The sequence below is a fragment of the Endozoicomonas sp. ALB091 genome (assembly GCF_049310265.1).
Lineage (GTDB): Bacteria > Pseudomonadota > Gammaproteobacteria > Pseudomonadales > Endozoicomonadaceae > Endozoicomonas.
Window position 1 is genome coordinate 576,711 of the sequence record NZ_JBLYNQ010000007.1, and the last position, 57,671, is coordinate 634,381.

Below are 57,671 nucleotides of genomic sequence, written 5' to 3' on the forward strand. Positions count from 1 at the left end.
GCCACAGCTAATACACTCATTCGGCAATGTTTCATTAACCATGTATTCAGGCATCCAGGCAAAAAACAACAACTGTGCACTGGCTGCCTTTTTTATGGCTCTATCAAACAAAGGCGCATTGAATACATTGATTGGCGAGATTGGTGCCGGAGCCAGTAAACTAAAATCGAAAGGCAAAATGCAAGATGCCAATACTCTGGATGAATTTTTACCGATATGCGAACATTTTCACTTTGATGAAAATAATAAAGGCTACATTGCCGATGAGGGCCTGGACCGCATAAGAACACTGTTCCAACTCCGCAATGGAACACTCAGCATGCCCCTTTCAATATCGGATATTATCACCACAATCCTCAAACGCATCTATGATTATCCGGATGCTGGAAAAGTCCCATCCGAAAATTTCGATATCCTTAAATATACAGAGTCCTCTTTGAAGCACAAAATAGTATCGATTGAAGCCGGGGATGGCTTCGTCACTATCAGTGACACACAGGAACCAGTCAGCAGTCTCAGGGATGATAGAATTCCCTCAATTACAATACCAGCAGGCCTGACCAAAGTAGTGAACAATAAAGAACAACCAAAAGGACCACCCCACTCCAACCCGCCAAAATTTTTTTGGACTGTCGACGAATACAAACGGGGTGAGGAACTTGCCATAAAATGTACGGATAAATATGAAAGCAGCACAGGCAATCTGGTCGGTAGAAAATTTGTATATTTTGGTGACCCGGTGAATAAATCGAGGGAGATGGCAGCCGAGGTTGAAGAACACTATCTCTATGGCGACTTTCCCCGTACCGTTAGTTCATCATTTATCAATAGCCAGGGAGTGCAGATATTCGTTAATCATAAGCTAACCGGCTTTAACAAAGACGAACCTGTAAGTGGCAGAATAACCGCAACCTCTTCTCGATTGGCAACAACCCTGCAAGAGCTGATCGATAATTGGCTCAGGAACACTAAGCAAGGAATGGAACTTGATGATTGTGCATTCAAAGAGTTGTTACCTGATAACCATCACTCCCCGGAAGTGTTGTTGGTAACCATCCCCAACTTTGGAACCGAGATCAGACCCGAGCTGGAGTGGTGGAAAGATGTCTCTATTCCCACTGCCAACGGAAAAAAGAAGGATTACGAATTCGCTGGCGCGGTCACTATTGAAACAGGCCATTTTGTGGGCTGGCGTAAAGAAGGCAACGTCCTTCATTATGCTGACTCCATGGGAAACATGGAAGGCACTGAGACAGTTCCCTTAGTCGTCAAAATGCCGCTGACCGGGGCTGAAGAAACTCAAGAAATGTTACAAGCCGCTAATAATGACAGTGAAAGTCAATTCGATGCCTATTGCTCGGCAAGCCGAAGGGTCGCCAATCTGGGGAAATCAGCAGCTCTGGTTATTCTGACACAAAAGCCTGATTCATAAACGATTCTCACAGGCGGTTGTTACTCTGAGCCCGAGCCGGTTGATGTTCTACAGCGTATCAGCCTCCACCCGGATCGTGGTATCAGGGAACTGACTCCACGACTCTGGACTGGAAAATTCGGGGCCAATCCATTAATTAAAAGCCGACCTCGACAAGCAGGGAGTGCCAGCCCCTTGCTTGAACGCTTACACGAGATGGTTGTTCAGGGCGCACAAGACCAGGAGGCTGTCCGAGAATAGCGCCCGTAGCGAGGATGGCAGAAAATTGAGGATAAAAAGTCGGAAATTTTTAGTGAATAGTGGTTCTATTTGCTAAAAATTTCCGACTTTTTAGACCAATTTGCTGCCACCGCACGACTGCATGGATGCAGGAGCTAGAGCAACGCAGGAGCAGTTGCCGCGTAGGGCAGTCTATTCTCGGTCAGCCTCCCAGGAGGCAGTGCTGTGGGCGAGGCTTAATGTCTACCTTAAGAACCGTAGCAACTACTCGTGTGATGATGATGAAGAGCAGAATATCCGCAAGTTTATGATCTATCCTAAGATGGTCTTCTTTCCTTTGCTGACGTGAGTCTTAAATAACATAAACTGGTATTAAATTTAGAGATTTTTATGAAGAATATAATTTATACGGCTGGTTTTTTGCTTATGACAAACACAGTCATTGCCGACGAACAGACAGACATTGTCAAGCAATGGATTGGTACAAACTTTGAGCTAATCAATGAACTGCACAACGAAACATTATTCTTCAATAAATACATAACCACCGATAATGGCTCATGCAAACTGAATGTGGAGGCTTCACTTGTCAGCGGTGAACGAAACACAACGTGGAACTGTGATGGCAATGGATATGGAATGCATATAGAATCATTCGGGGATGGTAACAAGACAGGGTTAGTTAAGATATGGACAAAAGACTCCGATGGAAGGAGATGCGGCTTGCAGTGGGATGCGCATCCTGGAGATGATCAGTTCGGGAATGCCCCCATTAATTACGACCAACATCAAGCCAAGTGGGATTGTGACGGTGATCGAGACCCTAGCTCTGCTGATGTTGTTTATCTTGATGATGTCCATATCTATAATGGAAGTCTTCAGTTTAAGATAAAGTCAAAGGTCGGTTATCTTTCTGACGATAATAGCCAATCCAATCATCGCAATGCTGTGTGGACCAAAAGAAAATCAGATGCTAACACAATATCTATTGATTTAGGCTGGTATTGGGCTGATGAAAAAAACAGTAATCTTGTAGATATGTACGGCTTCAAGCCACCTGAAATAATCAAGCAACAATCCCTTAAAGACTACGAAGATGCTGAAAAGCAATACCTTAAGGTTTTAGATGCCTATTTAAATGAACCTGGGCATGCAGAACACACGACTAATTTGACTGTATGGAATGACAAAAATTCACCAGAGAATGGCTATATAACAGCTGTTCATTATATGGATTACTTCTTTATAGGAGGACATAAAATCAATTTCATGAGTAACAAGAAGGTAACAAACAAAAGAGAATCACATGGTAGAAGATTTTCAGCCTGGTATACAAACGGTGGGTTGCTATCAAACGCCCTTGGTCAGGCACTATATCGTAGCCGACAAGCAACAGGACCACATGTATACAAAGAGTTGAACTTAGAGAAAGCTGATACGATTTATTATGGGCACGAAAGTTATAATTATTCATCTAACACCTACGGAATGCCCCATTTTGATGACCACTGGGTATCAGCATCCATTAATAAGAACGATGACGTACGCTATGTCTTTACTTCTTTAGGTGATTACTATCGACTTCAAACCGACGGTTGGGGGCTTGAATACATCAACAATCGCTTTAAAGTAAACAATCATAATTGGCCTGGACTTGAGGATTATAGATTCCTTATTCGTGCAGGTTTATCATCAGCAGATGGTGACTATTGGTACTTCTTCCTCGCTGATGGGACTTACATTAAGTACTCAATCGCTAATGACTATGTCCTGGATGGCTATCCAGCACCTGTTAACAATTCCAGATGGACTGATATGGAGCAGTATAAGTTTCAAATTACCGGAGCATTTTACTATGCCGGCGACTACTATTTTATGCTTCGTGATGGAAGCTACATACTTTACGATTCAGACGATAGTGGAATAGAAAATAAAAAACTGGATGATTTTGATACAGGCTATTGGGGGGAGCGCTCTCTATATAAGCTAGAACAATGCGATCAACCGAAACCTAATATCAGCCTGTTTTAACATACATTATTTCGATGAGTTTGATGTGTACAATTACCTGGTTGTTGATGTTCTTCCGCGTATCAGCCTCCGCCCGGCCCGTGATATCAGGGAACTGATACTGCGACTCTGGAAAGAGAAATTCGGGGCCAATCCATTAAAAGCCGATCTCGACAAGCAGGGGTGGGTCTGCCCCCTGCTTGAACGCTTACGCCACCCGATGCCCGCAAAAGCACAAGTGGTTCCAGCTTGCCGGGCAGCGGGTAGCGTCTGCAGAAATACGGAGGTTATTTCAGACCGCTCCCAAGACAGGTAAGCACAGCGCCCGCATAGGGAACATACTTAGTGTCTGTCAGAAAACCCATGAATAATCCGACTCAATAGGCACTGACAAAATTTTTTTGAAAACAAAACAGGCCGCTCATGCCAGCCACCTCTTTTTTTGATCAAAATTTAATCATTTTCCCGTTTTTCGGGTGCCCGTAATCTTCACCCAACGATGATCGTTTGTTTTCTGGTACGCTTCTCCGTTCAGGCTGCTTTTTTGACAGCCTGACTGGATTGCTTTTGCAGTATAGAGCCCAAGCGGTGCAGATTGGTTCCTAAAACCGCCAGGCCAACATACCGACGATAACCGTCAATCCCTGAGTCCGGACACCTGTCCAGCCCGTGCTGCTCAAGTGCATTAATGTCGGACTCTACCGCGGAATGCTTCTTCATTGCCCTGACAAACTCAGGGTGTCGTTCACGCTTCCGGTCTTGTTCAGACCACCGCCCCTTTTTGGGTAAGACGGCTCGGTCAAGAAATGTTTCCAGCTTTTCAAGGTTCTCTTTTGACCAGAATCCCCGGTCATAACTGACCTGCGATACTTCAGGAAACCGCTGTTTTGCGCCTTTAGCAATGGCTACAGTCACCTGGTCATCAGTCTGTTTTTCCATGACCAAATGGTGAAGGGTGAAACCAAACTGATCTTGCAGTACACACACCCTGAGACCAAGTTCTACAGGAACGCCTGCTTTTCCTTTACTGATCCATTCCGTATGGCGTTCAAATAACGAAAAAACCTTCTCACTGTGCGGAATGGTTTCATGGTTCAGTACACGACGGATAATCAGTTGACACTGGTAGTCTGCATCTTTTATCCAGCGCTCCAGCTCTTCCAGTCGTAAGTCTCCGGGTATCCGTGCTTTCAAGAGATTCAAGGTTATTTCAGCCTTGCGGATAAGCTTCTGGCTGTAGGCTACATACTCAGCATGGACGGTTTCGATATCATGCTGTCGTGCTTCACGAAGCGACTCATTGGACGACGTTGACCGTTTCAGGTTACGGGCTTTGTGAAAACGCTTTTTGTGCTGATCCTGCAAGTACTTGCTCTGTCGCCACAGGCTTTCCTGCTGCTCTGACGACAGGCAGGCTGCCCACTCGATCATCTTGCGAACGGCATCCCGGAGCAGGTTAATATCCGTTGGAAAGTGGGCATTGGTTTTTACGACAAACGAGTCAGCGCGGGCGCATATCCGGTCTTCTTTTTTTTTACCAGCTGGTGACCGGAATTGACCACAATCTGGTTGATCCCGTCCAGTATTTCCGGGGTGAACAGGGCGATATTATCCTGCAAAGTCTGGATGTGATAAGAGTGGGTACAGTACGGTCCGTGTCCGAGCATTTGCCGCAACGTACCGTGTTCATTGGCCAGCTCCTGAAGGCGGTCGTAGTCGCAGTTGATGGTCAGACGCAGGGTGCCAAAAATCAGTATTTTCCAGAGATCCATACCAGGGCGGCCATTGTCACGGCTGGCGGGTATCATTCGCTCAAGGGCTTGGAAAACCTGCGCTCTCAGCTCTGGGGTGACCCAGATATGCTGAAAAGCCCGCAAGAGGCGGGGTATGTCGTCCCTGGATTTGGGGTTGAAGGTGATGGCAGAGATATCGACCTCGCCTAACTGCATTTGTGGCTTGATGGTTTGGCGCATGAGTGAGAAAACAGCCTGTCAGTGGAAAACTTCAATGATTAAGTTAGGCCACAGACTCCTGTTTTCAAGGACTGATGGGTTTTCGGACAAGCACTACTTATCACAGCATATTGCCTCCTCCTCTGGTTTTCCCTACAATATGCGCCCTTTATGATTGGCTTGAATCCGATCATGGATTGGCTGATGGATGATGAAAAAGGAACTTTCCTCGCTCAAATCTGTCTCAACTCTTCTGGGTTACAGTCATACGTCCTGTGCGTCTGGCCAGTAAACCCAGAAAACCAGTTGCCGGAAACAACTATAGGAAACCCTATTCCATGGTAACCATTCGTCTTGCACGTGGCGGCTCTAAAAAGCGTCCATTTTACCACCTGACCGTGGCTGACAGCCGTAACGCTAACGGCGGTCGTTTCATTGAGCGCGTAGGTTTCTTCAACCCTGGTGCTCGTGGCCAGGAAGAGCGCCTGCGTGTTGATAACGAGCGTGTAGAATTCTGGCTGGGCCAGGGTGCTACTGCATCTGACCGCGTTGCCCAGCTTCTGAAAGAAGCCAAAAAGGCTGCGTGAGGTTAACAACCCAGTGACAACGGCAGTAGAGGGCGCTGTGAAGCGCATTGCGTTAGGCCATATTTCCTCCGTATTCGGGGTCAAAGGCTGGCTGAAGATTCACTCCAACACCAGCCCGATGGAAAACATCCTCAACTACCCACGCTGGATTCTTGACCCTGCTGGCCAAAAGAGCGGTGATGTTAAAACCGTTGAAATCGATCAGGCCCGGCCACACGGGAAAGGTCTGATTGCCCATATCGTCGGTTGTGACGATCGTGAGCTGGCCCGCAGTTACTGCGGTTACCAGATTACCATCAGCGCCGATGATCTGCCCGAACCGGAAGATGACGAAATTTACTGGCATCAACTGGAATCGCTGGATGTTTTCTCCCGCAACGCTGAGGGAGACAATGTTCTGCTGGGCAAAGTCAGCCACCTGATGGAGACAGGTGCCAACGACGTACTGGTCATTCGCCCCACAAAAGGCAGCATTGACCGTCGAGAGCGTCTGGTACCCTGGCTTACCGGATCAGTGGTGCTAGACGTCAATCCTGAGAAAGGATTTATCCGGGTAGATTGGGACCCGGAGTTTTAACTGGCCATGACGACTCAACACTCACCCCTTGATGAGCCAGCCGGAGAAACACTGGCAGAAACTCATCAGGACACAGACAAGAGCGCCATGGACATCGGAATGTGGTTCGGTGTCGTCAGCCTCTTCCCGGAGATGTTCCGGGCCATAACCGGGCACGGTATTACCGGCCGCGCGGTTAAGGAACGGCTGATTGAGGTACAGATCTGGAATCCCAGGGACTTTACCCATGACCGGCACCGAACTGTGGATGACCGACCTTATGGCGGTGGTCCCGGCATGTTGATGAAAATTCAACCTCTGCGTGACGCCATCCATGCAGCCCGCAAAGCTGCAGGAACCGAGGCCAAAGTGATTTACCTCTCTCCCCAGGGTCGCATGCTCGACCAGAAAGGAGTAGAGGAGCTTGCCCAGAGCAAGAAACTGATCCTGGTCGCGGGGCGATATGAAGGTATTGACGAGCGGGTAATCCAGACCGAAATCGATGAAGAATGGTCTATTGGTGATTACGTGTTAAGTGGTGGCGAACTCGCTGCCATGACTCTGATTGATGCAGTATCACGCTTTGTACCGGGCACCCTGGGTCATAAGGATTCCGCTCAGGAAGATTCATTTGCTGATGGTCTTCTTGACTGCCCGCACTATACCCGTCCTGAGCTTTTTGAAGGACAGGAAGTGCCGCAAGTACTGTTATCAGGCAACCATGCACTGATTGAGCGCTGGCGACTGAAACAGTCTCTGGGCAGAACCTGGCTGAGACGGCCTGACCTGTTGGAGAACCTTCAGCAAACCAGGTCACTGACCAGCGAGGAAGAAAGGTTGTTGTCGGAGTTTATTGCTGAACACTCAGCCAGGAGCGACGACTGTGCCTGAGAGTTTGACTCTCAAGCCAACCAGATTGTGCTATCGGCTTGTTTCGGATGGGCCATCTGAGTGAAACACAGCTTGAGCGGGACAGAATTGACTAACCAGGAGCAATTATCAATGAGCAAAAACAAAATCATTGCGCAGCTTGAAGCTGAACAAATGAACAAAGAGATCCCGGCTTTTAGCCAGGGTGACACTGTAGTCGTACAGGTTAAGGTAAAAGAAGGCAACCGTGAGCGTCTGCAGGCGTTCGAAGGTGTTGTCATCGGTAAGCGTAACCGTGGCCTGAACTCTGCTTTCACCGTTCGTAAAATCTCCAGCGGTGTTGGCGTTGAGCGTACCTTCCAGACTTACTCTCCGCTGATCGCTTCTGTGACTGTGAAGCGTCGTGGTGACGTTCGTCAGGCTAAGCTGTACTACCTCCGTGAGCTGAGCGGTAAAGCTGCTCGTATCAAGGAAAAGCTCAACTAAGATTCAGTTTAATTTTCCGGCAACTGATTTTTACACGAGTTTCTCAGAAGAGCGGATTGGTGAAACACCTGATCCGGGAAAAGCGGCGAAAGCCGCTTTTTTTTATCTGAACAAATCCTGTCTTTCGCTGTCTTAATAGGCCAAGAAGCAGTTATAAAGACAGTCATATTTATGCCGGATATTATCCAACCCTGCCATTCCAGCTTTGCCGTAAGAACAGCACCTCTCAGTGACAATAACACTGCAAATAGCAGCAGTGCCACCCACTTCAGGGAGTCAGACCTACCCTCCACCAGAACAACAGTTACCAGCGGCATTGGCGATTCGAACTCCACCAGAATCAGTCACAGGCACGTCTCGACTAATACCGCCACAACCCACTCACCACTCACGTCAACGGCAACTCAGGATATGGCAACACTGCCTGAAGGGCCTGACTTTCTTCTGCGCTTTCCCGAAGAACACCTTTTCCTGCTCTTTGCTGATCCGGATGACATTATTTCCAGTCGTTCCCCACAGGAATATGAAGATAACGAGCCAGGATGCACAGCAGCCTGGTGCCGCTGTATTAGCCAGGTGTTAGAGTGGATTCAGCATGACCCTGCAGAGGCTCCCCTGATTTCCCGACAACGCTATATGCAGATCAACGCCTTACTGACCGAAGGCGTGCAAAACATGCTTGACAGCCATATTCCCGGAACCGTGCGAAAAAGGCACGTGGGTTACCCCTCCAGTGAACATACCCAAAAAGGCTTTATCCAGGCACTGCTGTACAAGCAACGACTGGAAGAAAGCTATGAGCTTTGCCGTGGCACCCATGGTGCAACCATTGCCACTTCTCCGAAAGGGAGCATAATTTCTGATACCAGACTGATTGCAAATTATACCGACCTTAAAGGTATCACCATTTCTTTCAGGGCATTAGGACCTAATGGTCCAATATCAGAAACAAACGGGATTGATAAAATTTTGTTCAAATACCAACTCATCGCCCTTCTTGAGAAAGAAATAATCACGCCGCTGAATACACAACTGGAATCACTACAGCACAAGAAAATCAAGAAGCCTGAACTGCTGGCAAAACTGATTGGAACAGTTGCCACATACTGGCCCAGACTTGAGCAGCTACATACACCGATGGATGGCACCTGCAGAACAAATTACATGTTAGTGCAATATATTTTTATGAAATTTGGTTTCCCTCCGCCGGTATTAATGGATCCAAACTCAATTGACCTGGTTCATACATCGCTTTGTAAACGAATCATAGGCATTGGCTTAAAAAATTCACTTGAACTCATGAATAAAAGAGATCAGGCATCAGAAACAGAAGCAATCATCCATCGATACACAAAACGATACCTGAAAAATTCGTTTTGCCTTATCCGCTCATCTCACAAATACGAAAAATACCTGATCCCGGATGAATTGAATTTTAACGACCATCACAAGACCCAAATGAAGCATCTTACCAGAGAGTTCATTGAGGTACTGGCTCCATACAGAGACACCACGCAAACCAGTACAAGACCACTGAAGACACCTTTACGCAGCCGAAAAAAATCATGATTTACAAAAACATCATTAAGCCCACTGCAAAAAGCTTATTGCACCACTGAATCATTCAACTCAGCCGGACCAATCACAATGACCAGCTTTGCCCGGGAAACAACTGGTACATGGTTTCAATGAGTTTGACGGGTTGTCTTGCCTCCGCACTCCGTTCGTCCTGAGCCTGTCGAAGGGCGGAAACTCAGGACTCTGATAGATCGTGCCAAGCACCCTTCGACTCCGCTCAGGGTGAACGGAGATCGTACACGTCAAAATCATTAAAACCATGTACTAGAACAAAAGTACAGGTACCAAATCCCCGGTCCTGCTGAAAAAAAAGAACGATAGTATTGGAACTATTGATCAATTTTACGATCTGAATAAAAGTGAAATTATCAAAGTTCGTTAAAGTTTCAGTTACTGCCCGGCATTTCAGGTTCTCTTACGGCTTATACCAAAAGTAGAACTATAGTAATGCATTATCAGGAAGTTCAAAGGTCAACAGGGAAACCTCAACAGGCTTTGAAAATACTTAATTAAAAAAAGGACCTGATAAATGTTCTATCTTGGCGTACTGATTACGACTGTTGCAGATACAATTTCTTCAGCTCTTGCAACTAATCCACAGAATCCAACTCCCAGCGCAGCCAATGGGGACACCCCCGAGCTTCGCGGTGACCTGGATCATCGCGAGGTGTACCGGAAGTCTTCGGCCACCAAATCCATTTGCAATCCTCCGTCAGACTCACCATCGCTCTCTGGACAGAGTCTCGGGCAAAGAACCATGTGGCCGCTCCATGTTGATATCACTATCACTGACACACCCTCCAGTGAAGAAAACGGGCATGATGCGGCTGCAAGTGGTCCAGCTGAACTTGTTGTAGCCATAGATGAAGTGAATGCTGCCATTGATACTGCTCGATTACCCGAAGAAACTCCTGGAGCCGTTGACCAGGGTTCTACTGAATTGCACGAAGAAACGCCTGAAACTGTTGACCAGGATTCTACTGAATTGCACGAAGAAACTCCTGAAGCTGTTGACCAGGGTTCTACTGAATTGCACGAAGAAACTCCTGAAGCTGCTGACCAGGATTCTACTGAATTGCACGAAGAAACTCCTGAAGCTGCTGACCAGGATTCTACTGAATTGCACGAAGAAACTCCTGAAGCTGCTGACCAGGATTTTGCTGAAGTGCACGAAGAAACTCCTGGAGCTGTTGACCAGGATTCTACTGAATTGCACGAAGAAACTCCTGAAGCTGTTGGCCAGGGTTCTACTGAATTGCAAGAAGAAACTCCTGAAGCTGTTGGCCAGGACTCTACTGAATTGCCCGAAGAAGCTGCTGCCGAAGAATCATTTGAATTACGCACAATCACTCCTGAAGACGTTGCCATAAATAATACTTCTGGGCTACCCGGAGAAACTGCTGTTATAGATGATACTAATGAACCACCTGTATCAAATTCAGATATTACTTCCCTCTTTGGCACAAACCATGAAGATACTGGTGCAATGCCGAGTAATGACAGGTGGGTCCGTTATGACACAGGCACAGATACAGACCCAGACACAACAACATTGTCACTAATTCCTTCAGCACCACCACCCGATTATGAGACTCTATATCCTCTGGATGCATTATTTGAGGCAGCGAACAATTTTGCCCCATCAGAGGCAAACGGGATGAACAAAAATCCCATCCCGGACTACCCTGAAGGGGCATGTGAATGGCCACCAGTTACTGAGAAGCCAATAAGTCCGGAAGAATTCAATGACGCCTACTATGAAGCCTTAGCGACTGGTAACTTAAATGCTATAGAGCACCTGAGACGAGATTATCCCCAGCGCATGATCGACCCTTTGCAATATCCGGAATCACGGAAATATTTATATCATCCCCTGCATATAGCTGCCGCAAAAAATCAGATGGCATCGTTAGAATTTCTTTGCCAGCTTCCGTGTATTGATATAAACGCCCCGTCACCTGAAAAGAATACTGCTCTCCACTTAGCTATCGATCACAATAACGTGGCAGTCGTAAAATTTCTCTGTCAACGCCATGATATTAATGTAAATCGGAAGAATAAAAGCGGCTTCACCCCTATTATGTTAGCCTGTTCAAAAAACGCAGACGCTCAGATAATAGATGCCTTATTGAATACTCAACCGGTTCTGGACGAGGAAAAACAAATCGAAACTGCACTTTCCTTCAGCGTTAAAAACAACAATCTGGAAACCACTAAAAAATTACTAGAATCTGGTGCAAAGGTTGACCAGAAACATAACGATGGAAAAAACAGCATATTTTATATTTCCTTCACTGAAGCCGCTGACGAAATCAGTATATTGCTACTGGATTCTCTGGAGGACGTAAATCAACCAATATCCATCAATAATGCCCGGGTATTGCATCTGGCTGCTTTCACAGGAAAAACTAAAATTGCTGTTTATCTGATTGAAACTCTTAATGCTTCAAGATTTGTAACTAATAAAGGTAAATCAATGCCAGTCCATTATGCAGCGTTTGGAAATAATGCAACAACATTTCGCACATTAATTTATCTTGGATGCAACATGTATGAAGAAAAAGGAAAAATAGAAAGAGACTTTTGGGAGATGGTAAAAACCCGTCTGGCTGGATATCAAATAGACCGAAATAAATATGGTGATAAAGGATATACGTTATTTAGAGAGGGTGGCACACCTTCGGAATTTTTTAGAGGTGATATCTATCAGATGATAAATCACCAGAAAAAATGTGGCCATACAAAAGAATCAATTAAAGCAGCAAAAGAATCAGATAGAAAAAAAGCGCTAATTATAGAGCAAAATATTAAACAAAAAAAAGAACTGGAGAAGAAAAAAATAGACAAAAAAAGGAAATCAGAAATTCTGAAACAAAAAATTAGAATACTTGAAGAAAATAATAAAAAAACAACTGACAATGATGCTGCCACAGGCATTACATTAAGTACACCATCGACACCTGAACAGCCTGCTCCAGACTCAGATCTCTCTGCTCTTGCTTACACGCACCAAAGCGGAAATTTAGCAATGCACAGTGAGTTGACCTGTTATGATGTAAATGACAGGAGGTTTCCACCAGGGTTCACCAACATGGACGACGTGCCCGGGACATCAGCAATGCCAGCCATGATGGAGAAGCAATTAGACGACAAAGAATTCCAAAACATGTACCTTAATGCAATCCAGGCAGGTGATATAGACACTTTAAAATACCTGAAACAAGTTCGTCCCGATTTAATGATAGACTCTCTGGTAGATCCAAAGGATCGAAATGCATTTATTCATCCCTTACATCTGGCTGCCTCAAATAAGCAGTGGGTGGCGTTAAAATTTCTTTGTGCATTGGATGGAATTAATATCAATACTCGCATGAGTAATGGCGAGACAGTTCTTAATCTGGCAGTCTGCGAGAAAATGGAGGAGACTATACTTTTTCTCTGTCAGCAACCACTCATTAACGTCAATTTATCAGATTACGCCACCAGAAATACCCCTATTATTTCTGCCTGTGAGTTAAATTTGAGTGATCAGGTTATAGAAGCATTATTAGCGCATAAACCGAGTCTGAAGCCGAATAATTATCAAAAAACTGCACTTGGATTCAGTGTTAGAAACCGTAACATTACCGTTACTAAAATGTTATTAGAGGCTGGAGCTGACGTTGGCAAGGTTGAAGAAGATGGGAAAGACTCAGTGTTCTATATCGCTTTCCAGGATGACAACGAAGAGATGAGTAAATTATTAGTGAGTTATTTACCCGACATAGATCAAGCAGTAACTAAAAAAGATGCTCGCGTGCTTCATTTAGCCTCTCTTTTAGGCAAAAGAACACTTATTAGGCACTTGATAGAGGATTGTGAAGCATCCAGATTTTTAGAAAATAAAGATCATGCCATGCCAGTTCATTATGCGGCACATCATGATCATTCACAAGCACTGTATGTATTAATCGAACTAGGATGTTCCTTGAACGAACGTCCTGGAAAAATAGAAGACGATTTCTGGCGAAAGAAAAACAATGGATTTTATTCTTTTTTGGCTGGACACGTGCCTCCAACTGTAGATTTTAAAAGTTACAATAAACCAAATGCGTGTCATTTATACTACCATGGTGGTACACCTTCAGAGATTTATGGAATGTTTGATATAACTCAGTTAGAAAACTTTGAAAAATCACTAAATATAGACATAAATAAAGAAAAAAATAAGGACAAAGCAAGAATGGAGGAAAGACAAAAACAGCATAAGCAATACATAGAAGAAAAACAGAAACAGAAAAGAAATGAACAAAAACAAATAAAACAGGAAGAAAAAGAAGCAAGCAAAGAAAAAAAACAACTGAAAAAATTAAAAAAAGAACTGAATAAACTGAATTTAGAAGGAGAAAAACTGAAGGAAAAAGGAGTAAAACTAGAGACAGAATTGCATAGCCCAGAGGGGGGGAAAAAGATAAACCCATTTATCAGAATTTTGAGAAAAATATGAGTACCTATTAGAACTTATATATTTGAGTGATCTAAAACTCATTGCTCAGGTGCTATGCAAGTAGCAATGGTGTGCATAGTGCATCATGAGTTTGATATGTACAATCTCCGTTCACCCTGAGCACCCTTCGGCTCTGCTCAGGACGAACGGAGCTTGGGAGCCATTGATAGAAGATAAAAGGAACTCATCAATCACATTGAAATCTTGTACCATAATTGATCTGGCAAATTTGAAAACCATAATAAAGTGACTAATGCAGTCAAAGAAGGCAGCATTTGAACTATTGATTAGCTTTACGGTCTGAACAAAGGCATTAATTAACAAAGTTCGTTAACGTTCAGTTTTTGCACGGCATTTCAGATTCTCTTATGGCTTATCCCAACAGTAGTACTATAGTGATGCGCTATCAGGAAATTCAAAGGCCAACAACGAAACCGAAACTGGCTTTGGAAATACCCAATTAGACATAAGGCATGTACCATGTACTACTCCGTTGGCAATCCGGTTACTGTTACAGATACAGTTTCCTTTGCTACTTCAACTAACCCACAGAATCAAATTCCAGACACAACCACTAATAATAATGGTGCTCCCGGGAATTCAGGTGACTTCGATAACCGCCACATTCACGAGAGTTTATCTTCTACCTCACTCTTTACCGATCTGTCAGATTCACCATCGTCCCATCCTCAGGCGATGAGCATCGGGCAAAGAACCATGTTGCCGCATCCTGTTGATAGCACGATGACTGTCCCGCCCTGCGGTCAAGAAACCGGGCATGATACTGCTGATGAATATCAACTACCGTCAGATCCACCACCAGACTACCCCCACAGGTCTGACGATTCATATTACAATCTGCCAACGTATGCTGAGCTGTTCCCCTTGTATGAGACAATGATTGGCATGCCCCGGCCAGAAGAAAACGAGATTAACGAAAATCCCTTCCCGGCCACCCTTGAAGGGGCATGTGCATTGCCACCCTTAACTGCCAAGCCATTAAATCCGGATGAATTCAATAATATATACTTTCATGCCTGTCTGAGTGATGATGTAGAGAGAATTGTACAGCTGTTCCAGGCTGCTGATCCCCAGTCAATGAATAATTTTCTGACGCATCCGGACAACCCAACAATATCAGTTCATCCCCTGCATCTGGCTGCCGAACGTAATCAGCGGAGAGTGTTAAGATTTCTTTGCCAAAATCCATATATTGATATAAATGCTTGTGGGCCTGATAAAAATACCGCTCTCCACTTTGCCATCAGAAATCACCAGGGGGCAGCCGTACACTTTCTCTGTCAACAACAAAACATTGATGTAAATGTGGAAAACAGCCTCGGTTGCACACCTATTATTTTAGCCTGTGAAAAAAACTCAGACCATCGTATTTTACAAACATTATTGGAAAAAAAGCCGTATCTGGGCCCGAACAAAAACGGTGAAACTGCACTTTCCCATAGCGTTAAAAACAACAATCTGAAAACTACTGAAATATTAATATATAACGGGGCGGCACCTGTTGACACCATGCATAGTGATGGAAAAGACAGCATATTTTACATTTCTTTCACAAATGCCTCCGATCAGATTAGTATTTTGTTATTGAGTTGTTTGACAGACATAAATAAAAAAATATCCGAAGCCGGGGCTCGTGTGCTGCATCTTGCTGCTTTAACAGGTAAAGATGACATCATTACTTACCTGATAGACAGGCGCAAAGCCTCGAAATCCTTGACCAATAAATATAATTCCATGGCAGTTCATTATGCAGCGCATGACAATAACGCAACAACATTGCGCAGATTAATCGATCATGGATGCACCCTGTTTGTAGGAAAAGGAAAAATAGAAAAAGACTTCTGGAAAAAGAAAATAATTAATGGTCGTCATACACAAAAAATAGACTTTACCAAGGCAAATAAATCAAACGGAGAAAAATTATTTAATGAGGGTGGCACACCTTTGGAAATTTATGAAGGTGATAAAGTACAGATGATGAACTATGAGGAGAAACATGGAATTAAAAACAATGAAAAAGATACAAAACCAACAACAATATTCCAGAAATTAGTACAAAAATTACAATTACTGCCTACAGAAAAGCCTGAAAAAACAACCGAAGCTGTTGCTTCCACAGACACTACACCAAGTGCGCTACCAGCACCTGAACAGCCTATACCGGGCTCGGATCATTCTGGCTTTGCCAACACACATACAAGTGGTGATGAAACAAACAGGAATCCCGAAAATATCGATCCGGACGACGTCTGCGGGGCATCAGCACTGCCAACTATAATGCAGGCACCACTTAGCCGTGACGATTTCAATATAACGTACTATGATGCGTGCGTGGCAGGTGATTTAGACACTATCATGCGCCTGAAGCAAACTCACCCCAAGTTAATGATTGACTCTCTGAGAGATCCAAATGATCCAGAAGTATTACTTCATCCCTTGCCTCTGGCTGCCTTAAATAATCAGTGGGCAGTGTTAGAATATCTTTGTAAGCTGGACGGTATTCATATTAACGCTCGCATGAGAAATGGTGATACCGCTCTTAGCCTGGCTGTTCGCATGAACAACCAGGACGCCATACTTTTTCTCTGCCAACAACCTGGCATTGATGTCAATGTGTCGGATTCCAAACGTAATACCCCTATTACTACTGCATGTAAGTTAAATTTGAACGATCAGGTTATAGATGCATTATTAGCGAATCTGAAGCTGGGCCCAATTAGATACGCACAAACTGCACTTTATTCCAGTATTAAAAACAATAATCTTAACACTACTGAAAAATTATTGAATACTGGAGCCGTCTCGGACAGGTGTGGTAAATACGCAACAGATTCTTTGCTTTATTTCTCTTTCACACATGCCAACGATGATATCAGTAAATTGTTATTGAAAAATATGTCCAACATAAATAAAACATTATCTGTTAATGGTACCTGCGCGCTTCATTTGATATGTTACCTGGGCAAACATACACTTATCTCGTACCTGATAAATGATCTTGGCGCATCAAAATTCATAGAGACTAATCTACGTGCCAGGCCTGTCCATTTTGCAGCGCACAAAAACAATAAAGAAACACTGATTGAATTAATCAAACATGGATGCACCTTGAAGGAAAGTCGGGGGAAAATAGAAGATGAGTTCTGGCCAAAGAGCCAGGGAGCAATGTGCGCTGGGGGGGAATACATACCTCCAATAATAAATTATAACCAATACAAAAAATCAAATGGGGAGGATTTACACAGCAATGGTGGTACACCTTCAGAATTTTACGGGAAAGGTATAAATGAGTTAAAAGATTTTGAGGCTTCGCTGAATATAAACATAAAGGAAGAAAAGAAGATGGATCGAAAAACTATGGAAGAAAAAAAGCATAAGATAAAACAGAAAAAATAAGACTAGAGTTAAAACGCCGCACGGCTGCATGGATGCAGGAGATAGTACATGGTTTCAAAAAGTTTGACGTGTACAATCTCCGTTCACCCTGAGCGAAGTCGAAGGGTGCTTTGCACGATCTATCAGAGTCCGGAGTTTCCGTCTTTAGGCCCTAAGGGTCCTTCGACAGGCTTCAGCACGAACGGTATTGGTATCAACGCTTAGCAGCGCTCGGGCAGCCTCTTGGTTAAGGTGCTGTGCAAAGAGAACTGATACTATCTACACTATCGTACAATATTGGATCTATTGATTGCCATGCCAACCCCTGCTGCCGATATTCCCAGAATCATCGACAGCCAGTCTTGATGTATGGGGGAGCCCGCCTGGCAGGCTCTCCTGGCACAACAGTGAAAAGCTGGCATAAAATCATTTTTCGATAATAGCATTCAGCCCCCTTTTATGGTGCCTGCTAATTTTTCCAATGTACGTTTCCATAACCAATACCCTGAATCAATCGATATAAAATGGGTTTAATTTGTACATTCTCAAAAACCCGTAAATCTCGGATATGGTGCATAATCAGCGCGCCTGGATTACGCCAACATGTTATGATTTTGCATCATAACCAGCAAGTAGCTAACCATATAACTTTTTGATAAGATACAATCACTCTTTATTGGGACTGAATAGTCACATTAAATAATCAAGAGTAAAGAATAAATGATACCAAAATATCACCCTGTTTTATTCCAGAGGCCATTATTGTCCGAAAGCACTCAAAACCTGGATGAGGAAATAAATGATTACGTTGCTTTCCCTAATGGAGATGTTAGAACACTGGCAGAAATTAAAAGGGATCAACCTGTCAGCTACATCAAAATGAAAACCCAGTTTCTGACTGACATTGGCAAGCTGAAGACTTTGACACAGCGTTTAATCAGCAATGAATATAATAATCAAATTGATACCTTTTACACAAAGATTTCAGATGATCTGAAATATGATGATAAAAAACCTCACAGCCTGATAACATTCAAGGATACTCGTTATTATCTCCATAAAATCATTCATCGAACTGAGCGGTTTCTTGAGCTGGAAGCGAAAAATCCTGATGATGCTGATAAATGGTCTTTAAATAGAGACAGTTTTTGCACTTTGTTTCATGAGATTCTTTCAGGGATAGACAATTGTCTTGGGGGCAATGGTACCCGCCTTCAAAGTGGATTTACCAGCATCGAGAACTCCCGCGACCCACAAAAGGTGCTGTTGCAGATTCGTCACGGGTTACTGGATTATGGCATTAAATTATTTCTGATAAAAGAGCGTGCCAGTGATAAGGATGAATTTGGATTAGGGAATGAAGTACACACGCACAGTGAACTTTACAATTTAATCTGTGAACAGTTTGGTTTGGAACCCCTTAAAGATTTCGGTCACCATGTAAATCTCAATAATAATCCAGGAATGATTGATCGACTTGAAATTATCCTGCCATCCCTGATGCCGGAGTTCGAAATACTTAATAAACTGACAGATGTATTTTACCAGGACTTAGTATCCTCTTTAAAAAAGCGAAATAAAGAACACTGGCTAACCCGTCCTGTTTCTTTCTCAGAATTTAAGAATGAAGTCACCGATGGGATTAAAGAGGATTTCATAACCCCAATCAATCTTCGGTTCAAAACCAATAATAAAAACAGGCTTGATCTATGGACAATCATCAAACCCTGCGATGATGGGAGCTATGAATTTTCAGAGAGTCGGGAGCGATTTCAGGTATGGTTAATCGATAATTATTTGAATCACACTCCTACCGCGAACGTACTCACTATGGTTGGCAAGAAAAATGACGCAGCTTCTTCCCGGTTTTTTTCGAAGAAAGATAAAGATAAAGATAAAGCACCACCTTCCTACATTGGCTCGAAGGATAATCTTTATTTCTGGGTCTTTAAAACAGAGACTCCTCTTATGCAGGGTGGCAACTGCAGCCTGGACTGGGATAACCATCAAACACTGACTCTGAGTTACTTAAAAACAGTTGATTTTAATAACTTCCCTAATGAAGTACGTTTCAATCTTTTTCAATATGCTTTGAACAACACCATTAAACCAGGTGACTTTTTGGAGTTTTTCCTTGATAAAACCGCATCTGAAAAATGGGACGAAATGGTTAAATCTGACCCTCAAATAAAGGAGATCATGTTAGAAAAAATTATTAATACCCTGAACGATGATGCAGCAGGGTCAACCGGATTTTTACCGCATCTGCCTGCGGGATCTCTTAAAGGGCATACCAGTAATTTCTTCACCGACTTATTACACCGGGCATTTAAACTGAAACAGGCTGGTATCGTTGACTTTTTACTAAAACATGGTTTGCACAAGTGTTCAACCAAGTTTATTAAAGCTGAATTCCAGAAAGTCGTGTTTTCAACATTACAGTTTGACTCAGAAAAATTTGAAATGCTCTGCAAACACCCTGTTATTGACTTCACCTCAAAAAATGAACAAGGTCAAACGCTGTTAATGATAGCAGCAAAATATGGCAAAACAGAGCACCTGAAACTATTTCTGACAAAGAAAGGTATTAAAGTGAATTTGCAAGACAAGAGTGGTAATACCGCACTCTCTCTGGCTGCAGAAAATGGGCAAATCCAGTGTCTGATGGCACTTCTGACACATGACGATATCAAACTGAATATGGAGACCAATGACGGTTGGACCGCATTAAAGCTCGCTGCAAGATACGGGCGAACTGATTGTCTGAAGGTGCTTCTGAAACAGCAAAAAATTAATGTAGACCTGCGTATCAAGAATAGCTGGACGCCACTAATGGCGGCAGCAAGAGGCGGTCATGGGGACTGTGTAAAGGCATTGCTTGACCATGATGCGTCGTCGATCAACGAACAAAACAAGGAAGGCTATACGGCGTTGATGATGGCGGTAATTGCAGGGGATGAACGTTGTGTCTCGTTATTATTTCAAAAATCCGATAGTGGCATCAATACAACCAATAAAAACGATAACACTGCATGGATTCATCTGCGTAATATTTTTGGGTTAACGCTGGCAATGCTGGCCGCAAAATATGGCAATATTTATTGCCTGAAAGCAATTCTGGAGAAAAAAATCATTGACGTGGACGAGGTAGAAAATAACGGCCAAACTGCACTCATGCTGGCTGCGGCATTTGGGCAAACGGAGTGCCTGGAACTACTTCTGGCACAGGAAGGAATTGACGTTAACAAGCAGGAAAACAAACTCAAGACTGCTCTCATTCTGGCTGCAGATCATGGGCGAACGAAGTGCCTGGAACTGCTTCTGGCACACCAAAAAATTGATGTGAATTTTCGGGGCAAACATAGAGCTACTGCACTCATGCTGGCTGCACAACTCGGGCATACGGATAGCCTGATAGAACTTTTGAAACATAAAGACATCAAAGTGAACGCGCGGGGCAGTACAGGTTGGACCGCATTAATGTACGCAGCAAGAAACGGGAAAACGGACTGTTTGTTGGCACTTTTGGAAAAACAGGGAATTGACGCAAACCTGCCTGACATTGATGGCTGGACGCCATTAATGTCGGCAGCAAGAAACGGTCATGGGGACTGTGTTGAGGCGTTGCTTGCACATGACCCTTCGTCGCTCAATGCACAAAAAAAAGATGGCGCTACGGCTTTGATTCTGGCAGCAAATGGAGGGGATGAACGTTGTGCCTCGTTATTACTCAAACAACCGAATATAGACATCAACATAACAGATAATTACGGTAAAACCGCATGGCAGTATGCGCAGTCCTGTAATGTAGCACAGTGTCAACCATGGCAACAATTTCAACAGATCCTGGATGCAGTAATCAGTGGTAATTTGACATCTCTGACTGAACTGCTGAATGTTGCCGGAGTATTGATCCATGTTCGTAATAAACAAGGGTTAACACTGGCAATGATGGCCGCAAAAAATGGCCAGATTGATTGCCTCAAAGCAATTCTGGCGACGAACGTCATTAACGTAAACGAGAGGGATAATATCGGCAAAACTGCTCTCATGCATGCTGCAGAAAATGGGCAAACGAAGTGTCTTGAAGAGCTTCTGAAACAGGAAAAAATTGATCCGAATGCGCAGTGCAATGCCGGTTGGACCGCAATAGTGCATGCAGCAAGATATGGGCGAACGGACTGTCTGAAGGCGCTTCTGAAACAACCGGGAATTAAAGCAAACCTGACTGACAAGGATGGCTGGACACCATTAATGTCGTCAGCAAGAAACGGTTATGTCGACTGCGTTAAGCTGTTGGTTGAACAGGGTGAGCCGTCAATCAATGCACAAAAGAATGACGGCTACACGGCTTTGATGCTGGCAGTATTTGCAGGCGAATCAGGTTGTATCAGGTGTTTACTTTTACACCCTGACATCAAAATTGATAGTAAAGTACTGGATCTGGCTAAACAGAAAAATGATTCGGAAAGTTATCAGCTATTGGTTACTCATAAGCCTGAATCCAGTTGAGTCTGTCTATCACCAGCAGTTAGAAGATTTTGAGGCATCGCTGAATATAAACATGAAGGAAGAAGGATCAAAAAAGTATGGAAGAAAAATCATAATATAAAACAGGAAAAATAAGACAAGCGTTAAAACATCGCACGACTGCATCGATGCAGGAGATAGTACATGGTTTCAATAAGTTTATGTGTACAATCTCCGTTCACCCTGAGCGAAGTCGAAGGGTGCTTGGCACGATCTATCAGAGTCCGGAGTGTACGCCCTTAGGCCCTATGGGTCCTCCGACAGGCTTCAGCACGAACGGTATTGGTATTATGTCTTTGAATAAGTTCCCGATTTCCGTTCACCCTGAGTGCTGAGCTTGACGAAGTATCGGAGGGTCGTGCCACCGAACTTCGATACTTCGTCAAGCTCAGCACTCAGTCCGAACGGAGTCAGGCAATGAAAATAGGGAAGTTATTTCCAGACAACTCCTTAGCTGCGCTCGGGCAGCCTCCTGGTTAAGGTGCTGTGCAAAGAGAACTGATATTATCTACACTATCGTGCAATATTGGATCTATTGATTGCCATGCCAACCCCCGCTTCTCTGGAAATACAGGCATTTTTACAACACCTCTGGCTTGAACGAGGGCTCAGCAAAAATACCCGTGAAGCTTACCAACGGGACCTGCTGCTCTTCTCTGAGTGGCTGCAAAAGCACACACAAAACGTCGGCAAGCTATTACTCTCAGCCAGCGAGGAGGACCTTCGCCGGTTTCTGGGCTGGCGTTATGAGCAGGATTATCACCCACGATCAACTGCCCGGCAAATCTCCAGCCTGAGAGCCTTCTACCGTTACCTGCTGCAATCTGAACAGATCACCACTGACATTACGGCCAATATTGACATGCCCCGCCAGGGCAAGGCATTGCCCAAAACATTGTCAGAAGAAGAGGTAGAGTCACTGCTCAGCAGCCCGGATACCGATACCGCCATTGGTCTTCGTGATCGTGCCATGCTTGAGATCCTCTATGCCTGCGGCCTGAGAATCTCAGAACTGGTCAACCTGAAGATGGACAATATTAATCTCAGACAGGGAGTGCTCCGCATTATCGGTAAAGGCCGGAAGGAACGGCTGGTCCCCATGGGCCAGAATGCCATTGAATGGCTGCAGCAATATATACGACAGGCAAGAGGTGATCTGCTGAACCAGTATGACAGCCGAACCCTGTTTCCGGGTCGTCAGGGACGTCCAATGACCCGGCAGACCTTCTGGCATCGGATCAAGCATTACAATACGATTGCTGGTATCACCACCGACGTTTCTCCCCATGTCCTTCGACATGCTTTTGCCACCCATCTTCTAAACCATGGTGCAGATCTTCGAGTGGTCCAGCTGCTGCTTGGCCATAGCGATCTGTCCACCACCCAGATCTATACCCATATTGCCAACCACAGGCTGTCAGAACTGCACCGAGAGCATCATCCCAGGGGGTAATCTGACCGTTTGTTCACTATTTTTTAGAACGCTCCACCCGATAACCGTGTCCAGGCGATACAACAGGAAGAAATAACGCTAGACTATCTTGTTTTAACCAGCGCTTCTCTCCAATGCTGGAACGGCTTGCCGATAGCCCCTGAGATGTACGGGCTTATCTTGTGAATCTATAAAGGAATCAGTATGTCTAAATTCTCTGCGCTTCTGTTAACGGCCATGATGACCACAAGCGCTGGCTGGTCTGTGGCCGTCCATGCAGAGGCTTCCGGCAAGGACAGTGCCGTTCAGGGCCCCGAGACCCTGATTGAACGTCAGCTGAAAAAACTTGATGCCGCCGTTCCCATTGAGTCGATCACCAAAAGCCCGATGCCCGGCATCTACAAAGTGATACTCAAAGGTGGCTTTGTGATCTACAGCAGCGAAAACGGGCAGTATTTTATTAAAGGCGATCTGTTGGAAGTTCGCGGTAACCAGCTGGTTAACCTGACGGAAGAGGTGAAAAGCCAGCAAAACGCCAGGCTGCTGAAATCCCTGAACAAAGAAGATATGGTGATTTTTGCACCGACAGGTGAAACCAAAGGTGTTGTGTATGCCTTCACGGATGTCGACTGTGGCTACTGCCGCAAACTGCACCGGGAAGTCGACCAGCTGAATGCGCTGGGTATTGAACTGCGCTATCTTGCCTTCCCCCGGGGTGGCCAGCAATCGCCAGTGCATGGCAAGATGACCAATGCCTGGTGTTCAGCAGACCGTAAACAGGCATTAACCGACCTGAAAACCGGCAAGTCCATCAGTGCAGAAATTCAAGGTGATAAGGCAGCGTGCAGTACTGTCATTGATAACCACTACAACCTCGGTGTCCAGATGGGCATTAACGGCACTCCGGCCATGGTGCTGGAAAACGGTCAGGTTATTCCGGGCTATCGCCCTGCTGCCGATATTGCCAGAATCATCAACAGTCAGTCTTGATGTTTAGGGGAGCCTGTCTGGCAGGCTCTTTTGGCACAAACTGAACCCCTGCTTTTGCCGGAGTCCAGGAGCCATTACAGATAGATCATTTTCTTTGTCATACCACCATCAACCACGATATTGGCACCGTTGATAAAGTCATTCTCTTCATGGGTCAGAAACAGACAGGTGTTAACAATATCCCGTGGCTTACCCACTCTCCCCGATGGATGCTGGCGGTGATCCTGCCCGGTCAGCTGATCATAATCTTCAGTTTGAATCCAGCCTGGGCTGATGGCATTCACGGTAATTGGCGTTTGTGCCAGTGATACGGCCAGCGTATTGGTCAGCGACACCAGGCCGCCTTTAGACGCGCCATAGGCCTCCCAGCCCGGTTCATTCTGGTGCCAGCGGGTAGACGCAATATTGATAATACGACCATACTTTTTATTACTATGGTGCCTGATAAACTCTCTGGCACAGTTAAAGCTGCCATTCAGATTAACATCAATCACCCTGGAGAACTCGGCAGCAGTAAGCTCAGCCACCGGCTTATTAAACTGGCTTATGGCACCATTATTAATCAGGATATGTGCAGTGCCATATTGGCGAGCAATGGTGTCAAAGGCTGCTTCAATCATCTCCGGTTTTCCCAGGTCAACGCTGTAGAAATCCATATCACCCGTTGCCGGTTGGTGCAGGTCGAAGCCAACCACAGTTGCCCCCTGCTCCCTGTAAGCTCTGGCAATGGCGTTGCCAATACCCTGACTGGCACCTGTAACAATAACGACTTTATCTGAGTACATACAGTGAGACATCCGTTATAAGCAGTTAACCAAATGAAATCATATTTTCTGGCCAACTACTTAGGTAGCTGAAAATTAGATAGCTGAAAAGCTGGCATAAGATCATTTTCCGATGATAACATTCAGCTTTGGGAGCGTGGAAATAATTCTATTAAATGACAACTCATTGAAAAAATCGCTTATAATTAAGCTCCGCGCAGTGGAAGATCACCATTACCCTTTTTATCAACACCCTTTTATCAACTTCGTGCTGTTTTTTTATTCTTTATTAACTCTAAAGTCAATTTGATATAAGATGCAATTACGCTTTGTCAGGACTGAACTGTTACATTAAATAATCAACAGGAAATAACAAATGATATCACCGCGTCACCCTATTTTATTTCAGAGACCATTAATAATCTCAGAAAGTACTGAAAAACTGAATAAGCAAACAAATGATTACATTGCCTTCCCTGATGGAGATTTCAGCGAGCTGAAAGAAGTTAAAACGAATGAACCTACCATATACCTCAAAATGAAAACTCAGTTTATGGATGATATTATCAAACTGAAGTCTTTGACAGAGCGTATAATCAGCAATGAATTTGATGAGAAAATTGATACCTTTCACACAAAGATTTCAAATGATCTGAATGATGACGATAAAAAACCTGACAGCCTCATATCATTCAAGGATACTCGTTATTATCTCCATAATATCATTCATCGAACTGAACGATTTCTTGAGCTGGAAGCGAAAAATCCTGATGATGCTGATAAATTGTCTTTCAACAGAGACAGTTTTTGCACTTTATTTTATGAGTTTCTCGAAGGGATAGACAATTGCCTTGGGGGCAATGGTGCCCGCATTCAAAGTGCATTTACCAGCATCGAGAACTCCCGCGACCCACAAAAGGTGCTATTGCAGATTCGACACGGGTTACTGGATTATTGCATCAAATCATTTCTGATAAAAGAGCGTGCCGGTAATAAGAATGCATTTTTAATAGGGGAAGAAGTACACACGCACAGTGTACTTTACAATTTATTCTGTAATCAGTTTGATTTGCCCCCCCTTAAAGATTATGGTCACAATGTAAAGATCGATGATTTGACAGATATGATTGGACGACTTGAACTTATCCTGCCATCCCTGATGCCAGAGTTCAAAATACTCAATAAACTGACAGATGTGTTTTACCAGGACTTATTATCCTCTTTAAAAAAGCGAAATAAAGAAGACTGGCTAACCCGTCCTGTTCTCAGCTCAGAATTTAAGCATGAAATCACTGATGGAATTAAAGAGGATTTTATAACCCCAATAAATCTCAGGTTCAAAACCAGTGATAAAAGCGGGCTTAGCCTGGGTACAATCATCAAAACCTACGATAATGGGAGCCATGAATTTTCAAAGAGTCGGGAGCGATTTCAGGTATGGTTAATCGATAATTATTTGAATCATACTCCTAGTGCGAACGTACTCACTATGATCGGCAAGAAAAATGACGAAGTTTCTTCCCGGTTTTTTTCGAAGAAACGTAAAGATACAGTTACAGATACAGATGAAGCACCATCTTCCTACATTGGCTCGAAGGATAATCTTTATTTTTGGGTCTTTGAATCAGAGACTCCTCTCATACAGAATGCCAACTGCAGCCTGGATTGGGATAACCATCAAACATTGACTCTGAGTCATTTAAAAACAGTTGATTTTGATAAATTACCCAATGAAGCACGTTTCAATCTTTTTCAATATGCTTTGAACAACGCCAACAAACCAAGTGACTTTTTTGAGTTTTTCCTTGATAAAACTGCATCGGAAAAATGGAACGAAACGGTTAAATCTGACCCTCAAATAAAGGAGATTATGTTAGAAAAAATCATTAATGCCCTGAACGATGATGCAGCAGGGTCAACCGGCTTTTTACCGCATCTGCCTGTGGGATCTCTTAAAAAGCATGCCAATATTTTCTTCACCGACTTATTACACCGGGCATTTAAACTGAAACAGGCTGGCATCATTGACTTTTTACTAAAACATGGTTTACACAAGAGTTCAACCAGGTTTATTAAAACTGAATTCAAGAAATTCTTGTTTTCAGCGGTACGGTCTGACTCAGAAAAATTTAAAATACTCTGTAAACACCCTGTTATTGACTTCAACTCAAAAAATACAAATGGTCAAACGCTGTTAATGATAGCTGCAAAATATGGAAAAACAGAGCACCTGAGACTACTTCTGACAAAGAAAGGAATTAAAGTGAACTTGCAGGACAAGAATGGCGATACCGCACTTATTCTGGCTGCATCAAATGGGCGATTGGAGTGCCTGACAGCACTTTTGACAGAGCAAAAAATTAATGTAGGCCTGCGTAACAAGAAGCACTGGACGCCATTATTGGTGGCAGCGAGATACGGCCATGGGGACTGCGTAGAGAAATTGTTTGACCATGGTGCGTCGTCGATCGATGAAAAAAACAAGGCAGGCTATACAGCGTTGATGCTGGCGGTCATTGGAGGGAATGAACGCTGCGTCTCGTTTTTATTCCAGAAATTCGATAGCGGCAGCAATACAACCAATAAAAAAGATAACACTGCATGGATTCATCTGCGTAATGGATTTGGGACAACGCTGGTAATGCTGGCCGCAAAACATGGCAATATTTATTGCCTGAAAGCAATTCTGGAGAAAAAAATCATTGACGTGAACGAGACAGATAATGACGGCGAAACTGCACTCATGCTTGCTGTAGAAAATGGGCAAACGGAGTGCCTGGAACTACTTCTGGAACAGGAAGGAATTGACGTTAACAAGCGGAGCAATAAATACGAGTCGGCTCTCATCATGGCTGCAAAAAATGGGGACGAGGAGTCACTGAAACTACTGCTGGCGCACGAAAGTATTGATGTGAATGGTTATGCCAATTGGGGTGTTACTGCACTCATGCTGGCTGCAAAAAACGGGCATACGGACAGCCTGAGATTACTTTTGACACATAAAAACATCAAACCGAATGAGTGGAGCATGACCGGTTATACCGCATTAATGTACGCAGCAACAAACGGTAATACGGACTGTTTGCTGGCGCTTCTGAAAATACCGGGAATTGACGCAAACCTGACTGACAGTCGTGGCTGGACGGCATTAATGCTGGCAGCAAAAAACGGTCATGGAGACTGTGTGGAGGCGTTGCTTCTGCATGATCCTTCGTCGATCAATGCACGACAGAAGGCATTCCATACGGCTTTGATGCTGGCGGCAGAAGGAAAGGATGAACGTTGTGCCACGTTATTACTCAAACAACCCAATATAGACATCAATGCAAGAAGTTTGTACTTTAAAACCGCATTGCAGATTGCGGAGGCCAATAATTTAGCAGAGCGTCAACCATGGCAAAAATTTCAACAGATCCTGAATGCAACAAGCAGTGGTAATTTGACATTACTGACTGAACTGCTGAATTTTGCCAAAGCATTGATCCATGTTCGTAATACAAAAGGGTTAACACTGGCAATGGTGGCCGTAAAAAATGGCCAGATTGATTGCCTCAAAGCAATTCTGGCAATGAATGTACTTAAGGTGGACGAGAGGGATAATAATGGCAAAACTGCACTCATGCATGCTGCAGAAAAAGGGCAAACGCAGTGTCTGGAAGAGCTTCTGACACAGAAGGAAATCGACCCGAATGCGCAATCGAATGCAGGTCGGACGGCAATATTCTACGCAGCAAGTAATGGGCGATTGGACTGTCTGAAGGTGCTTCTGAAACACCCGGGAATTAAATCAGACCTGCCTGAAGAGCATGGCTTGACACCATTAATGTCGTCAGTAAGAAACGGGGATGTCAACTGCGTTCAGGTGTTGATTGAACAGGGTGAGAAGTCGATCAATGCACAAAAAAACGATGGCTATACGGCTTTGATGCTGGCAGTAATTGCAGGCGTACCAGATTGTATCAGGTGTTTACTTTTACACCCTGACATCAAAATTGATAGTGAAGTTATCAATCTGGCTAAAAAGCAAAATGATTCAGAAATTTCTCAGCTAATCGTTGCCGAATCCAAATGAGTCTGTCCTTCATCAGCAGGTCGATGTCCAATAATAAATAAGTAGGTGACTAAATGAAATCCTGTTTTCTGACACGTCAGGGCTAACCCCCACCCCGACTTCGGGTAACAAGCCGGAACTTATTTCCATGGTGATTGTTCTAAGCAACCTGACACCAATCAGGACAGATGACAAGTTACCATGCAACCACTTAATGCCGGTGGTTACCCAGCCTTGCTACAAGCCGGTGCTGCTGGAACCTCAGGAACTTCGGATAATATAGACGACACTGCTTCACCCATATATGTCAACCAGATTCCCCGTAGTCCTGGCCCCGACAATTCGGGCTCCTTCGGCAGCACCGGGTTACAACCCCCCTATGGTCACAATCGCTCTGTGAACGTACAAACCGCCGTCAAGACGGACGGCCTGGCTGCCGGAACCGGCGACAGCAGTGATGCAGACGTACACTGCACCGGCGCTACCAGCAGGGTCCCGCTGAATTGCGCAGTTGAGTGCGGGGATATCAAGATGGTGGCATGGCTGCTGCAAAATGGCACCGAGGTTGATGGCCGCAACGAAGGCTTGCGGAAGCAGCGTAAAGCCCGCAGATTCCCCGGCAGAGAGGGGTTTACCCCATTAACCCGGGCCGTCATGCATGGGTCAGTGGACATTGCGAGGTTACTGCTGAAGTCCGGGGCAGATGCTGACCACTGGGATGCCAAAGGCATGACGCCACTGGCCACGGCGGCGGCCCGGGGTAACATTGAGCTAATGCAGCTGTTGCTTGATTACCAGGCGGATATTAACGGCAATACCACTGGCTGGCGGACTCCCCTGACCCAGGCTGCCAGAATGGGGCAGGTCAGGGCGATAAGCCTGTTGCTGGCCCATGGGGCGGATATTAACAGCTTTGCCCGCCGAGGCGTAACGCCACTGACTCAGGCTACCAAAAATGGCCATATCGAAAGCGTTCGACTGTTGCTGACTATGGGAGCCGACGCTGATAGTAATGATTCTGGATGGTGGCCGCCACTGTGCAGGGCAGCGAGCAAGGGAGATATTGAGATTGCCCGACTACTGGTGAGTCATGGAGCCAACGTTAATTGTTTTTACGGCGGCTATTACAGGTCGGGTGCCCTGATCGCAGCTGTCTATTATAGCCATGTCGAGGTGGTGGAGCTGTTGCTGGAACATGGCGCACAGTGGCAAGGCCCGGCAAACGAGCGTGGTCTTCTTAGAATAGCTGTTGATAATGGTGACATCGAAACCGTAAAATTGTTGTTGAAGTATAATGCGGATAATGTTAACGGCAGTAGATTCAGTATCTATTCACCACTGCGAGGGGCAATCAATCGGGGATATATTGAGTTAGCGAAACTTCTGTTGCAAGCCGGTGCTGATCCTGATTGCAATGCCCCAAGTAGTGGCCCTATCCCCAGCCTTCTGGCCACAGCGGCTGATTTCGGACAAATTGAACTTGTTAAACTGCTGTTGCAATCCGGTGCCGATGTTCACAGCCATACCTGCGGGGAACTTACGCCCTTAACGATGGCGGCGTCGGCAGGGCATGACCAGGTAGTGCAGTTATTGTTGCAGCATCAGGCGGACGTTCATAGTCGTGCCAAGGGTAATGGTGCCCCCTTGACGCGGGCTGCAGCGGCAGGACATTACAAGGTGGTGCAGTTATTGTTGCAACATAAGGCGGATGTTCATAGTCATACCTCTGGTGATTGGACTCCTTTGACTCAGGCGGCGGATGCAGGACATGACCAGGTGGTGGAATTATTGTTGCAGCATAAGGCGGATGCTAATAGTCATTCCTCTGCCCGTGGTACTCCTTTATATCGGGCGGCTTATGCAGGACATGACAAGGTGGTGCAGTTATTGTTGCAGCATAAGGCGGATGTTCATGGTCATACCTCTGGTTATTTTACGCCTTTGACGAGGGCGGCTCTTGCAGGAAATTACCGGGTAGTGCTGTTGTTGTTGCGGCATAAGGCGGATGTTCATAGTCATGCAGTTGGAGATGGTACTCCTCTGTTCTGGGCCAACCAGAGAGGGTACTGGAAAATTGCTTTTGAACTGCTCTACTACGGTGCCTGTCCAGAAAGAAGCCAGGCACCGGATGTTATCCACACAGTCACCCAGAAATTTGGCTACAACCCCCGGGAAACCCCTCTCAGTCTGGAAAGTTTGTGCAAGAGGCGTCTGGATGATGTGTTTGATAAACGAACAATATCTTCTTTTGATTTGCCTTATTTTTTGAAAAAAGAACTAATGAAGGAAAAATTTTTCCCATAAGTAGCTGGCCATATGGAATCACATATTTCTGGCTACTTGGGCAGGTGCTATGCGAGGCACAACGGAGGGAGCATAGCCGTAGCTATGTGACCGGAGTTGTAACGAAGCACGACTGCATGGATGCAGGAGCTAGAGCAACGCAGGAGCGGTTGCCGGGAGTGCCTGAACAAGGAGTCAGAAATATGTGATTTCATATGGTTAGCTACTTAAACACGACACGGCATTATTCAGACCCAATGCCTTACTTGCCAGGAGGCTGTCCGAGAATAGCGCCCGTAGCGAGGATTGCGAGAAATTGAGGATAAAAATTTCTGATTCTGAGGAGAATAGCGGGGCTATTTGACGAAGAAGCAGGAATTTTTAGACCAATTTATCGCAACCGCAGTAGGGCAGTCTATTCTCGGACGGCCTCCTAAACAGCAGTCTCATGGTTTGGACGAATCCGCAGAGGTACCAGCATTTTCTGCATTTTTATCCCCCCTTTGTCATTGTATCCCCTGAAGCGCTTCCGACTGACCACTGCAAATCCTCTTTTCGCAAGTACTCTTTTTGCCCGACGTGATTTCAGGGTTTCCTGGGTTAATGTGCCGAGGCTCATAAGTATCCCCTTCAATTGCAGTCGTTGCACCTCTTGAGCGATGGCACCTTGTGTTTCCACACTTAATAAACTGAAACCCTGACGACACTGCATCTTTTCCAGACGGGTCATCCCTGTTGGCACTCTGACTTGCCTGAGATCATGGAAGCTATTATGGATGCCACGGGTAACCCCCCTTCGGCGATTAGTTTTGCAATCTTTATGGTCAGAGCTTGTACAGGTGTGAATGCCTGCACGGCTGGCAATATAGCGCCGGACATTATCGTCCAGATATTTTTCCATGTTCTTTAGTGGCAAGGGCGTCAGTTCAAATTTCTCGGTGATCGTTGCTTCATCAGGTTCAAGCTGGTAAGTCTGGACATAGGAATCCGGCCGACAGTCTTCACGCTTGTTGCCAGTAACCTGTAGCAGATCAGCGGCACCGTGCATGGCGGCTTCCAGTTGCCGTTGAAAGTCCGGTTTCAGGGCAGGGTCATTGGTGAAATCTCTGGTTACCTGCGACGGCAGATCCAAAAGCGAGGCGTCAAAGTGGCCAGGCTGCTGACGGTCTTTGAAGGATCCCGGGAACGAGGCATCAATCCCGGTGCATCGGATAAAATCCATGCGGTCAGCAAAGCGCAGTACATGCAGATAACGCCGAACCGATGACGACAGACCCTGGTCGCTCTTGCCATGTACGTCATCTTCCTTGCGGGACAGTGCCTCGCCAATCTCCTTCAGATACTGTTGTGGATACTGCCCCTGAAGATCCCGTTTGAAATAGTCAGCCGCCCTGGCTTCCTCATCTTGCTTGGGGACATCTTCCGCTGCGGCGTCATGATAGATGATCGCCAGCGACAGCAGATTCTTTTCAATTTCAGAGAAATGCATCTGATGGAATTTCTCCAGCAGCTCGATATACCACAACAGATTGTTCCGGGCCCGCAATACATGGCAGCAGTTGTGATCCGGCTTCCATACCCCGGGCAGTGTGTCACTGCCAAGGCATTTGATGACTCGCTCTGGACCGGGCCGTCGGTAATAGTGCTGTAATATTCTCAGAATGGTCTCTTCGTTATCCCTGGCATTGGGCAGAACCGGTGGTTGGCTGAAGGCGTCAACGATAAACTGCAACTCCGTTGGTTGCGTCAGGGATGCAGTTTGGGGAGACTGACAGCCGGTAAGGCCGAGGGACTTTTGCAGTTCGACGATTTGTTGTTGCCCTTTTTTGATATTTTCTGGCCAGTGCTGATAAAAGGGCTCTTGATCTCGACGTTCCCAGAGTTCTTTAACCCAGTGAATATAATCATCTGCGCAAAGCGTTCCCAGGGATTTTTTAATGCTTTGGGCACTGGTGTTTGCTATTGATTTTCTCACAGCGCCAAGTGTTTGATCATCAGGTACACCATAATAAAACAGGGCTAATAAATTATCCTTAAAGTGCTTATAGCAATAATATCTCTGAAAAGGTTCCCGAAGTGTGACGATAAACACTTCCTGCAGTTGTGCTGCATTGAAACTCTGACAACGTTTATGAAACTGCAGCATAACAACCGGATGATTGAAAGAGCGGTGACCAATCAGAAAAGACATAGTAGACCATAAGTGGCCCTTGTAAGGTATTCCCAATGCCTCAAAATGACAGCAAAGCCTTATTGAATAAAGTTGCCCCAGAACGTTCAGGCCGGTTTTCCAACCAATAGACAACACTCCGCGTCTGACCAGATCACTGGCTAATTGGAAAACTCTATCTTCCTCGTAAGCTGTCTCTCTCAAATCCTGGCGTTCATCATGATCATCCGACAACTTGTAATCATTTCTGTACCATAATATTTCAGCTGACTGGATCAGCAAATCAAGTATTGTCTGATATTCCCCCCGGTAAAAAAACTTTCTTTGAACAGGAGCATCCCGCTCTAATAATTTCCAAATACGGCCTATTAATTCCCGTAAGTTTTCACGACTGAAGTCCGGGCTCTCTGCCAGTGTTATAATATCCTGAAATGGATGCTGTAGCGTTGGCAGATGGTGTTGATTGATGGTTTTAGCTTTTAACGGCATAGGCAGAAGATTCAACATCCCCCTGAAGGCATCTTCAGAAATGTTATGGGATAACGCAAAATTACCAAGCCTGGCCTCATTAAGTGCTAAATGATCAGTACTGAGTTCATCCTCAAAATAAACCTCTGCTGAACCGCTTTGCTGGGAATAAACCATCCAGGGCAACGAATCAATGCCAAAAACCTCTTCTAACTGGTGTTTATCCTGCAAATGTTCGGTAATGCTGTTGTCAGTGCCCTCTTTTACCGTGAGATAGCACTTGATTTGTGATTTTATGTACCCGGTGGTTAGCCATTCTGGATAGCATGTTAAATTTTCATTATCTTTTTCCTTGAATTCTGGCGGTTTGAATGTGCCTTTCCTGCGCAGCTGACCTGATGAAGATTGCTTATAAACAGTACAGAGCCGTGTCGCTCTCTCCTTCATTTTCTCCCGCAGTGAATTGTGGTCAGGCAGACATTTAACAGGCAGTTCGTCTGGCTTTAAGGCATTGTTCTGTAATCTGGATGTTCCGGCATTTTTCTTATAAACAGCGAGAGTACCGGGGTTTATAATGCCAACGGTGGCATGGTTCGATCTTAACATCAATGGCACATCTTCCATAATCAGGATGACGGGTCTTGGTGCTTTTGGTAACTCATTGTTATGATCAAGATAAGCCGACTCTTTTTTGAATCTTGCATGAGCTGATTCCCCGTGACACATCCAGACCTGTCGAGCACCCAACGTGCCTGTCTTGAAAGCACCCAGCAATTCCTGCCTTATCTGCTCTCTGCTACCCGGGGAGTGGCGAGTTTCAGTGTTTGAATGTTTGCCTGGTTGCACCGGGCAACTCTCAGGATTCTTAAACGATACTGTTGATAATGAGTGTGCTGCATTGGGTAATGAATTCATAGTGATAATACAGAATGTCAGAGTGATGACGAAGGTGAGTTTATAACCGGCAATACCTGACCCAACTTTTTTATAAAAAAAGTCCCTCTGTTTTTGTAAAAACGCAGCCTTTGGAAAATTGCTGTTGCTTTTCCTGACCCTAGGAGGCTGTCCGAGAATAGACTGCCCTACTGCGGTTGCGATAAACTGGTCTAAAAATTCCTGCTTCTTCGTCAAATAGCCCCGCTATTCTCCTCAGAATCAGAAATTTTTATCCTCAATTTCTCGCAATCCTCGCTACGGGCGCTATTCTCGGATAGCCTCCTAGACAGCTATGTTGCGCTTAAGGGTTGAAGTGAAGAAATTCTAAAATTTTGTTGCCCAGTCGATCAGATGTTAGAGCATTGATGCCAGTTAAAGCCCTTCTCCATCCCAGATAGTGTGATAGATATTTTGTGGCAACTCCGTGAAAAATCCCTGTAATCCACTGCTTCAGGTGGCTGTGGTATGCATTCACATGCTGTAAGTGAAAAACACCTTCTATCACCCGTATTCCAGAGGATGACACCAGCTCCTTAAAAGTAAATCCTAACGCTCTCGCAAGCTTTTCATGTGCAAGACTGGCATCGGCACATACGACAGTTTCAATATTTATCCGGCCACTTAAATGGCGACAGAGTTCATCTGCGCTCTCATTTTTCAATACACCATCAACCGTCTGACTTCCTCGGTCTCTAGCTACCATGACTGGTATTTTTCGACAGTCTGTCTTCTTATCACTACCTCGTTTCCTCACGGGTCTTGGCAGGCCTTTTTTTTGACCTTTAAAAGATTCGCGAAAAAAAGTTTCATCGAGTTCGGCAATACCACTGAGTTCTGGTGCCTGATCATGCTCAATGACCTGTAAAAAACGATGTCGCCAACGGAATGATGTATTTAACGAAACTCCGCATTGCTTGGCAGCCGGGCGAAGCGTTAAAGAGTGGGTCATTCCCTCAAGATATTTCGGCCATGCTTCAGGGCGTCTTAAACGGGCCAAGGGTGTTTTGGAAAAAGCGTTCAGTGTTTTTCGGCAAACCTTGCACCGAAATCGTTGGCGTTTGTTCCTTTTCCCCCAGCGCTGAAGGGCTTCCGATCCACAATGAGGGCATTTCGGAGCCCGTACAAAACTATCCTCAATAGACTTTGCAATATTGGAAGGAGAATTTTGCTCTGATAGAGCATTGATAAGAGTATTTCGCTGCTGGCTGCTTAATAACGGCACAGCATTAAGAAGATCTTGAAACTGTCGGGGCTTCATAACGTAGCCTCCCATTGCAGGGGATCACGACAGTTTAGACCTATCAACCTTTAAAACAAACATAGGCCTCCTAGACCATGGAAAACATTCGCTTGTTAAAATCCAGAGACTCGATTACCGCACTAATATCCTGACGCCGACCTTTCATTAATTGTTCACACAGTTTTTTATTACCTAACCAATATTCTCTGAAATTCATCACACACCTGATTTCATCTTCTCCTGTGCGATCAGTATTTGTTTGATTAAATGGTGATGACAAATCGCTCATGCGCTTAAAAATAATTTTCACTGAATTAACAATTTGTTGATGCAGTATTTCAGCATAATCAAGTCGTTGCTCTCTCAGACAGAAGTCTTCTTCCGGATTATGGCGAGGATCACTGCGAGGGTACCCGGGAGAGGATAACCTGGGTAATCCTGCAGCGGGTTGCGGGCCATAACGATACCAACTTTCAGGCAGGCAACCAGCTTCATCAGCAAATACCTGAGCCAGGTCATACAATTTGCTTATTTTAGTTAATGATTGCTCTGGTGTAATACCTTTACAGGTCATTTCATTTAAAAGTGAATTCAAATATTGTGACAACTCTTCTGCCCTGGGAGAGTTTTCCAGGTGAGGTCCTGCAGTAAAATCAAACATTTCCTGACTTACCGGAATCGCTAATGGAATGGAGACCTGCCATTCACTTATGCGCTTTGCAATACGCTCTCCGAGATGGACATCCAGATGTTGAACAAAGTTATCTCTGGCTACTTCTACATTTCTGGCAACAGTGTCAGTAAAGGCTCTTATGGCAGAATATACGACACAGGTGTCTTCCCGGTACCCTTCATACCGAAACCAGAATGCATCGCTATAGGATAGCCTTACACCTGAATCTGCCAGAACAATACTCATGACTGAAAAACAACCATTTTTCATATATAAAATATGCAGGTAATTCGACAGTGCTTCGTACCGAAAGGTTCAAAATTCTGAGAATATCCTGACAGAGATCATTGATGTTGACTCAATAACTTCACTTTTCAGGTATCAATGCAAAGAAAGTAGAACTGATCTCTTATCCTATAATGTCGGATAAACAAAATATGGGAGTTAAATAAATGGCCGAGTCATTCTTCGAACAACAAAATGTGCTTGGACTTATACTGGAAACCTGCTGTAAGGACCCTGTCACCGGCTTTTTTCGTGACGGTTTCTGCCATACCCACCCCGATGACAAAGGGGGGCATACGGTGTGTGCTCACATGACTGATGAATTTCTGCAATACTCGCTGTCTAAGGGCAATGACCTGATCACCCCCCGGGAGGAATGGGACTTTCCCGGGCTCAGGGCCGGTGACCGATGGTGCCTGTGTGCAGCACGATGGCAAGAAGCATTGGAAAACAATGTAGCACCTCCTGTTTATATCCGGGCGACCCATATCAATACACTGAAGGTGATTGAACTGACTGTTTTAAAACAATTTGCCATTGATATCAGCTAAGTCGTGGCATCGTATATTTCTGGCTATGTGGGCAGTTACTGTGCAAGGCAAAACGCTATCATGCTGGTACATAGCCATCGCAGGGTTTGCCAGGAGTCATCTTGTGCATTGAAGAACCCGCAGCCAGTCTGCTCAAGCCCTGGCTGCGATTAATGAAAGAGAAGCCGGTTCCAAAACAACCTAAACTACGCTGGCGATATCGCCTGGTTTCCTCAGCATTTTATCTATGTCGCCTATATGAGTTTCTTCATCTGCAATCAAACGGCGGGCATACTCTTCAACCACCACCAGTTTATCTTTCTCGGCAAGTTCCAATAGATCGTAATAGTACTTTACGCCCTGCTTCTCAAAATCCAGAGACTCCATCAGGATGTCGTGAATATCATGTTTTGAGGTTTCCAAAAGCCCACCGATGCCAAGGGATGGGTGCTCACCGAGATAAGTGATCATTTCTCCCGCTTCATAGGCATGATTCAGCGTTTCTGTTGCTGCTGAACGAAACCATCCAACAATGGGAATCCTGCTATAGCCAAACACCATAAAGCTGTAGTGACTGTATCGTACAACCCCTGCCAGCTCATGCTCCAGAATCTGGTTCAACTTGACCACTACGGCCTGATGCTCAGTGGACATAAACACCTCATCTCAAGGTTATATTTGAGCATGAAAGTATAGTCAGAATTATCAGTGAACCAGTCAGGATGATATTTCACCAATTCAAGAACCTAATAATCATTTTGAGGTCAAAGACGATGTTTAAAGTCCAGCTGTTCAGGGTTTCATTCTGAAAGCAACCACATCGACCTCCTCCCACTCAAAGCCTGCTGGCCGGATTGACCAGACAGCCGGTTCACGTCGGCCGCCCAACCGTTCCAGAAGCACCTTTAACGGCAAAAAAGTCTCAAACCAGCCATCTCAAAGTAAAGCCTCCATCCCGGATATAAGCAAACAGATTGAAGACAGCTTTTGGCAGAATAAACAGTTACAAAGTCATAAAATCACCACGGCTGACGTGCTTAAAGCCTATAGAAATGAAAGTTCGACGATAAGAAGCGGCTTCTTCCTGCAAAAGCTCTGCTTGAAGAACATTTTACACAACGATCGCAAAGTTACCCCGGATCAGGTCATTCAAGAGTTTAGCCAGAAGCCAGATCGGCAGAATAAGTACCAGGTAGCAATAGCCCGCTTCCGAGCGGAATGTTGCCTGAGAGTTTTGCCATTGCATGGCCAGCCGGTCACTCCGGAGCAAGTGACCAGGGGTTATCAGGCAGTCAGGGCAACACTGGAGCTGGCGCGCTTTAAGGAAGAATGTTGCCTGAGAGGGCTTACTTTGAATGAACGACAAGTCACACCGGAAGCGGTAATCAGGGATTTTCAGGCAGTCGGAGCAACACTTGAGCTGGCGCTTTTCAAAGCAGAGTGTTGCCTGAGAAACCTGGCGTTGAATGGCCAGCTGCTGACACCGGGTGAGGTGGTGAAGGATTTCCCGGATAGTCCGGAGGGGCAACTCGGGCTAATGCGCTTTAAGGAAGACTGTTGCCTGAAGTACCTGCCGTTGAATGGCCAGCAGGTCACACCGGATTCGGTGATTAAGGGGTATCAGACAGCCAGGACACGACTGGAGCTGGCGCGTTTCAAGGAAGAATGTTGTCTGAGGGGGTTGGTGTTGAATGACCAGCAGGTCACACCGGATGAAGTGGTGAAAGATTATCAGACAGCCAAAGCGACACTGGAGCTGGCACGCTTCAAAGCGGAATGTTGCCTCAGGGGCCTGATTTTGCATGGTCAACAGGTCTCACCGGATTCAGTCGTTAAGGATTTTCAGGCCACCAGGGCAAGACTGGAGCTGGCTCGCTTTAAACAACAATGTTGCCTGAGGGGACTGCTGTTAAAAGGCCAGAAGGTCATACCGGATTCGGTGGTAAAGGATTTCCCGGACAGTCCAGAAGGCAAGCTGGGAATAACGCGCTTCAAAGCGGAATGTTGCCTGAAAGGACTGCCGTTGAATGGCCAGCAGATCTCTCTGGAGGCGGTGATTAAGGACTTTCAGGAGAGTCAGGAGGACAAAGTGGGGGTCGCACGTTTCAAAGCGGAATGTTGCCTGAGGGGTCTGATGTTGAATGGCCGACAGGTTACAGCGGATAGGGTGGTCAAGTGTTTTCCGGGCAGTCTGGAAGGCAAACTGGGGGCCGCACGTTTCAAAGCGGAATGTTGCCTGAGGGGTCTGATGTTGAATGGCCGACAGGTCACAGCGGATATGGTGGTCAAGTGTTTCCCGGGGAGTCCGGCAGGCAAGCTGGGGATAGCACGCTTCAAGGAACAATGTTGCCTGAGGGGCCTGGCATTAGATGGTCAGAACGTAACACCGGATGCGGTGGTTAAGCATTTCCTCGATAGTCCGGATCGCAAAATGGGGATAGCCCGCTTCAAAGCGGAATGTTGTCTGAGAGGTTTGCCGTTAAATGGTCAGCAGGTCACACCGGAGGCCGTGGTTAACGATTATCAGGCCGCCAGGGCAACACTGGCGCTGGGACGTTTCAAAGCGGAATGCTGCCTGAGGGGCCTGCCGTTGAATGGCCAGCAGGTCACACCGGAGGCGGTGGTTAACGATTATCAGGCCGCCAACGCCACACTGGAGCTGACGCGCTTCAGAGAACAATGTTGTCTCAGGGGTATGTTGCTGAATGACCAGCCGGTCAGACCGGAGGGCGTGGTTAAGGATTATGAGCGTGGTGGCTGGTTGCTCGAAAGAGCTATTTTTTATACTCAGCTGACATTGAGCGCCAGGGAATTGAATGGTCACTATCTGGATAACCGGGAAGTATTGGCAGCGTTTAATGACGCTCCCGGAGATTATTCTGCAAAGCAAGCCAGGTATCTGATTCAAAGGCTGACGACAACTCAGCAGTTCGATGAAACCAGCGAAACCCGGAGTACACTTCAAGAGGCATGGCACATCTTAAACAAGGTAATGGTCAAAGACGATGAGCAACATCGACTCCAATGTATAGTGAAGTTCATGGCTATGCAGCATGGACTGCCCATTGATCATCAGAGTGTATCAGCAGAACAGGTATTGCAATCCATCACCATGCTGCGGCGCTCATTTCAGAATTCACGACTGCATTTCTTCTTCCTGACATACTGTTATATCACGGGACAGTCTATTGATGGACGGAAGATCACTAAGCATCAGGCCCTGGAGTGTCTTCAGAGCTTTCCAGCCGCAAGCAGGCTGCGCCACGCTTTAGGCCGCTGGTTCGCACAATACTGCTGTGACGCCAGTACAATGAATGAGTTACTGTTCGATGGCCACAAGCACTCAGCTAACCGTGCCATTGTGGGTCAAACCGTGAAACAGCGGTTAACAACAGGTGACACTGGCTTTTTGCAAAAGCAGGTTTCGCGGTTTACTGCGCTTACCCTGAAAACACTGGAGATTATTCAGGAAATCAATGACTCTTATACCCATCCACCCATGCTGATTACCGGTTCTTACGCGCGCTTTTTACAGAACCTCTGCTCATCATTTAATGATATTGATATTATCTGCACGCAGGAAGCATCCGCCAGAACACTCTTTGACAGGCTGCTGGCACTGAACACCGACAGTGATTCTGAAATCCCCAAAAACATCATTATCTGGCCAATCCGGGGGTGTCAGGCGATTAAACTGCCACACGCCTACAATATTCAATTTAATGACGGTGATTTGGGGATGAAAGCCATGGTACTTCAGGTCAGCATTGACGCCAGAGCAGCCCATAAACAGGCCGTACAATTACCCGTCCACGTTCCTGGCGTTAAAAAACCGGTATGGTGCCTGTCGTTTGCTGAAGAAACCCGATTACTGAACGATACGCTGGAATACCTCGCTAATAACCTTGACTTGCTGACAGAACAATTGCAAGAAGGAGCGGAATACCTGCCACGAACCATTCTGTTTAATCTTCCTCAAAACCCTGATGAGCGTATTTATGGTTTGTTTATGCGCTGCCTGCTTAGCCTGAATAAAGCACGGCAGTTTATCGCTCTGCAAGAAGCCCAATCCAAACAACCTGACGGCCAGACCAATCACCTTCAAGAACATCGCCTGCCTGTGCTGACTGAAACGCTGCAAATAAAATTGACCAGCCATGCTTGCCGTAAGGATTTTGAACATAGAATTAACGACTGGCTGGCGACAACACATCATGCTAATGATTATGAGTTCAAGAGGAAGAACTTTATCAAAACACTACTGGCAATAATGAATATTGAAAGAACTTATCAACCTGAAACAATTAATCAGATTGAAAGCCATTAACCACACAATCAATCCTGATTAACTCATCAGTTTTTATTTAATTTTTTCAAATCACTCAATATCATCTAATAATTAATTTCAGTAATTACCGATGTTCATCTCAGAAAATGATTGATGAGTAAGGGTCCAGTCGAGTTATGAATAATATTGGCAACGGCAATTTTACCTGCAACCCCGGTTCTGCAACAAACCAGCGGGATACCGGAGCAGTTGATGAATCCGCAAGAGCAATGCTGGGACACCATAGTGTTGGTTATAATAATCCCCCTCAGACCCATTTGTCTCATGCACCTTCACCCGAAGCTGAGACGATTTTTAAATTTACAGATGTAGTAACTGGCGACACCCACATAGCAAAAGATTTTTCAGAGCTGTTAAGTTACGATCAACTTCTTTTAAAGCTAAGGGACTCTGGTGGTGAAATTTATGCCAACCATGGTCAGCCCGTAGAGCAAATCGCTAAAGATATTCGCTCAAATGATTATCTGAAGTGGTTACTATTATCAGTTAACAATATTGAGGAAATTCCTGTTGCCCGGGAAGCTTCACTTATTGCCGACAGGGATATATCTACTAGTGGTTTTGATGTGGAAGATAGCAGTGGATCTGATACGGACAATGCCCCTGAGAGACCATTTAACGAAGCGATGAGTAATCGCACAAACAGGGCGCAGACATTCAATAATAGTAACTGGAGAAATGTAAGACGTTCGTCTGTTTTTTCCTCTGCTGTCTCTAATCAGGATATTTCTGCCAGCGGTTTTTATTCACTCAAAGATGGGGAGCTGGTGCGATGTTTTTCATGTGGTGGTTGTCTGCAAAACTGGAAAGTAGATGAAACACCAGATGATTTACATGCCCAGAAGTTTCCAAAGTGCCAGTTTATCCGAAAGAAGTTAGGTGCTGAATTGGTTAATACCATTCAAGAGGCCCTTACCACTGAACAAAAAAATGACGTAGCCATGACTATTCCCGGATCTCGACATTTATACAGTCAACCTATCGGTGGGCAGAGTAATCGCCAAGTGGCGGGCTCCAGCGATGACTTAACACGTTTTCCTGCCTCTTCATCCTCCAGAACAGCCCGATCCAGAGCCCGGTCCAGGGCAGAAAGATCCAGAGCAGAGAGATCCAGAGCAGAAAGATCCAGGTCCAGGCCCAGACCTGATTCCAGCTCAAGTTCCAGCTCTATATCGGGATACAGGTCTGACTCTAGTTCCGGTACTTCATCACCAGTATCCTGGCTTGATCAAGAGCATCCTGCAAATTACAGAACAAATAATCACCCTGCTGATATAAATCTGTCGGTTAACGAAGCCAAAGCAAGGCTTGTAAATATTTTCAATCCAGGTCAAATACAGAAACTTCACATCCTTGAAGATAAGGTCAAAAGTGCAAACGATTCAGAGCGTTTACACCTGGGTGATGTATACAAAGAAATACTCAATAAACTGCTGAAAAAACCGGAGCTCATTGGAGAGATTATCGGAATAATTGAAAGTATGTCATCCAGAGATTGCGAGGACCATACCGCGGAAGTTTGTGACCTGATAAAAGTAAGATTCAAGGCAGCAACACTGACGGAGGGTATATGTGATCAAGATAACAGCATTAACTGGTTTTCATTGCTTGGTAAAGCCAAACTACTTATTCATGAGGAACAACTGATCAGCGTCCTGGGCAGGCACAACCTCCTTGGAGGTAATGAATCCACTGAAATCAGAGCGTATGTAAAAAACCGGTTTGCGAGAGAAATTTGTGAATTTTCTGAAAATCATATTCAACAATATTTCCCAGAACAGGGCCGTAGTGTTGTCAATGCTATCAGGGGGCAATATGGAAGATTACAATATGATTTTATTCAGGCAATAAACAATAAAAGCCTGTTAAAAAATTACTTGATAAGCTTATGTAAGGATGAAATATTTTTTGCGTTTATCAAATCCCATGATGAAGAATTATCACAATGGTTAGCAAAGGAAAATAGCAACTTTGATGGGTTAGTGGATCATTATGATCAAAACCATGCAGGGAGTTCCAGTTCCAATGAATATGCCTATGTTACTTCATTAAACAGGCTCAGGGAAACCAAGGATCTTGTTGATTCAGTGGCACTAAATCAATTTTTTGAGTCAAAGATTGATGAACAATGGAATGCACTGGTTTATGCGACCCAACCGTCAACTTACTAGTATCTGTTTTTTTGTAAACAACTGAATTATTGACAGATTATTTATCATAGGAACCTTTCTAAAAAGAGGATGTCTTAATACATAATTCAATTATTCTATAATTCAATGTATTACTATCATCAATTACCCGATGTCGATATTGATCCTGATGGACTTTTTGCAAGACCATCAGATCAACCGCTTCAGACAGGCACAAATGAACAACAGTCGACGTACCAAGGTATGTCTGTTAAAGCATCTATTGCACCGTTGCCTCTATATCATAATCAACCAGGTAAACAAGACAATAACACTGGCTCTGCTAACTTTTGGGATGGATATAACATTGCACCTCTACCACATGTCAGTCCTTCAGACTTTTTCAGCACTGATATTACTAAAGATGAAACCACTGAAAACCACCTTCAGCAGCCTGCAGTCCCTTTTCATAACCCATTTGATGATCCCCGGTTTGAGAAAAGATCGATAGTCATCATTGATAACCTTACCAGGCAAGATCAGGTTATTGACTTTACGGTTAGACGGAAACTTCAGAGTAGTGATCCCACATATATTTATGACGTGGGTTTACCTCAAACAGCCTCACAATGCTTATTGTGTGTTAATAATAACCTTCATCAACCAGCCTACAATACTGATCAGGCGTTTGTTAATAATCATTTTAAGCCAGCAACGCCAGTTACAATGATTACAGATAGTGTGCCATTTCAAAGTGATACCGCTTACGCAGAGAGCAAAAGAGTGCGCAAGAATGCGCGCTATCATAATGATCCTGCCTATGCCGAGCGCAAAAAAGAGTACAACAGGGTGTTCAGAAGGGATCGCTTACAGAATGATCCTGCTTACGCAGAGAGCAAAAGAGTGCGCAAGAATGCACGCGAAAGGGCGCGCTATAAGAATGATCCTGTCTTTGCCAAGCGCAAAAACGAGCGCAACATGCTGCGCAGAAAGACTCGCTTACAGAATGATCCTGCCTACGCAGAGCGCATGAGAGAGCGTGACAGGGAGCGCAAAAGAGCTCGCTACCATAATGATCCTGCTTACGCACAGCGCGAAAGAGAGCGCAAAAGGGAGCTTCAGAGAAAATACCGCTTACGCAAGAGCATGAAAGGGAGTGCCAAAAGAAGCACTACTACAATGAGCCCGATTTCGCAGAGCGCCAGAGAAAGTGCCAAAGAAAACGCGACTGGCATAACACCTCTTCACCCTGTCCCCTCGCACTATATACCCGGGACAGTCAAAATTACCATTTTTTAACTTGAACTTTTATGAGAAAGATTGGTCTCAGGGTGGTGTTCAATAATTCAATATTTCGATGTACAGTCCTTCTTCTTTTGCTTCAGCTCGATTAAATGCAGCCTATGGCCATTTACCTTACTTTCATGATTCTACTTTTTCTGAATCAGTAGCAATAGGCAGGCCCTTCTGCCGTGACGTTACAAAAGTGTCGAATATTCTATCTTTTATGCGTGGTGGTGAAACTGCTGAAGACTATCTTAAGCATCCAGCTGTGCCTTTTTATAATCCCTGGTTTGAAAAAAAACCAGCAGTAATCGTTGCCAGCTGTCGTGATAAAAATCAATCAGTTGACTTAATACCCGGAAGTAAACTTCAAAATACGGTTCCCCCCCCTGCATACATTCCTGGTAATGAACGTTTTTCAATCCAGTCTCTTTTAGGTTTAAAGCAATCAACCAATCAAAGCATACCAATTGTTAATAGCAGTCTTCATCAACCTGAAGAAATTTCCACTCATGTTTCCAATACACAGGTTCGTACCGGTACTATTTTCAGGTCGGTTGAAAAGGCTGAGATAATTAAACCTCAACCAACTACACATTCAAGTCAGGCTACCACTGAAGATATTTTTCTGTTGCCAAATAAACAGGCCAAAGCCAAATATGATCTATCCTACAGCAGAGCAAAATACGAACAATCTGATAAATGCACGAAGACCCGGGCCAAATACTATTTATCCGATAAGGGTAAAAAAGCCAGGGCAAGAGCCAGGGCCAAATACGAAGCATCCGATAAGGGCAAAGCAGCCAGAGCAAGGGCCAGGGCCAATTACGAAGCATCCGGTAAAGGCAAGAAAGCCAAGGCCAAATACGAAGCATCCGGTAAAGGTAAGAAAGCCAGGGCCAAATACGAAACATCAGAGAAAGGCAAGCAAACCAGGGCCAGATACGAAGCATCCAAGAAAGGCAAGCAAACCAGGGCCAAATACGAAGCATCCGAGAAAGGCAAGCAACCAAGAGCCAAGGGCATCATTCCCAACAATAGAGACAAGGCACAAAACAGGATAGCCATGATTTGTGATCCAATAGCTCAATGGACAGAGTAAACTCAGGTACAAAATTTGTTTCCGGATATTCCTATATACAGGAGTTGCAAGAAAACCCTTTACTTTTACTCGCTGAAGTTTCATGTTTGCAACTGAGTGGACTTGTACATTCTGTACAGATATCTACTTACCCGTCCCATTCTGGATATCTGAATCGGCAAGTCAACCATCAGGATACACACGGCTATTTACGTCAACTGTGTAGCTTTTCAGTTTCTCACGTACCAGCCACTGAAAAGGAATCATACGTCAGCTCGTTGACGAAGGGAACCCAACAACAAGTTCCAACTAAAACTTTTCAGTTTAAAAAAACTGAGCCTTCCGGTTACGGTAATCCATTGCCTCTTGTGCTTAAAAAGATGACCGCCTCCGAACTGGACAAGGCACGTCGTGCCAGGAGCCAGGCAAAATACTCTGCATCTGATAAAGGCAAAGCGGCCAGAACCAGATACACTAAATCAGATAAAGGAAAGGCAACCAGAGCCAAATACCTGAGATCGGATAAAGGCAAGGTGGCGAAGGCCATAATAAATGCAAAATCAGCAGCCTACCGAGCAGCTTTAAGAAAAGGCCTGAGTGAAAAATTGGCGAGGGAAAAAGGGGAATTAGCAGCCAGGGCAAAAAGGCAGAATTATCGTATCGGTACAAATGGTGCAGGTAAGATGAGTTAATTTTTCAGATAAAAATCCTTTTATCAACTGGTTTCCATACTTTTTTCTTGCATCACCTTACAGCCTTCCTTTTTTGGTCTGGCTGAGAGCTATCAGAACTTATTTTATGCCCCAGGCCGGTAACCATTTTGGTTCTCGCTATTAGTCAGAGGTTATTAGCATGGACAACTGCATGAAATCGAATACTGCCAACACGACTCAGCAACCAGTTTTCCCGGGAGATCCCTCCCGTATCAGCAGGGGAAGGCAAGCATCGGTGTTCAACAGGATGAGCCAGTTTATCAATGCAATAGACTGGTTCCCTTATCGAGTAGGAAGTAATCGGTATAGTGGCTATCAAAAAGCCAGTACCAATCTGATAAAAAAGTTGAAGGACTACCATGAAATCAAGTTAGCAGCCACCAACGTCCTTTATCTGACAACCGGTGACCATCGTGGGGATATTGGCCATAAAATACAAGCAGAGCTCAACGCAATGAAGCCAGCTATTTACTGGCAACTTGCGGTTACTGGCCATGATTCGACCTGTCCAATATCAACTACCGGCAACGCGCCGCAACAGGAAATTAAAATGTCAGACCAGGAATTAGAAACAGAGCTGGATGATAATACGTCCATACTCATTAGATTTGAGGAGCTTATCACAATAATCGAAAGCAGGAAGTCTCTTATTCCCGGTTCAAGTGAAGATACTCAGGCTAAAGCCAGTACAGGCAAATTGGCAGATGATATTACTACGGCAATCAACGAACTGGCTTTGACCTGCATAAAGACCAGTGAAACAAATAAACAGCGTTTCCTTTATCAGCTGGCAGTCAAAGAAGCAATAATCTTCAATGGAATATTAGTAAAGAACCCTGAATTCAATACTATTGACAACTTTATAAGTCAAAGAATTAAAAAGTCATGTATACCCGATAAGCACAGGCAGATTGCTCGTTTAAACATATCATGGAATATCCTTCTTCATACTTTGGGTCTTGATACTGAATTATTAGCAGTTAGATTTTCAGAACTGGAGAATATCAAATATCTGATTTTTCATTCGATGAACGCTTCCTCCATAAAAGAAGGAAAGGATTGTGGAATCAGCCGATTTTTCACCCGTTTTATGCGTCAGGAGGATGGAGATATTAATAACCCGGCCAGGGCAGAACGAGTAAAAGAAATTATGACTCTGGAAACAAGCATCGCTTCTGGCAAATTACAACCAATCTTGCTCGACGGTATTAAACTCGCGGAACCTGTGGAAACATCCGGCGTTGATTTTACCAGTTCAGCTATATTGCGAAGTAATGAAATATATAATTTCAAGCGGGCCATACTCTATCCGGCTTACAAATGCCATAAAGCTCAACTTGAAGGAAAGCCTCAGGAAGAGAAAGACTGCCTGCACATATTGACCTTGTCTTGTCTGGCCTATTTCTTCCGTATAATGAGAGCTGAGTGGTCAGAGGGTTTAACCAGCCATGTTGATGCTGCAATCCGGATTATAGAGTTTATCCAGTCTATAAAATCAGATCGTTTATCTTCATTGTCCGGACGAAAAGATTATCCATTTAAAAACCTGGAGCAGTTAAACGAGCATTTTTCAGGGTTTTATCACCAATATTGTACTGGCCCCCAGGAGGCTGACCGAGAATAGACTGCCCTACTGCGGTGGCAGCAAATTGGTCTAAAAATTCCGTTTTGTTCGGCAAATAGCACCACTATTCACCTCACAAAACGAAATTTTTATCCTCAATTTTCTGCCATCTTCGCTACGGGCGCTATTCTCGGTCAGCCTCCTGGTGCAGAAAAGCGTTAATACCCTTACACCCCGTTCATCCTGAGGCTTGTCGAAGGATGGTGCCACCGTACTTCGACAAGCTCAACACGAACGGTATGGATATCAACGCTTAGCTGCACCAGGAGGCGTGGATGGTCATGTTTTTTCTGCGCCAGAAAACGTCTTATTGCTGCTTTTTCACAATCATTTTTTGTGGAACCATCCTGTCGGCAAATTGCTTCCGGCGCTAAAGGAATGACAGAAAACAAAACGAATTACCATACCTAAAGCTGTCTTTGGCGTTTGAACTTTACTCAGGTTCGGTAAAGTACCTTGACCACATGCCAGCCGAATTTGGTTTTCACCAGATGGGGTGTCAGTAACTCCCCGGTAAAACACACCTTATCAAAGGCTGGCACCATCTGCCCTTTCCTGAACTCTCCCAGGTGCCCGCCTTTTTTACCCGATGGGCAGGTGGAATGCCTCTTGGCCAGAACATCGAATTTGGCACCTTTTTTAAGCTGTTTGATAATATCTTCGGCAAGTTCTTTATGCTTGACCAGAATGTGCAATCCAGCTGCAGTGTACGCCATGTTGAAGCCTGCTTATAAAAGAAACTATTGATTGGTATTATATCGTTCACCACTGCGTTTTGAATATCCGTCCGCACCACGTCAGGCCTTCGTCAAATCCTGAACCTTACAAAAATGTATAGTTCCGGAAACCTTTCTGAAAATCTTCCCGGGTAAAGTGACCACATCGACAGATATATTTCCCTGTCTCGTTAACCCCTGTTATGAGGAATCCACTGTGAAAAAGTCAAATCTTGTTACATCTGCTGCACTGTCTGCCATCATCGGTATGAGCACCATGCTGGCTACAGGGTCAGCTAAAGCAGGTGATGCACCAACATCCCTCAGCGACGATGCGCTGTCTCTGCTTAAGGCTGTAGAGATTGCCAGAAAACACACTGGCGCAGAGCCACTTGAAGCAGAGCGTGAAGTAGAGATGGGGCAGGCAGTGTATGAGATTAAACTGGCAAACAAAAATGGTGAAGAGATTGAAACCATTATTCATGCGCAAACCGGTGAAGTTATTCTGAGCAAACAGCGTACCGGCCACGATAATGACCAGGTGGAAAATGCCCTGTGTGCATCAGGCATCAGCAATGGCAGATACCTTTCCCTGAAAGAGGCAGTCAAACAGTCAGAGTCTGAATTTGGGGGCAAGGCATGGCACGTTGAGATGGAAGACGACCACAATAAAGTGTCTTATGAAATTGAATTGTTGAACTCTCGCGGTCAGAACATTGAAACCAGAATTGATGCCATCAGGCCTGTCAGCAAATCTTGATACAAGACCATAAAAACCGGGACAATGATGTCTCCGGCCCAGCCAATGAAGAGCACAACAACAACCCAATCGCTGCGGCCTGAGCCCCAGCGATATTAATGAGAGCACGATCATGCGGGTATTACTGGTAGAGGATGATGTAAGCCTCAGCAGTTTTATTGAAAAAGGGCTTCGTGAGGCCGGCCATCAGGTTGAGCTGGTGGATAATGGCAAGCACGCCCTGACACTCTGCATGACAGAGCAAGTTGTAGAAACTCACATCAGCCGTTTGCGAAACAAGCTGGAAAAACCCTTTGGTGACAGGCTGATTCAAACCGTTCGGGGTGCAGGCTACAAACTGGAACACAAAGCGCTGGAACACAAAACGACGACAGGTGTGAATCCATGAACATCCGGTTGCCTGATATCCAGGGAGTCTGTCTGCGTTTATCGTCAATTGGGAAACGCCTGCCTGACCATCTGCCAGCATGGCTCAAAAGTTCGGCTATTCAACAGGGTTTAATGTTTGGAGTGGTCTCAATCATCAGTCTGGTACTGATGGCTTCTGTTACTTTTCTGTATGTGGATTACGAACTGGGCAAGCAAAACCGTGAAATTGTCCAGGAGTCCAGAGAACTGGTGAGAGAGCAACACCGGGACTTCAATGATATTGATGAAATGCTGTCCCGACTGGAAGGTTCCGTTACTGCCATGCGGGATATTTCAGCAAATATCGCCCATGAACTGAAAACCCCTATTACCCGGTTATGTCATAACCTGCTGACACTGAGGGATGAAGCAGGCCAGTTGCACACCAGCAGGGATAAAGATTTTTTCAGGCAACTTGATCATGCCCTTGAGGACTCACAACGACTGACCTCCATTTTTGATGCATTGCTGCGAATCACTCAGATCGAGTCTGGCGCACGCAGAAGCCGTTTTACCCGGATAGATCTGGCTCAGATCGTAGATACCGTGACAGAGATTTATCAGGACGTCGCAGAAGATGCACGAATGACAATGTATGTTGTTAAAAAAGATGCCCCGGTTATCATCCAGGGAGACCGAGAACTATTAATTCAGCAATTTGCCAGCCTGATTGAAAACGCCCTGCGATATTGCCCGGCAGGCAGCAGGATTACTCTGGGCTGTGGTCTTGATAAAGAAGATGGCATTGCATGGCTGAAAGTCGCAGATAATGGCCCGGGCATTGTTGATGAAGAGAAAGAACGGGTATTTGAACGCTTGTATCGTGTTGATAAAAGCCGCACCGATGGCGGCTTGGGGCTGGGACTTTCACTGGCTAAAGCCGTAGCTGGTCTGCATCATGGCTCAATTGCCCTGAGTGACTGTATGCCCGGACTGGGAGTTAAGGTGTCCATACCGGTTGATGAATCAACTGCTGCTTTGCAGGCTGTGTAAGAAAGCTGTCGGTTGGATAACAGTTAATGTTATCCCCCTTTCACCGGATCAGGGCAATGTTTTCCTGAATGGTTACAAGCCCCGGCATTACCGGGGGCGACCAACGATCCTGGTGAGATCGGTTCATCATTAACCCGACAGGGCCTGTATACACTTCTGCGCTGATAACCAGGCCCCCTCAACCCTGCCACCCGCACACCAGGCACCAATGACCGCAAGCCGCTGACGTTCATCCAGAAGATAAGGTTGATCAAAGGTTACTGGCTTAATATTGGCATAGCGCCAGTAATGTCGATATTCCGCGGTTTTCTCAAGCCCGGTAGCCATTATTGTCTGCAGCCAGTTCAAACCTGTCTGACCAATGTCCACTGCCGTTTCTTTACCCTGTTGTTCAGACCACTCTGGCGAGAAATGCAACATCCAGACATCGTCAACATCCGGCGCTTTCCTGAAACCGGGTCGGCTGGATAACCGCGAAGCCCAGCGGACCGTTTCATCCCCAAAGATCCCCTGCACATCTGCTGGAATTTTCCCCCGGGTAGCAAGGCCTGCTGCCCAGCAGGGTTGATGGACGGCCTCAGGTACATGAGCCATCACATCAGAACAGCCATCAAGCAGGGTACGGCTTTGCTCGGCAGGACTACTGACAATCAACCAGTCGAAGCCGGAAAAAAGCGCACCATCGGCAGACAACAGCTGCCACCCTTCCCGGCTCTTTTCCACCTTCGAGATGTGACACTGGAAGTTAACGGCAATGTTGCTGCTCAAACAATAAACCAGCTGGTTCATTAACGGGGAACCAATGTAGCGCACCGTTTCATCCGGTGACGGTGTTAATGTTCCCTGTGCAACACAGTAGGGTGAAAAATCCCAGACCTTTACAGCAGATGCTTGCAGCCAGAGCTCTACCTGTTTCTGAAACCCCGGATCCCTGGCGGTAAAGTACTGGGCACCAATATCCAGCTTGCCCCATGCTTCCCGTCGATTGGCTAAGCGCCCACCCAATCCGCGACTTTTCTCAAAAACAGTCACTTCATGCCCCAATTCCGCCAACAGACTTGCGGCCTTTATCCCGGAAAGTCCGGCTCCAATCAGTGCAACTTTCATGGGTATGCCTCGTTACTTATCATCCGGCCCTCTCAACGAAAAGTGAATGCCATGAATACCATTTCTTTCTGGCAAGCAGATTGCGGAAAAATTTGCAAAGTTGCAACCCACCTCTACGTGGAGGCCGCACAAATAGATGTGAAATGTACTGATAAGGTTTCCCAAAGTGATCCGGGGGTTTGATGGTCATCAGGAAAGAGTAGCTGAGGGTACCGGATGACCCGGCTCTACCCTTGCTCAATGAATTGAAAATGAGGCAACCGGATTTAGTAACTCCAGACCAATAACAGAGATAACTGTCAATAAAGCATACCTGACGTAATTGTTAAGTCATAGTTAATACCTGACCAGTCAAATAAACCAAACAACCTTTATTTATTCATTTTCCTCACCAACAATAAAATCACTTCATTCAAAAACATTTTATCCAGGTGTATATATGAAAAGTTTATTGATCATCGGTCTGGCATTTGGTCTGGCTGCCTGCTCTGATTCAAAGCAAAGAGAAGGCACGATTAACAGAGACAAAGAATCATCACCACTTTCTGAAAACCCCAGCCGGGAAAAGACCACAAAGACAGAAGATAACCATTCATTTTCAAGCACCTATACAGAAAATAAAGCAAAACCCATATCCTATAAATTATCGAATTTTGCCACATCAGGTTCAGATATAAACGACCTTTCTTATAGCCTTGGCTATTACACCGTCAACCAAAATGACACTCTGATGAAAATTGCATTTGAGATATACGGTGATTATGAACAATGGATAGTCATTAAGAATGCCAATTCCGAAAAAATTGATTCTGAAAATGTAATAAAAAAAGGAGCAACATTAACTTTTCCAGAACCAGCGGATAAATTTGTTCAAAGCAAAAAAGGGGATTCATACCTGATAAAGCGTGGAGATACGTTAGCATCCATTGCCCGAAATACTTATGGTTCAAGCCGTCACTGGAAAGCCATCTGGAAGAACAACACGCGTTTGATAAAAGATCCGGATAAAATCTTTGCCGGATTCACAATATACTTGCCGGTTGTCAACGACTAAACAGGCCTCGTCTCCATGCTCTGAAAGAGGTCACATCACCATCAATGACCTCTCTGCCACTACCACCCGCCTCCACATTCGTGAGAGGCTGAATTTTCAGGTTTTTATATCACAACTGCTTATAGTTATAGCCAATTTTCATTCCTGATTAACACAAATACTAAATAAACTGTGTTTGATAAGAACTTTTATAAGAGAGAGAGGTCTTAAGAAGTAATTCAGCAATTCAATAATTCAATAATTCAATGAATTTCCAATATACTTCATCTTTATTCAACCCTGCTTTTTTTGATCTTTATCCCGGATCATCAGATTTAGAGCAGAATTTTCAATTTTACGGTGGCAGACAACAACCGGCGTACCATGGTATGTCTGTTCAGAGGATGGATGACCCTTTTCCTGTTTACCTCAATCAATCAGCCATACATCATTATGGCGCTGGCTTTTCCGGGTTATTAAAGGAATATGAGATTGCACCTGTGGCATCAGCCAATCCAGCAGGCTATTCCAGAATTGATATGTCTGAGATACCACCACCAGCTCTTGAGAAATATGCACCCCGGGATTATCGTAATCAACCCGTTAATGGTGCCCTGCCACCAATACCAAACATCCACTTTACTCAGCCGTTATTCCCGGTAAAAAGTGAGCCTGGGATCAGGGAACCAACACCAGCGCACCACTACAATCCAGGTTACTGGTTAACTCGTCCTCCTGTCGTATTCTTTAATCCACAAGATTCAGGACCCGTTGCTGTAGTTCACTCGCTAAACCTGAACCAGGCAACAAGTAATAACCAGTCAACTCAGACAGAAGAAATGACGGATGGTAGCTCTTCAATCATTGAGGACCAAAGGGTACCCCGCCAAGAGCCCACTTATGCAAAGCGCAAGTGTCCGTACTCAACGTATCGCTACCAGACTGATCCCGAGTATGCAGAGCGCCAAAGGAAGCGCCAGAAGGAGCGCTACCATAATGATCCCGAATACGCAGAGCGCGTAAAGAAGCGTCAAAGAGATCGTGCACGGGAGCTTCTCAAAGATCCCGCTTACCGTGAACGCCAAAAGATCATCAACAAGAAGTACCGTATGAAACGCAAAAAAATAATAGAGAGTATGGCAGGAACCCTGTTTGCCCAGAACATCAAGGGTAACACAACCAGCCAATCCCCGGGATAACTTCCCATCAGTCCACTTTTCGGACCACCTTGAAGTTATCCCACGCTTGAGAAGTTGGCATCACTTCCAGAGTGTTGATATTGATATGCGCTGGCTGTTGAGCAATCCAGAAAATGATATCTGCAATGTCTTCCGGACGAAGTGGGTTAACTCCTTGATAAATACTGTCACTTTTCGCCTGATCCCCTTTAAAACGAACCAGCGAAAACTCGGTTTCACACATGCCTGGCTCAAGACTGGTCACACGTACGCCGCTGCCAGCCAGGTCGCAGCGAAGATTACGGGAGAACTGGGCAACAAATGCTTTACTGCCTCCATAGACATGGCTGCCAGGATACGCCCAGTTAGCAGCCACAGAAGCCAGGTTAATAATGGCAGCTTTGGGTTGTTCACGGAGAATGGGCAACAACTTATGGGTGACATTCACCAAACCGGTCACGTTGGTATCAATCATGGTATGCCAGTCTTCCAGGCTGGCTTCCCACGCAGGACCGGCACCCAGCGCAAGACCGGCATTATTGACCAGAACCTCAATATTGCGAAATTCATCAGGCAGTGAATCCACCATTTCTGATACTGCCCGGGCATCGCGAACGTCCAAAGTGACACTGTGAACCGGTACTTCAGGCGTCAGCTCTTCCGCCAGTGCCAGCAGGCGTTCTGAACGGCGACCAGTGATTATCAGGGAGTGGCCATGTTGAGCAAATAACCGGGCACTTGCCAGACCAAAACCGGAGGTTGCTCCTGTGATCAAAACGGTGGGCAAACTCATTCTGCATAACTCCATTTCATTTCTTCAGTTGCAGTTTATCAGTTATCAAAGCATCACATAAAATGAAAAAGTGCTATGCCTTCCTGTATCATTGGGGTCATAAAAAATCACTTTGAGCCCCCTCCTGCTTTTTAAATCTCAAGCCCTCACAAAATACGGCATCGCCACAGATCCTCCGACTTTTTTGCCCCTCTGGCAAGCAGGAGTTCTACACATCGGTCTCGACCTTCACTGATGGCCCAGTCCAGGGGAGTAAAACCTATTGAATCGATGACATTGATATTCACCTCCGGGCTAGTGAGCAGAAACTTCAAGCTACCAGCCTGACCCATTTGGGCAGCCAAACTCAGGGGAGTTTTGCCAAAATCATTTTTGGCATTGACAAGCACTTTGCTGTTTTTTAGTAACGCTTGCACACTATGGGTTTTATCCCCTTCGGCGGCGATGTGCAACGGTGTTTCGCCGCAAAAATCGGTTGCATTGACATTCACTTTACTGTGAGTGAGCAGTGCTTTTACGATATCGGTTTTGTTCTCCTCGGCTGCACAGTGCAAAGGCGTATAGTGTAACTCAGCGGTGGCATTGACATTCACCCCTTCCGTATTGAGCAGTACCCTCAGGCTTTTGACGCTTCCTTTTCTGGCGGCGCAGTGCAGGGGGGTTTCGCCGAGGATATTAATGGCATTAACCGTTGCCCCGAACTCGATTAGTAGTTGCAGGCAGTTGCTGCTATCGGTATATGCAGCCAGGTGCATGGGCGTGCGAGGGTAATTACCGGCGGCATTGACATCCGCCTGGCAGTTAATCAGTCGTTGGGCGCAGCCGACGTTATCGTTTATGCAGGCCCGGTGCAAGGGAGTGTAGCCGCGCTCATTAGCAGCATTGACCTTTGCGCCAAAATCAATCAGTAGTTGCAGGCAATCCGCTTCGCCCACGAAGGCGGTTATATGCAGGGGTGTTTGGCCCATCTCATTAGTAACGTTGACATTGACACCCGCCTCGCACAATCGTTTAAAGCCTGCATAATTTTCTGCCTCCAAAGCAATAAAAAGCAAGTGGCCATATTCATGTATGTTGACACCACAATCACTGTTTATTGCCAGACTCTGTTCGAGGGCTTGCATATCTCCGGTGCGAAGGGCGCTTTGCAGTGCCAGGATACCAGACGATGGCCCGGATTGGCGGGGAAGCGACGACCGGGGTTGCTGATGACATTCGACACAGCCCCGTTGATTCAGTTTGGAGGGCTCCTGATCCGCGGTATGGTCAAGATGAAGCTGCCATCCATCCTGACCAGACATTTCGACCCGCGACCAGGAGGCAAACTGCCCTGCGGTGGAAACATCTTCGTTCTGACGGATATCAAACGAAGGGTTGTTGATGTTAGCCCTGACACTCTCCATTTTCACACCTCTGTTCGCGATTCGCGGTTTGGTATGGGGTCCTCTTGGACAACAAACAAAAGAGAAAATTCCATCATGACGAGTGCCTTTACAGAGACACCATCAACATGGGTTCTACCGCAGAAGCATGAGTGAGGGGTATTGCTATAAATATTGCCTATAAAAAAAGCCGGACTC

Annotated in this window: 39 protein-coding genes (1 of these 39 only partly in view); 27 read left to right on the forward strand and 12 right to left on the reverse strand. The window is 45.2% G+C overall.

Annotated features, from left to right (window positions below; translation table 11 throughout):
* The 3 genes from ACO6UX_RS14450 to ACO6UX_RS14460 form a co-directional block, all read left to right on the forward strand.
* Positions 1–1,432, forward strand: partial view of a hypothetical protein gene (locus ACO6UX_RS14450; RefSeq protein ID WP_422448702.1) — the 3' portion only. The gene continues 692 nt to the left of window position 1, outside the view; the window shows 1,432 of its 2,124 coding nt (coding positions 693–2,124); its start codon lies off the left edge, out of view; it ends in the stop codon at positions 1,430–1,432.
* A 609-nt stretch (positions 1,433–2,041) separates the two neighbouring features.
* Positions 2,042–3,682: a hypothetical protein gene (locus tag ACO6UX_RS14455; RefSeq protein ID WP_422448704.1), complete on the forward strand. Its 1,641-nt coding sequence runs from the start codon at positions 2,042–2,044 to the stop codon at positions 3,680–3,682.
* Positions 3,683–3,707: 25 nt separating this feature from the next.
* Complete coding sequence (locus ACO6UX_RS14460; protein ID WP_422448705.1) at positions 3,708–3,977, forward strand: hypothetical protein; 270 nt, start codon at positions 3,708–3,710, stop codon at positions 3,975–3,977.
* A gap of 215 nt (positions 3,978–4,192) precedes the next feature.
* On the opposite strand, the gene ACO6UX_RS14465 is transcribed toward ACO6UX_RS14460, so the two are convergent.
* Positions 4,193–5,634 (reverse strand): ISNCY family transposase gene (locus tag ACO6UX_RS14465; protein WP_422448707.1). Its coding sequence is split into 2 segments (ribosomal slippage): positions 4,193–5,199 and positions 5,199–5,634, totalling 1,443 coding nucleotides; the frame shifts between segments, so codons are not numbered across the junction.
* A gap of 317 nt (positions 5,635–5,951) precedes the next feature.
* Between ACO6UX_RS14465 and rpsP the strand changes: the two genes are divergently transcribed.
* The 10 genes from rpsP to ACO6UX_RS14515 all read left to right on the forward strand — a co-directional run bounded on the left by rpsP (position 5,952) and on the right by ACO6UX_RS14515 (position 24,524).
* The gene (gene rpsP, locus ACO6UX_RS14470) at positions 5,952–6,200 is read left to right on the forward strand and encodes a 30S ribosomal protein S16 (RefSeq protein WP_269673688.1); all 249 of its coding nucleotides are present in this window, start codon (positions 5,952–5,954) and stop codon (positions 6,198–6,200) included.
* 13 nt (positions 6,201–6,213) lie between these two features.
* Positions 6,214–6,777, forward strand: coding sequence for a ribosome maturation factor RimM (gene rimM, locus ACO6UX_RS14475; protein WP_422448709.1), 564 nt, complete (start codon positions 6,214–6,216; stop codon positions 6,775–6,777).
* A gap of 99 nt (positions 6,778–6,876) precedes the next feature.
* A complete protein-coding gene (trmD, locus tag ACO6UX_RS14480; RefSeq protein WP_422449562.1) occupies positions 6,877–7,647 on the forward strand; it encodes a tRNA (guanosine(37)-N1)-methyltransferase TrmD in 771 nt (256 codons plus the stop codon).
* Positions 7,648–7,758: 111 nt separating this feature from the next.
* On the forward strand, positions 7,759–8,112 hold the full coding sequence (rplS, locus tag ACO6UX_RS14485; protein WP_101745198.1) for a 50S ribosomal protein L19: 354 nt from the start codon (positions 7,759–7,761) through the stop codon (positions 8,110–8,112).
* 171 nt (positions 8,113–8,283) lie between these two features.
* Positions 8,284–9,681 carry a hypothetical protein gene (locus ACO6UX_RS14490; RefSeq protein ID WP_422448712.1) on the forward strand — a complete coding sequence of 466 codons (1,398 nt, stop codon included), beginning with the start codon at positions 8,284–8,286 and terminating at the stop codon, positions 9,679–9,681.
* Between the two features lie 538 nt (positions 9,682–10,219).
* Positions 10,220–14,176, forward strand: coding sequence for an ankyrin repeat domain-containing protein (locus ACO6UX_RS14495; RefSeq protein WP_422448714.1), 3,957 nt, complete (start codon positions 10,220–10,222; stop codon positions 14,174–14,176).
* A 480-nt stretch (positions 14,177–14,656) separates the two neighbouring features.
* On the forward strand, positions 14,657–17,593 hold the full coding sequence (locus tag ACO6UX_RS14500; protein WP_422448716.1) for an ankyrin repeat domain-containing protein: 2,937 nt from the start codon (positions 14,657–14,659) through the stop codon (positions 17,591–17,593).
* A 741-nt stretch (positions 17,594–18,334) separates the two neighbouring features.
* Complete coding sequence (locus ACO6UX_RS14505; protein WP_422448718.1) at positions 18,335–22,084, forward strand: ankyrin repeat domain-containing protein; 3,750 nt, start codon at positions 18,335–18,337, stop codon at positions 22,082–22,084.
* A gap of 562 nt (positions 22,085–22,646) precedes the next feature.
* Positions 22,647–23,555 carry a site-specific tyrosine recombinase XerD gene (xerD, locus tag ACO6UX_RS14510; RefSeq protein WP_422448720.1) on the forward strand — a complete coding sequence of 303 codons (909 nt, stop codon included), beginning with the start codon at positions 22,647–22,649 and terminating at the stop codon, positions 23,553–23,555.
* 183 nt (positions 23,556–23,738) lie between these two features.
* Positions 23,739–24,524, forward strand: coding sequence for a thioredoxin fold domain-containing protein (locus ACO6UX_RS14515; RefSeq protein ID WP_422448722.1), 786 nt, complete (start codon positions 23,739–23,741; stop codon positions 24,522–24,524).
* Positions 24,525–24,598: 74 nt separating this feature from the next.
* Here the strand turns inward: ACO6UX_RS14515 and ACO6UX_RS14520 are convergent, their stop codons facing one another.
* Positions 24,599–25,309 carry an SDR family NAD(P)-dependent oxidoreductase gene (locus ACO6UX_RS14520; protein WP_422448724.1) on the reverse strand — a complete coding sequence of 237 codons (711 nt, stop codon included), beginning with the start codon at positions 25,307–25,309 and terminating at the stop codon, positions 24,599–24,601.
* A 355-nt stretch (positions 25,310–25,664) separates the two neighbouring features.
* Here ACO6UX_RS14520 and ACO6UX_RS14525 point away from each other — a divergent pair, with 355 nt between their 5' ends.
* Both ACO6UX_RS14525 and ACO6UX_RS14530 read left to right on the forward strand, forming a co-directional pair.
* Positions 25,665–29,360 carry an ankyrin repeat domain-containing protein gene (locus ACO6UX_RS14525; protein WP_422448726.1) on the forward strand — a complete coding sequence of 1,232 codons (3,696 nt, stop codon included), beginning with the start codon at positions 25,665–25,667 and terminating at the stop codon, positions 29,358–29,360.
* A gap of 180 nt (positions 29,361–29,540) precedes the next feature.
* Complete coding sequence (locus ACO6UX_RS14530; protein ID WP_422448728.1) at positions 29,541–31,643, forward strand: ankyrin repeat domain-containing protein; 2,103 nt, start codon at positions 29,541–29,543, stop codon at positions 31,641–31,643.
* A gap of 412 nt (positions 31,644–32,055) precedes the next feature.
* Here the strand turns inward: ACO6UX_RS14530 and ACO6UX_RS14535 are convergent, their stop codons facing one another.
* From ACO6UX_RS14535 to ACO6UX_RS14545, 3 genes are all read right to left on the reverse strand, one after another.
* Positions 32,056–35,175: a hypothetical protein gene (locus ACO6UX_RS14535; RefSeq protein WP_422448730.1), complete on the reverse strand. Its 3,120-nt coding sequence runs from the start codon at positions 35,173–35,175 to the stop codon at positions 32,056–32,058.
* Positions 35,176–35,497: 322 nt separating this feature from the next.
* Positions 35,498–36,454, reverse strand: a complete 957-nt coding sequence (locus tag ACO6UX_RS14540) for an IS1595 family transposase (protein ID WP_422445623.1) — start codon at positions 36,452–36,454, stop codon at positions 35,498–35,500.
* Positions 36,455–36,524: 70 nt separating this feature from the next.
* Entirely contained in the window at positions 36,525–37,355 is an 831-nt protein-coding gene (locus ACO6UX_RS14545; protein WP_422448732.1) for a hypothetical protein, read from the reverse strand.
* A gap of 206 nt (positions 37,356–37,561) precedes the next feature.
* On the opposite strand from ACO6UX_RS14545, the gene ACO6UX_RS14550 reads away from it, so the two are divergent.
* Positions 37,562–37,945: a DUF2237 family protein gene (locus ACO6UX_RS14550; RefSeq protein ID WP_101748766.1), complete on the forward strand. Its 384-nt coding sequence runs from the start codon at positions 37,562–37,564 to the stop codon at positions 37,943–37,945.
* Positions 37,946–38,125: 180 nt separating this feature from the next.
* On the opposite strand, the gene ACO6UX_RS14555 is transcribed toward ACO6UX_RS14550, so the two are convergent.
* On the reverse strand, positions 38,126–38,578 hold the full coding sequence (locus ACO6UX_RS14555) for a ferritin-like domain-containing protein (RefSeq protein ID WP_422448734.1): 453 nt from the start codon (positions 38,576–38,578) through the stop codon (positions 38,126–38,128).
* Between the two features lie 445 nt (positions 38,579–39,023).
* On the opposite strand from ACO6UX_RS14555, the gene ACO6UX_RS14560 reads away from it, so the two are divergent.
* The 3 genes from ACO6UX_RS14560 (at position 39,024) to ACO6UX_RS14570 (ending at position 45,700) form a co-directional block, all read left to right on the forward strand.
* The gene (locus tag ACO6UX_RS14560) at positions 39,024–42,251 is read left to right on the forward strand and encodes a hypothetical protein (RefSeq protein WP_422448736.1); all 3,228 of its coding nucleotides are present in this window, start codon (positions 39,024–39,026) and stop codon (positions 42,249–42,251) included.
* Positions 42,252–42,388: 137 nt separating this feature from the next.
* Positions 42,389–44,443 carry a baculoviral IAP repeat-containing protein gene (locus tag ACO6UX_RS14565; protein WP_422448738.1) on the forward strand — a complete coding sequence of 685 codons (2,055 nt, stop codon included), beginning with the start codon at positions 42,389–42,391 and terminating at the stop codon, positions 44,441–44,443.
* Positions 44,444–44,548: 105 nt separating this feature from the next.
* Positions 44,549–45,700: a hypothetical protein gene (locus tag ACO6UX_RS14570; protein ID WP_422448740.1), complete on the forward strand. Its 1,152-nt coding sequence runs from the start codon at positions 44,549–44,551 to the stop codon at positions 45,698–45,700.
* A 239-nt stretch (positions 45,701–45,939) separates the two neighbouring features.
* Here ACO6UX_RS14570 and ACO6UX_RS14575 read toward each other — a convergent pair whose 3' ends face one another.
* Complete coding sequence (locus ACO6UX_RS14575) at positions 45,940–46,080, reverse strand: hypothetical protein (RefSeq protein ID WP_422448742.1); 141 nt, start codon at positions 46,078–46,080, stop codon at positions 45,940–45,942.
* 236 nt (positions 46,081–46,316) lie between these two features.
* Here ACO6UX_RS14575 and ACO6UX_RS14580 point away from each other — a divergent pair, with 236 nt between their 5' ends.
* The 3 genes from ACO6UX_RS14580 (at position 46,317) to ACO6UX_RS14590 (ending at position 49,103) form a co-directional block, all read left to right on the forward strand.
* Complete coding sequence (locus ACO6UX_RS14580) at positions 46,317–46,787, forward strand: hypothetical protein (RefSeq protein ID WP_422448744.1); 471 nt, start codon at positions 46,317–46,319, stop codon at positions 46,785–46,787.
* Positions 46,775–47,458: a hypothetical protein gene (locus tag ACO6UX_RS14585; protein ID WP_422448746.1), complete on the forward strand. Its 684-nt coding sequence runs from the start codon at positions 46,775–46,777 to the stop codon at positions 47,456–47,458. Before ACO6UX_RS14580 ends, ACO6UX_RS14585 begins: the two co-directional genes overlap by 13 nt.
* 172 nt (positions 47,459–47,630) lie before the next feature.
* A complete protein-coding gene (locus ACO6UX_RS14590) occupies positions 47,631–49,103 on the forward strand; it encodes a hypothetical protein (RefSeq protein WP_422448748.1) in 1,473 nt (490 codons plus the stop codon).
* A gap of 167 nt (positions 49,104–49,270) precedes the next feature.
* Here the strand turns inward: ACO6UX_RS14590 and ACO6UX_RS14595 are convergent, their stop codons facing one another.
* Positions 49,271–49,495 carry a hypothetical protein gene (locus tag ACO6UX_RS14595; protein ID WP_422448750.1) on the reverse strand — a complete coding sequence of 75 codons (225 nt, stop codon included), beginning with the start codon at positions 49,493–49,495 and terminating at the stop codon, positions 49,271–49,273.
* A gap of 45 nt (positions 49,496–49,540) precedes the next feature.
* A complete protein-coding gene (gene ppiC, locus ACO6UX_RS14600; RefSeq protein ID WP_422448752.1) occupies positions 49,541–49,819 on the reverse strand; it encodes a peptidylprolyl isomerase PpiC in 279 nt (92 codons plus the stop codon).
* Between the two features lie 217 nt (positions 49,820–50,036).
* Between ppiC and ACO6UX_RS14605 the strand changes: the two genes are divergently transcribed.
* The 3 genes from ACO6UX_RS14605 (at position 50,037) to ACO6UX_RS14615 (ending at position 51,980) form a co-directional block, all read left to right on the forward strand.
* A complete protein-coding gene (locus ACO6UX_RS14605) occupies positions 50,037–50,579 on the forward strand; it encodes a PepSY domain-containing protein (protein ID WP_422448754.1) in 543 nt (180 codons plus the stop codon).
* A gap of 112 nt (positions 50,580–50,691) precedes the next feature.
* Positions 50,692–50,967, forward strand: coding sequence for a response regulator transcription factor (locus ACO6UX_RS14610; RefSeq protein ID WP_422448756.1), 276 nt, complete (start codon positions 50,692–50,694; stop codon positions 50,965–50,967).
* Positions 50,964–51,980 carry a sensor histidine kinase gene (locus ACO6UX_RS14615; protein ID WP_422448758.1) on the forward strand — a complete coding sequence of 339 codons (1,017 nt, stop codon included), beginning with the start codon at positions 50,964–50,966 and terminating at the stop codon, positions 51,978–51,980. The genes ACO6UX_RS14610 and ACO6UX_RS14615 overlap by 4 nt, the downstream gene beginning before the upstream one ends.
* A 129-nt stretch (positions 51,981–52,109) precedes the next feature.
* On the opposite strand, the gene ACO6UX_RS14620 is transcribed toward ACO6UX_RS14615, so the two are convergent.
* Positions 52,110–53,087 carry an NAD(P)/FAD-dependent oxidoreductase gene (locus ACO6UX_RS14620; RefSeq protein ID WP_422448760.1) on the reverse strand — a complete coding sequence of 326 codons (978 nt, stop codon included), beginning with the start codon at positions 53,085–53,087 and terminating at the stop codon, positions 52,110–52,112.
* 439 nt (positions 53,088–53,526) lie between these two features.
* Between ACO6UX_RS14620 and ACO6UX_RS14625 the strand changes: the two genes are divergently transcribed.
* Together ACO6UX_RS14625 and ACO6UX_RS14630 are read left to right on the forward strand one after the other, a co-directional pair.
* On the forward strand, positions 53,527–54,141 hold the full coding sequence (locus ACO6UX_RS14625; protein WP_422448762.1) for a LysM peptidoglycan-binding domain-containing protein: 615 nt from the start codon (positions 53,527–53,529) through the stop codon (positions 54,139–54,141).
* Positions 54,142–54,509: 368 nt separating this feature from the next.
* Positions 54,510–55,319, forward strand: coding sequence for a hypothetical protein (locus ACO6UX_RS14630; protein ID WP_422448764.1), 810 nt, complete (start codon positions 54,510–54,512; stop codon positions 55,317–55,319).
* A 7-nt stretch (positions 55,320–55,326) separates the two neighbouring features.
* Here the strand turns inward: ACO6UX_RS14630 and ACO6UX_RS14635 are convergent, their stop codons facing one another.
* Together ACO6UX_RS14635 and ACO6UX_RS14640 are read right to left on the reverse strand one after the other, a co-directional pair.
* On the reverse strand, positions 55,327–56,091 hold the full coding sequence (locus ACO6UX_RS14635; protein ID WP_101749059.1) for an SDR family oxidoreductase: 765 nt from the start codon (positions 56,089–56,091) through the stop codon (positions 55,327–55,329).
* 146 nt (positions 56,092–56,237) lie between these two features.
* Complete coding sequence (locus tag ACO6UX_RS14640; protein ID WP_422448766.1) at positions 56,238–57,494, reverse strand: ankyrin repeat domain-containing protein; 1,257 nt, start codon at positions 57,492–57,494, stop codon at positions 56,238–56,240.
* Positions 57,495–57,671: the final 177 nt, after the last annotated feature.

Excerpts from the sequence above, each read along its gene's own strand:
- ACO6UX_RS14545 (WP_422448732.1), bottom strand. The coding sequence starts at position 37,355 with ATGAGTATTGTTCTGGCAGATTCAGGTGTAAGGCTATCCTATAGCGAT.
- ACO6UX_RS14490 (WP_422448712.1), top strand. The coding sequence starts at position 8,284 with ATGCCGGATATTATCCAACCCTGCCATTCCAGCTTTGCCGTAAGAACA.
- rpsP (WP_269673688.1), top strand. The coding sequence starts at position 5,952 with ATGGTAACCATTCGTCTTGCACGTGGCGGCTCTAAAAAGCGTCCATTT.
- ACO6UX_RS14640 (WP_422448766.1), bottom strand. The coding sequence starts at position 57,494 with ATGGAGAGTGTCAGGGCTAACATCAACAACCCTTCGTTTGATATCCGT.
- xerD (WP_422448720.1), top strand. The coding sequence starts at position 22,647 with ATGCCAACCCCCGCTTCTCTGGAAATACAGGCATTTTTACAACACCTC.
- ACO6UX_RS14565 (WP_422448738.1), top strand. The coding sequence starts at position 42,389 with ATGAATAATATTGGCAACGGCAATTTTACCTGCAACCCCGGTTCTGCA.
- ACO6UX_RS14625 (WP_422448762.1), top strand. The coding sequence starts at position 53,527 with ATGAAAAGTTTATTGATCATCGGTCTGGCATTTGGTCTGGCTGCCTGC.
- ACO6UX_RS14530 (WP_422448728.1), top strand. The coding sequence starts at position 29,541 with ATGCAACCACTTAATGCCGGTGGTTACCCAGCCTTGCTACAAGCCGGT.
- ACO6UX_RS14550 (WP_101748766.1), top strand. The coding sequence starts at position 37,562 with ATGGCCGAGTCATTCTTCGAACAACAAAATGTGCTTGGACTTATACTG.
- ACO6UX_RS14630 (WP_422448764.1), top strand. The coding sequence starts at position 54,510 with ATGTCTGTTCAGAGGATGGATGACCCTTTTCCTGTTTACCTCAATCAA.
- ACO6UX_RS14520 (WP_422448724.1), bottom strand. The coding sequence starts at position 25,309 with ATGTACTCAGATAAAGTCGTTATTGTTACAGGTGCCAGTCAGGGTATT.
- ACO6UX_RS14610 (WP_422448756.1), top strand. The coding sequence starts at position 50,692 with ATGCGGGTATTACTGGTAGAGGATGATGTAAGCCTCAGCAGTTTTATT.
- ACO6UX_RS14555 (WP_422448734.1), bottom strand. The coding sequence starts at position 38,578 with ATGTCCACTGAGCATCAGGCCGTAGTGGTCAAGTTGAACCAGATTCTG.
- ACO6UX_RS14455 (WP_422448704.1), top strand. The coding sequence starts at position 2,042 with ATGAAGAATATAATTTATACGGCTGGTTTTTTGCTTATGACAAACACA.
- rplS (WP_101745198.1), top strand. The coding sequence starts at position 7,759 with ATGAGCAAAAACAAAATCATTGCGCAGCTTGAAGCTGAACAAATGAAC.
- ACO6UX_RS14525 (WP_422448726.1), top strand. The coding sequence starts at position 25,665 with ATGATATCACCGCGTCACCCTATTTTATTTCAGAGACCATTAATAATC.
- trmD (WP_422449562.1), top strand. The coding sequence starts at position 6,877 with ATGTGGTTCGGTGTCGTCAGCCTCTTCCCGGAGATGTTCCGGGCCATA.
- ACO6UX_RS14575 (WP_422448742.1), bottom strand. The coding sequence starts at position 46,080 with ATGCAGGGGGGGGAACCGTATTTTGAAGTTTACTTCCGGGTATTAAGT.
- ACO6UX_RS14540 (WP_422445623.1), bottom strand. The coding sequence starts at position 36,454 with ATGAAGCCCCGACAGTTTCAAGATCTTCTTAATGCTGTGCCGTTATTA.
- ACO6UX_RS14590 (WP_422448748.1), top strand. The coding sequence starts at position 47,631 with ATGAAATCGAATACTGCCAACACGACTCAGCAACCAGTTTTCCCGGGA.
- ACO6UX_RS14535 (WP_422448730.1), bottom strand. The coding sequence starts at position 35,175 with ATGAATTCATTACCCAATGCAGCACACTCATTATCAACAGTATCGTTT.
- ACO6UX_RS14635 (WP_101749059.1), bottom strand. The coding sequence starts at position 56,091 with ATGAGTTTGCCCACCGTTTTGATCACAGGAGCAACCTCCGGTTTTGGT.
- ACO6UX_RS14570 (WP_422448740.1), top strand. The coding sequence starts at position 44,549 with ATGTATTACTATCATCAATTACCCGATGTCGATATTGATCCTGATGGA.
- ppiC (WP_422448752.1), bottom strand. The coding sequence starts at position 49,819 with ATGGCGTACACTGCAGCTGGATTGCACATTCTGGTCAAGCATAAAGAA.
- ACO6UX_RS14500 (WP_422448716.1), top strand. The coding sequence starts at position 14,657 with ATGTACTACTCCGTTGGCAATCCGGTTACTGTTACAGATACAGTTTCC.
- ACO6UX_RS14620 (WP_422448760.1), bottom strand. The coding sequence starts at position 53,087 with ATGAAAGTTGCACTGATTGGAGCCGGACTTTCCGGGATAAAGGCCGCA.
- ACO6UX_RS14515 (WP_422448722.1), top strand. The coding sequence starts at position 23,739 with ATGTCTAAATTCTCTGCGCTTCTGTTAACGGCCATGATGACCACAAGC.
- ACO6UX_RS14615 (WP_422448758.1), top strand. The coding sequence starts at position 50,964 with ATGAACATCCGGTTGCCTGATATCCAGGGAGTCTGTCTGCGTTTATCG.
- ACO6UX_RS14585 (WP_422448746.1), top strand. The coding sequence starts at position 46,775 with ATGGACAGAGTAAACTCAGGTACAAAATTTGTTTCCGGATATTCCTAT.
- ACO6UX_RS14495 (WP_422448714.1), top strand. The coding sequence starts at position 10,220 with ATGTTCTATCTTGGCGTACTGATTACGACTGTTGCAGATACAATTTCT.